Origin of the sequence: Sphingobacterium cavernae (assembly GCF_008520265.1) — a bacterium.
GTDB lineage: Bacteria > Bacteroidota > Bacteroidia > Sphingobacteriales > Sphingobacteriaceae > Sphingobacterium > Sphingobacterium cavernae.
On sequence record NZ_VIQM01000039.1, the window covers coordinates 1 to 42,882 of the forward strand.

The 42,882-nt window shown below is 34.1% G+C and carries 41 protein-coding genes; 16 read left to right on the forward strand and 25 right to left on the reverse strand.

Annotated elements, in window-relative coordinates; all coding sequences use genetic code 11:
• On the forward strand, positions 1–212 hold a 212-nt coding region (locus FLS47_RS18470), incomplete at its 5' end, for a hypothetical protein (RefSeq protein ID WP_223225173.1).
• A 199-nt stretch (positions 213–411) separates the two neighbouring features.
• Here the strand turns inward: FLS47_RS18470 and FLS47_RS07440 are convergent.
• Positions 412–1,479 carry an NADH:flavin oxidoreductase/NADH oxidase gene (locus FLS47_RS07440; RefSeq protein ID WP_149913743.1) on the reverse strand — a complete coding sequence of 356 codons (1,068 nt, stop codon included), beginning with the start codon at positions 1,477–1,479 and terminating at the stop codon, positions 412–414.
• Positions 1,480–1,695: 216 nt separating this feature from the next.
• On the opposite strand from FLS47_RS07440, the gene pepF reads away from it, so the two are divergent.
• Positions 1,696–3,570 carry an oligoendopeptidase F gene (gene pepF / locus FLS47_RS07445; protein ID WP_149913744.1) on the forward strand — a complete coding sequence of 625 codons (1,875 nt, stop codon included), beginning with the start codon at positions 1,696–1,698 and terminating at the stop codon, positions 3,568–3,570.
• Between the two features lie 680 nt (positions 3,571–4,250).
• On the opposite strand, the gene FLS47_RS07450 is transcribed toward pepF, so the two are convergent.
• A complete protein-coding gene (locus FLS47_RS07450) occupies positions 4,251–5,261 on the reverse strand; it encodes a YCF48-related protein (RefSeq protein WP_223225174.1) in 1,011 nt (336 codons plus the stop codon).
• Between the two features lie 7 nt (positions 5,262–5,268).
• Positions 5,269–5,931 (reverse strand): YceH family protein, encoded by a 663-nt coding sequence (locus tag FLS47_RS07455; protein WP_149913745.1) that lies wholly within the window; start codon positions 5,929–5,931, stop codon positions 5,269–5,271.
• Between the two features lie 79 nt (positions 5,932–6,010).
• On the opposite strand from FLS47_RS07455, the gene FLS47_RS07460 reads away from it, so the two are divergent.
• The 3 genes from FLS47_RS07460 to FLS47_RS07470 are packed head-to-tail and all read left to right on the forward strand — an operon-like array spanning position 6,011 to position 9,087.
• Positions 6,011–6,916 (forward strand): histone deacetylase family protein, encoded by a 906-nt coding sequence (locus tag FLS47_RS07460; RefSeq protein WP_188347382.1) that lies wholly within the window; start codon positions 6,011–6,013, stop codon positions 6,914–6,916.
• 40 nt (positions 6,917–6,956) lie between these two features.
• On the forward strand, positions 6,957–8,018 hold the full coding sequence (locus FLS47_RS07465) for a nucleoid-associated protein (RefSeq protein WP_149913746.1): 1,062 nt from the start codon (positions 6,957–6,959) through the stop codon (positions 8,016–8,018).
• Positions 8,002–9,087 (forward strand): DUF3810 domain-containing protein, encoded by a 1,086-nt coding sequence (locus tag FLS47_RS07470; RefSeq protein WP_188347383.1) that lies wholly within the window; start codon positions 8,002–8,004, stop codon positions 9,085–9,087. The genes FLS47_RS07465 and FLS47_RS07470 overlap by 17 nt, the downstream gene beginning before the upstream one ends.
• A 4-nt stretch (positions 9,088–9,091) precedes the next feature.
• Here the strand turns inward: FLS47_RS07470 and FLS47_RS07475 are convergent, their stop codons facing one another.
• Positions 9,092–9,640 (reverse strand): NADPH-dependent FMN reductase, encoded by a 549-nt coding sequence (locus FLS47_RS07475; RefSeq protein WP_149913748.1) that lies wholly within the window; start codon positions 9,638–9,640, stop codon positions 9,092–9,094.
• A 106-nt stretch (positions 9,641–9,746) separates the two neighbouring features.
• Positions 9,747–10,349, reverse strand: a complete 603-nt coding sequence (locus FLS47_RS07480; protein ID WP_149913749.1) for an NUDIX hydrolase — start codon at positions 10,347–10,349, stop codon at positions 9,747–9,749.
• Between FLS47_RS07480 and pyrE the strand changes: the two genes are divergently transcribed.
• On the forward strand, positions 10,348–10,995 hold the full coding sequence (gene pyrE, locus FLS47_RS07485; RefSeq protein ID WP_149913750.1) for an orotate phosphoribosyltransferase: 648 nt from the start codon (positions 10,348–10,350) through the stop codon (positions 10,993–10,995). The two genes, FLS47_RS07480 and pyrE, sit on opposite strands and share 2 nt — an antisense overlap.
• A 14-nt stretch (positions 10,996–11,009) precedes the next feature.
• On the forward strand, positions 11,010–11,408 hold the full coding sequence (locus FLS47_RS07490) for an SRPBCC family protein (protein ID WP_149913751.1): 399 nt from the start codon (positions 11,010–11,012) through the stop codon (positions 11,406–11,408).
• 60 nt (positions 11,409–11,468) lie between these two features.
• Here the strand turns inward: FLS47_RS07490 and FLS47_RS07495 are convergent, their stop codons facing one another.
• From FLS47_RS07495 to FLS47_RS07510, 4 genes are all read right to left on the reverse strand, one after another.
• A complete protein-coding gene (locus FLS47_RS07495) occupies positions 11,469–12,377 on the reverse strand; it encodes a transporter family protein (RefSeq protein ID WP_149913752.1) in 909 nt (302 codons plus the stop codon).
• Positions 12,374–13,405 (reverse strand): cytochrome-c peroxidase, encoded by a 1,032-nt coding sequence (locus tag FLS47_RS07500; RefSeq protein WP_149913753.1) that lies wholly within the window; start codon positions 13,403–13,405, stop codon positions 12,374–12,376. The genes FLS47_RS07495 and FLS47_RS07500 overlap by 4 nt, the downstream gene beginning before the upstream one ends.
• Entirely contained in the window at positions 13,395–14,210 is an 816-nt protein-coding gene (locus FLS47_RS07505; protein WP_149913754.1) for an MbnP family protein, read from the reverse strand. The genes FLS47_RS07500 and FLS47_RS07505 overlap by 11 nt, the downstream gene beginning before the upstream one ends.
• Positions 14,211–14,305: 95 nt before the next feature.
• Positions 14,306–14,512: a hypothetical protein gene (locus FLS47_RS07510; RefSeq protein ID WP_149913755.1), complete on the reverse strand. Its 207-nt coding sequence runs from the start codon at positions 14,510–14,512 to the stop codon at positions 14,306–14,308.
• A 296-nt stretch (positions 14,513–14,808) separates the two neighbouring features.
• Between FLS47_RS07510 and FLS47_RS07515 the strand changes: the two genes are divergently transcribed.
• The 5 genes from FLS47_RS07515 to FLS47_RS07535 all read left to right on the forward strand — a co-directional run bounded on the left by FLS47_RS07515 (position 14,809) and on the right by FLS47_RS07535 (position 22,109).
• Positions 14,809–15,171 (forward strand): DUF6686 family protein, encoded by a 363-nt coding sequence (locus FLS47_RS07515; protein WP_149913756.1) that lies wholly within the window; start codon positions 14,809–14,811, stop codon positions 15,169–15,171.
• Between the two features lie 184 nt (positions 15,172–15,355).
• Positions 15,356–15,883 carry a ferritin gene (locus FLS47_RS07520; protein WP_149913757.1) on the forward strand — a complete coding sequence of 176 codons (528 nt, stop codon included), beginning with the start codon at positions 15,356–15,358 and terminating at the stop codon, positions 15,881–15,883.
• A 165-nt stretch (positions 15,884–16,048) separates the two neighbouring features.
• Entirely contained in the window at positions 16,049–18,763 is a 2,715-nt protein-coding gene (locus FLS47_RS07525; protein WP_188347384.1) for an outer membrane beta-barrel protein, read from the forward strand.
• A 3-nt stretch (positions 18,764–18,766) separates the two neighbouring features.
• Positions 18,767–19,738, forward strand: coding sequence for an NAD(P)H-quinone oxidoreductase (locus FLS47_RS07530; RefSeq protein WP_223225175.1), 972 nt, complete (start codon positions 18,767–18,769; stop codon positions 19,736–19,738).
• A 73-nt stretch (positions 19,739–19,811) separates the two neighbouring features.
• Entirely contained in the window at positions 19,812–22,109 is a 2,298-nt protein-coding gene (locus tag FLS47_RS07535; protein WP_149913759.1) for a GH92 family glycosyl hydrolase, read from the forward strand.
• Positions 22,110–22,172: 63 nt separating this feature from the next.
• Here the strand turns inward: FLS47_RS07535 and FLS47_RS07540 are convergent, their stop codons facing one another.
• The 6 genes from FLS47_RS07540 to FLS47_RS07565 all read right to left on the reverse strand — a co-directional run bounded on the left by FLS47_RS07540 (position 22,173) and on the right by FLS47_RS07565 (position 28,068).
• A complete protein-coding gene (locus FLS47_RS07540; RefSeq protein WP_223225176.1) occupies positions 22,173–23,189 on the reverse strand; it encodes an ABC transporter permease in 1,017 nt (338 codons plus the stop codon).
• Positions 23,179–24,141 carry an ABC transporter ATP-binding protein gene (locus FLS47_RS07545; RefSeq protein WP_149913760.1) on the reverse strand — a complete coding sequence of 321 codons (963 nt, stop codon included), beginning with the start codon at positions 24,139–24,141 and terminating at the stop codon, positions 23,179–23,181. Before FLS47_RS07545 ends, FLS47_RS07540 begins: the two co-directional genes overlap by 11 nt.
• 37 nt (positions 24,142–24,178) lie before the next feature.
• Positions 24,179–25,012 carry a COG1470 family protein gene (locus tag FLS47_RS07550; protein WP_149913761.1) on the reverse strand — a complete coding sequence of 278 codons (834 nt, stop codon included), beginning with the start codon at positions 25,010–25,012 and terminating at the stop codon, positions 24,179–24,181.
• Between the two features lie 302 nt (positions 25,013–25,314).
• Positions 25,315–25,473 (reverse strand): sensor histidine kinase, encoded by a 159-nt coding sequence (locus FLS47_RS18985; RefSeq protein ID WP_149913782.1) that lies wholly within the window; start codon positions 25,471–25,473, stop codon positions 25,315–25,317.
• A gap of 191 nt (positions 25,474–25,664) precedes the next feature.
• Positions 25,665–27,311, reverse strand: coding sequence for a hypothetical protein (locus FLS47_RS07560; protein WP_188347385.1), 1,647 nt, complete (start codon positions 27,309–27,311; stop codon positions 25,665–25,667).
• 43 nt (positions 27,312–27,354) lie between these two features.
• A complete protein-coding gene (locus FLS47_RS07565) occupies positions 27,355–28,068 on the reverse strand; it encodes a hypothetical protein (protein ID WP_149913763.1) in 714 nt (237 codons plus the stop codon).
• A gap of 322 nt (positions 28,069–28,390) precedes the next feature.
• On the opposite strand from FLS47_RS07565, the gene FLS47_RS07570 reads away from it, so the two are divergent.
• Positions 28,391–29,344: a family 43 glycosylhydrolase gene (locus FLS47_RS07570; RefSeq protein ID WP_394349519.1), complete on the forward strand. Its 954-nt coding sequence runs from the start codon at positions 28,391–28,393 to the stop codon at positions 29,342–29,344.
• 79 nt (positions 29,345–29,423) lie between these two features.
• On the opposite strand, the gene FLS47_RS07575 is transcribed toward FLS47_RS07570, so the two are convergent.
• The 4 genes from FLS47_RS07575 to FLS47_RS07590 all read right to left on the reverse strand — a co-directional run bounded on the left by FLS47_RS07575 (position 29,424) and on the right by FLS47_RS07590 (position 34,845).
• A complete protein-coding gene (locus FLS47_RS07575) occupies positions 29,424–32,459 on the reverse strand; it encodes an AAA family ATPase (RefSeq protein ID WP_149913765.1) in 3,036 nt (1,011 codons plus the stop codon).
• A 1-nt stretch (position 32,460) separates the two neighbouring features.
• Positions 32,461–33,690, reverse strand: coding sequence for a metallophosphoesterase family protein (locus FLS47_RS07580; RefSeq protein WP_149913766.1), 1,230 nt, complete (start codon positions 33,688–33,690; stop codon positions 32,461–32,463).
• Positions 33,691–33,766: 76 nt separating this feature from the next.
• A complete protein-coding gene (locus FLS47_RS07585) occupies positions 33,767–34,423 on the reverse strand; it encodes a hypothetical protein (protein ID WP_149913767.1) in 657 nt (218 codons plus the stop codon).
• A gap of 11 nt (positions 34,424–34,434) precedes the next feature.
• The gene (locus FLS47_RS07590) at positions 34,435–34,845 is read right to left on the reverse strand and encodes a c-type cytochrome (RefSeq protein ID WP_149913768.1); all 411 of its coding nucleotides are present in this window, start codon (positions 34,843–34,845) and stop codon (positions 34,435–34,437) included.
• Between the two features lie 127 nt (positions 34,846–34,972).
• On the opposite strand from FLS47_RS07590, the gene FLS47_RS07595 reads away from it, so the two are divergent.
• The gene (locus FLS47_RS07595; protein ID WP_149913769.1) at positions 34,973–35,662 is read left to right on the forward strand and encodes a carboxylesterase family protein; all 690 of its coding nucleotides are present in this window, start codon (positions 34,973–34,975) and stop codon (positions 35,660–35,662) included.
• Positions 35,663–35,718: 56 nt separating this feature from the next.
• Here FLS47_RS07595 and FLS47_RS07600 read toward each other — a convergent pair whose 3' ends face one another.
• The 3 genes from FLS47_RS07600 to FLS47_RS07610 form a co-directional block, all read right to left on the reverse strand.
• Positions 35,719–36,567 (reverse strand): TraB/GumN family protein, encoded by an 849-nt coding sequence (locus FLS47_RS07600; RefSeq protein ID WP_149913770.1) that lies wholly within the window; start codon positions 36,565–36,567, stop codon positions 35,719–35,721.
• A 98-nt stretch (positions 36,568–36,665) separates the two neighbouring features.
• Positions 36,666–37,070, reverse strand: coding sequence for a DUF5606 family protein (locus FLS47_RS07605; protein ID WP_149913771.1), 405 nt, complete (start codon positions 37,068–37,070; stop codon positions 36,666–36,668).
• Positions 37,071–37,087: 17 nt separating this feature from the next.
• Entirely contained in the window at positions 37,088–37,546 is a 459-nt protein-coding gene (locus FLS47_RS07610; protein WP_149913772.1) for a peptidylprolyl isomerase, read from the reverse strand.
• Between the two features lie 153 nt (positions 37,547–37,699).
• Between FLS47_RS07610 and radC the strand changes: the two genes are divergently transcribed.
• Positions 37,700–38,386, forward strand: a complete 687-nt coding sequence (gene radC, locus FLS47_RS07615; RefSeq protein ID WP_149913773.1) for a RadC family protein — start codon at positions 37,700–37,702, stop codon at positions 38,384–38,386.
• Here radC and FLS47_RS07620 read toward each other — a convergent pair.
• From FLS47_RS07620 to FLS47_RS07630, 3 genes are read right to left on the reverse strand one after another with little or no spacing between them, the layout of a single operon-like run.
• Complete coding sequence (locus tag FLS47_RS07620) at positions 38,356–39,567, reverse strand: oxygenase MpaB family protein (RefSeq protein ID WP_149913774.1); 1,212 nt, start codon at positions 39,565–39,567, stop codon at positions 38,356–38,358. The two genes, radC and FLS47_RS07620, sit on opposite strands and share 31 nt — an antisense overlap.
• A gap of 3 nt (positions 39,568–39,570) precedes the next feature.
• The gene (locus FLS47_RS07625) at positions 39,571–39,930 is read right to left on the reverse strand and encodes a hypothetical protein (RefSeq protein WP_149913775.1); all 360 of its coding nucleotides are present in this window, start codon (positions 39,928–39,930) and stop codon (positions 39,571–39,573) included.
• Complete coding sequence (locus FLS47_RS07630) at positions 39,920–40,555, reverse strand: YgjP-like metallopeptidase domain-containing protein (RefSeq protein ID WP_149913776.1); 636 nt, start codon at positions 40,553–40,555, stop codon at positions 39,920–39,922. Before FLS47_RS07630 ends, FLS47_RS07625 begins: the two co-directional genes overlap by 11 nt.
• An 82-nt stretch (positions 40,556–40,637) precedes the next feature.
• Here FLS47_RS07630 and FLS47_RS07635 point away from each other — a divergent pair, with 82 nt between their 5' ends.
• Complete coding sequence (locus tag FLS47_RS07635; protein WP_149913777.1) at positions 40,638–42,641, forward strand: M13 family metallopeptidase; 2,004 nt, start codon at positions 40,638–40,640, stop codon at positions 42,639–42,641.
• Positions 42,642–42,882: the final 241 nt, after the last annotated feature.

The following is a 42,882-nucleotide window of genomic DNA, read 5'->3' on the forward strand; positions in this document are numbered from 1 at the left end:
ACAGCACAGAAATTAGCAATTTGGTTTCCGGGAAGAATGGTGTTAGATTTGCAATAAGAAAAATGGTTGAATTACCGCCCCGCGGGGCGGTAATTCAACCATTGACACAGTTTATTTTACACTCCCTCTTAGGAATTTTGGCTAAATATATAACTACATTCATTTGTAAAAAATTAAATGTCAAAGAATATCATCCCAAGAAGTCTGATTAATATCTCGTTTGTATTGTGAAGGGAGTTTTCAATCAAAGTCGTTTTGTGCGGCATTGTTGATTAAAATGAGCTTCATTGTTTTTTAAATTTTATGATCTACCACTCAAACAGGTCATTATCATAAAATTGGAATGTATATTAGGTAGAAAGTTTCTATTTAATATACATTCATTTTACCCCATTTTCTATGCAAAGTATATCAATATTCTTTTGCTCTATCGTATTGTAAAGGCCATTTGATATCCACAGCCAAATCTTTTGCAAATTGTTTTGCTAAATGAGGGTTTTGTAAAAATCCTCTAGCAATAAATATTAAGTCAGCTCTTTTATCGTTCAAAATAAGCTCTGCTTGTGAGGACTTTTTTATTAATCCTACAGCACCCGTTATTATACCTGTTTCATTCTTAATTCTTTCTGCGAAAGGAACTTGGTAATTTTCCATCACCGGTATTTGTTGATGACGGACGCACCCACCACTTGATACATCCATAACTTCTATACCAAATTTCTTGGCTAAATGTCCAAGCCTAACTGTTTCTTCGATATCCCAACCTCCTTCAGCCCAATCCGTTGCAGATATGCGAAGCCACAGTGATTGAGTGGTCAAGACAGAATTGACAGCTTCAATAATCTCAATTAAGAACCGAACTCTATTTTCGAAAGAGCCACCATAAGAATCTGTTCGCTGATTAGACAATGGCGATAGAAACTGATGAATAAGGTAGCCGTGTGCAGCATGGATCTCAATAATATCATATCCAGCTTCAACGCTTCTTTGCGCAGCGTCTTTGAATGCTACGACTAATTGCTGGATGTCTTTTACGGATAGTTCGACAGGAGGAACATCAGTATCATTAAAAGGAATAGGAGATGGTGCCACTGTTTGCCATCCATTAGGATGGTTCGGAGCAAATTGGGCTCTCGAACACCATGGTTTATCCGTAGATGCTTTACGTCCAGCGTGAGCCAGTTGAATTCCGATCAGTGATCCCTGTTGATGCACAAAATCTACAATTTCTTTCAGCGCAGGAACATGTTCATCTTTCCAAATGCCAAGATCAGCATAGGAAATCCTTCCTTGAGGAACAACAGCAGTGGCTTCTTGAATAATTGCTCCTGCTTGACCAATAGCAAATTGGCCAAGATGCACTAAATGCCAATTATTTGCAAAACCTTCCTCCGCACTATATTGACACATTGGAGAGACTACTAATCTATTCTTTAATGTATGTTTTGCTAATTGTAAAGGACTAAATACAATACTCATAGTTTTCTTTTTTACTAATGTAATTGAATATTTGATACACAAATAAAAATCCTGTATCCTTTACTTCAAGATGACTTAATCTGTGCATTGATTTTACATTTTTATATTTTGTTGCAAGAGCTAAAAAAGTAAATTTATTTAAATTAGTTTCCTCGTTAACTTTTCAGAGCCAATAACTTTTTCTTAATTTAGTCATGAAAAAAATATAGATGATATATGATTAGTAAAACTAAATTAATGACCGCTATGCTATTGTTTTCTTCTAGTATGGCTATGAGCCAAATGAAGGTACGAGATGATTTGCCGGAGAAGTACAAGTGGAATTTGACGGATTTGTATGCTTCTGATGAAGCTTGGAAGCAAGAGAAAGACCGCCTTCAGACAGAAATGCAAAAGATAGCGCAGTATAAAGGTAAGTTAACACAATCTCCGGCAACGTTAATGGAAGCTTTGGAATTCAACGCAAAGCTCGGAAAAGAAATGACGAGATTGTATTCGTATGCTTCTATGAAATCGGATCAGGATACACGCGTGACTAAATACGCGGGAATGAAACAGGAGCTAGGACAATTATTCTCTCAATATGGCGCGTTAGTTTCTTACATGGAACCTGAATTGCTGACTTTGAAAGACGAGCAATTAAACAGTTTCTTAAACCAAGAGAAAGGTTTGGCTACGTATAAATTTTATCTTACGGATCTTTTGCGCAAAAGAGCGCACAGAGGTTCGGAAGAAGTAGAAAAAGTGTTGGCGTACTCTTCATTGATGTCGGGAAATGCGGCTAATATTTACAGCACATTCTCTAATGCGGAGTTTCCGTATGGCGATATCGAAGTTGATGGTAAAACTGTAAAATTAAATGCGGCAAATTTTTCATTGTATCGTGCAAGTGAAGACCGATCTGTTCGTAAAAAAGCTTTTGAGGTTTATTTTGGAAAATTAAATGAATTTCAACGCACATTAGGTTCTACCTTGTATGGTAATTTGAATTCCGCTTTGTTCTATGCTAAAGCACGTTATTACAACAGCACCTTAGAAGCGGCCTTGGATGCTGGAAATATTCCGACAGATGTATACCACAATTTGGTAAAGAATGTGAATAGCAATTTGGAAACTTTCCACCGCTATTTGAGTCTGCGTAAACGCATGATGGGATTAGACCAATTGCATTATTACGATTTGTATGCGCCTCTCGTGGATAAAGTAGATTTGTCCTATACTGTAGAAGAATCCGTTGACAATATCCTAAAATCTTTGAAACCTTTGGGTAAAGAGTATATCGACGTTTCAACAAAAGCATTTAATGAGCGCTGGATTGATATGTATCCAAATGAAGGAAAGCGTTCTGGTGCGTATTCGAATGGTTCAGCGTACGATGTACATCCGTATATTTTGATGAATTACAACGGTAAGTACAACGATATGTCGACGTTGACGCATGAGTTGGGACATACGATGCACTCTTATTTGACTAATAAAAAACAACATGTGGCGAATGCAGATTATTCTATATTCGTGGCTGAAGTAGCATCAACCTTGAATGAAGAATTGTTGAATGATTACATGTTGAAACAAATCAAAGACGATAAAACCCGTTTGGCGATTTTAGGAAATTATTTGGAAGGTGCTAAAGGTACATTGTACCGTCAGACCCAGTTTGCTGAATTTGAATTAATGATTCATGACAAAGTAGCAAAAGGAGAGGCGTTGACAGGTGAGGATTTTGATAAGATGTATTTGGAGTTGACGCGTAAATATTATGGACACGATAAAGGCATCTGTTTTGTAGATGAAAATGTAAAATCCGAATGGTCGTACATTCCGCATTTCTACTACAATTTCTACGTGTACCAATACGCCACTTCTTACACAGCCTCGGCTGCATTATCGGAAAAAGTGTTAAATGGTACAGCTGCTGATCGTAAAAAATATTTAGACTTCTTAGCTTCAGGAAGCACAAAATATCCTGTAGAATTACTAGTTGATGCTGGGGTAGATATGAATTCGAAAGAACCATTTGATTTGACAATCTCTAAAATTAATAAGGTGATTACCGAAATGGAGGCTATCCTTACGAGATTAGGAAAGTAATTCTTTTAAAGAAAAATGAAGAAAAGCCGTAGCATTTAAGTAGTTACGGCTTTTTTTGATTATTAACAAACTTGTCATTCTGACGATAGGAAAAATCTAAATTTTAGATATCATACTTCGATAAAACAATAATTTTTGCTTATAAATTCTTATACGTTGTCAAATAAATTTTTATTCTGTATAAAAAGCAGATTTGCAAGAATTAGCAATATTTTGGGTAGATTTAGTAATCGTATTCATCACGAGAATTATACCATTCATCATCATCCGTTTCATTATAAAATGGAGTATCATTAATCGAGACTGGTTGACGTGTCATAAAATCCCCCAACAGAATAGAAAGTTAATCCCTAATTCACCCTCAAAAATTGTATTTAACACTTCTTTAACAAAAAGCTTCATTATTTCCCATACACTCCTTAGGATGAAGATTTGGAAGGTTAATCAAGTTGCGTCCAAGATTTGTGCATTTAATTTGTGCATTTAATATAACCTATTGTGCATATTTATTAAATAAAAATACCAAATTCTAGACTTACAACTATTATTCCTTAATCGATTTATAAATAATTACATATGTGGCTTATGTAAAGACTTGTTTAAGTATCTAATTTCTCTTGATTGAAGCCTAGCTAGCAATAAAATCTCAGCTAATCTATAACGAGTCGTACATTTTAAATTTACAGCTCCAATCGATACACATTACCTTTTGACCCAGTCAAATAAATCACTTTATTATCCGTACTTTTTGATAGTGTATTGAAACTAAGTGTAGATATATTTTTCCAGTTTTCTCCGCCATCGTACGAAATATCTGTTCCTGAAGTTCCTGTTGTTAAAACAATGGCTTCTGTGATATAGAGTACATCTGAACGATAGCCCGACACAGGTGTATTCGGATTTGTCCAACTTAGACCTGCATCTTTCGTTAGTAAAATATTATTCAGGTTGTTTTTATCTTCTAAATAATTTCCACCTACAACAATTCCTTTATTCAAATTCCAAAAGTCAATAGCAAAAATCCCTGTAGACGATTCGCCTGACACAATCGGCACATCGTATTTATCAATTTTCAAACCCTTCGGATTGTAATTGAAGAAGCTGGAATATTTTCCACCTGTTCCTATATACAAGCGATCTTTAAATAGTTTCATTGAAGAACCTGATGCTGCAAATGCAGCTTCACCTTCATCCGCAATAAGGAAATAATCGTTGCTGACATCCGTCCAAGTTTTCCCTTTGTTGCTAGTCTTTAACAGTTGGAATTTTCCTTCTATTGGATCACCAAGTATAAAACCGTTTTTGCCCACAAAATCCAAATCATCTAGAAATATGTCGGGATGGTTATTTTCATACACTTTCTCCCAAGTTTTACCTGCATTCGTCGTACGAAGTACAACAGCTGGTGAACCAGCGTTGATAATTACAGCTTCTTTATCTGAAAAAGCATAGATATCCCGAAAATCGTATTTTTCATAACCTGTAGGATTTACCCAATTCCAATTTTTCCCCTCATCTTTAGAAAAACCTACAGTTCCATTACTACCGCTAACCCAAACTACTTTTTTACCAACTGTGGACATTCCACGAAAACTAGCGGATATATTCTCTACGAGTGGAGTAAAAGTTTGTGCACAGCACATGGTTCCAATAAAAAAAGAAAGGGCGATAGATACGATTTTTGATAGCATATATGTATTATGTTAATTGAGCAAGCAAGTTATCAAACTCTTCACGAAGTTTTGAAAGTTCCGCCTCCAACGTAGCGACACGTTCTTCCAATTGCTGAACTTGACCACTGTTACTACTAGATGATGCAGAAACGATAGTATTTTCATAATCTTCTTCATCAAAATCTGCAAATAAATGGACATAACGCGCTTCTTTTTGTCCAGGCTTCTTAGGCAATAATTTGATATAAGGCGTTTCCTCCTCAGCCAGTTTATTTAAATACGTCTGCACTTCCTCTATATCATCAAACTCATACAATCTGCCAGAATTGGAATTGATTTCGCCAGCCGTCAAAGGTCCACGCAAGAACAAAAGACATAAAATCGCCAATTCCGCAGGAACTAAAGGATAATGAATTGCTATATTATGTTTGTATTTGGTCACTCTAGAGCCACCACCAACGACAGTCGATATCAATCCAATTTTTTTCAATCCATCCAACGTACTCACAATCGTACTCTCGTCGTAATTCACCACAGGCCTACGTGATGTCTTTTGATTACAAGCGGTTTGCAATCCATTTATTGTCATTGGATAATATTCAGGTGTTGTTTTCGACTTTTCTAGTAAAGAGCCTAATACACGAATTTGTTCTGCATTTAATGTAGGAATTGGTTTTTGTGTTTCCATTTTTAAATTAAGGTTTATACTTTTCGAAGATAAGAATTATTTAGTTCTTCGTATTTTCGTGTGCTAAAAAAGACATACTTTGCTAAAAATAGCCCATCATACCGCTTATATTCATCCTTTACGCGAAGGTCACCGCTTCCCGATGGTCAAATACGAGCTTATTCCCGCGCAACTGCTTTACGAAGGAGTTGTAGATAAGGACAATTTTTTCGAACCAAAATTAGCGGATTTTGAAATCTGCTGTTTGGCTCACGATAAAGAATATGTTCAAAAATTGTTTGATTTGACATTGGATGCAAAGATGGTGCGCAGAATAGGATTTCCGCTTTCACAATCGCTTGTAGAACGTGAAAGGTATATTTTGGATGGGACTATTCAATCTGCATTGTATGCGTTGGAATACGGCATTTCATTCAATACAGCAGGAGGGACGCATCATGCAGGTTATGATTATGGTGAAGGATTTTGCTTAATGAATGACCAAGCTGTGGCTGCAAATTATCTTTTAAAGAATGGTCACGCAAAGAAAATATTAATCATTGACCTCGATGTGCATCAAGGAAATGGGACTGCACATATTTTTCCTAATAATCCCGATGTGTTTACATTTTCTATGCATGGCGCGAAGAATTTTCCTTTTATCAAAGAGAAATCTGATCTTGACGTAGAGCTTCAAGATGGAATTACGGACACAGAATACTTGAATCTGTTAGTTAGTCATTTAGACGAAATATTCGCGAATGTAGAACCTGATTTTGTGTTTTATCAAGCGGGAGTAGATGTCCTTTCGTCGGACAAATTAGGTAAACTAAAAGTTTCGAAAGAAGGATGTAAACAGCGTGATTACTTGGTGATTAATAGATGTCATCAACTGAGAATTCCTATACAAATCTCCATGGGTGGAGGTTATTCTACTCATATTAAGGATATTGTGGATGCTCATGTGGCCACCTACAAAACAGCTGTTGATATTTTTGATTTTTAGCCAAAATACTTTTATATTTTTGTTTCTTTAACTTTAATCTATGTTTTTTCATCAAGACGCAACGTTTGAAAATCTTTCTATTCATCATGTAGGCAATAAAGCCAATGATGAGTTTTATATATTGTCCGAAAATCCAATTGATTTGGCTGGAGACGAAATATTGCCCGATTTATTGATGCAATATTTTATGAAACCCTTTGCAAAGTTGACTGAAGTTTATCGTTTTTTTCATCCTAATGAGGAATTAGAATTAAATGAAGTTTATCACTTTTCGAAGAAATTTTTTGAGGGAAATATCAGCTTTCACGAGTTTTCACAACAAGTGACCAAACACCTATACGAGGTTTCAGATCATCCGAAAATCAAGTCAGGTGAGGTGTATGTCGTGGCATTGAAAAATGTACAAATGGAAGGAGAGGATCATGCGGCAGTGGGAATTTTTAAGTCTGAAAACAAGGAGGCATACCTTAAAGTGTATCCTGAGCAGGGCGGTTTTCAATTGAACTATGAGCAGGAGGCGATTAATATCAATAAACTGGATAAAGGTGTTGTCATTGTCAATACTGAAAGTGAGGAAGGCTTTAAAGTATTGGTTGTCGATCAAACAAACCAGTCCGAAGCAGTTTATTGGAAGGATAATTTCTTACAATTGAAATCGCGTAATGATGCTTTCCAGCAAACAGGAAATCTCATGAAAGTGTACAAAAACTTTGTTAACGAAAAATTGGATGAAGTTTTTGAGTTGGAAACTGCAGATAAAATTGATTTGTTGAATCGTTCAATGAACTATTTCAAAAGCAAAGAAACTTTCGACAGTGCTGAATTTGAAGAGGAGGTAATTGCTAATCCACAAGCCGCTTCTTTGTTTAATGAATATAAACAGTCTTTTGAAGATGAGTTTGATATGCCTTTTCAAGCGAACTTTGAAATAGCTACGCCTGCAGTTAAGAAAATGGCAAGTTCTTATAAATCTGTAATAAAATTGGATAAGAATTTTCATATTTATGTCCACGGAAAGCGGGAATACCTCGAGCAGGGCTATGATGAGGATAAAGGAAAAAACTATTACAAGTTGTATTACGAAAATGAAACACAGAGCTAGTCAACACCTACTCCGAAAGTACTATTTGACTATCTGCTTTTGCTGGGTTATCATCGTGCTTTTAGAATTGCTAAAGACTAAAGAAAGTTGGGTAGAACAGTATTATGCACAATTGTTTTATCCAGCTATTTCGTATCTGTACATTATTTTATTTTCATGGGTACCATTTAGCGTGGGTGATGTTTTTTATGCTGCGATTGCTATTGTATTTACTTACAATATAGTGCTAGTTATTCGAGAACTATTGAGTAAACAATGGTATAACGCTAAACTTAATTTGGTACGCATAATATTTATAGTATCAACTGTTTATGTAATATTTACAGTCAATTGGGGATTGAATTATTTCAGACAACCTGTTAATGATAAATTTGGTTTTTCTGATACAAATATAACACGTGAAGATCACCTAAAAGTATTGGATAAATACATTACGATAGCAAATGAACTTCGTGAAAAAGTGGATGTAAATAGCAACTCCAAAAATGGTGTTAAAGGTGATTTGACAGAAATTGTACTGCAAGACACTTTATTAAATGATTATCTATGTAAAACGCAGGTTCGCGCTAAAGAACCAATTTCAAGCGAACTGGCATCATATTTTACGGTATCGGGTTACTTCAATCCGTTTACACTAGAAGTGCAGGTCAATCATTTAATACCTAATGCTTCATTTCCCTTTGTCACCGTCCATGAGTTGACACATCAAATGGGTGTAGGATTCGAAGATGAATGCAATTTTATCGCTTTCTTGACATTAAAAGATAATAGAGATGTCTGGTATAAGTATTCGGCATATTATTCTGCTGTAGAGTATTTGTTGCATCCCTTATATGGTAATAAAGAATTATTCGAACAGTACAGAGCTAAATTATCACCAAAGGTGTTGTCGGATTTCAAAGCTGAACGGGAATTTTGGATGTCCTATAGAGGTTGGATTGATAAAGTTTCAGGTATTTTCTACAATCAATACTTGAAACACAACAATCAACCAGAAGGCTTGGAACGCTACAGTATGATGACAACTCTTCTTGTCGCTTGGGAAAAACAACAAGAAAAGTTGCCTTAACTATCTAAAACTTTTCCATCCATCCTTCAAAAGCTTTGATGAATTTTTTGCTTAAGTCAGTGGTAGTGTCAGATTTTATTGTACCATCCTCATCAAGAAGTTCGCTGACATTCCCGATGTACATTTCGGGTTGCTGCAAAGTCGGCATATTCAGAAAGGTAAGACATTGCCGTAGATGATGATTCGCGCCGAAAGCACTAATTGCGCCTGGAGAAACAGATACAATTGCTGCAGGCTTCCCATCCCATTTACTTTTCCCATAAGGTCGTGAACCTACATCTAATGCATTTTTCAACACCGCAGGAATTGATCTATTGTATTCGGGTGTGAAAAATAAAAATGCATCTAAGGACGATAGTTTGTCTCGGAATGAGCTGTATTCCTTTGGCGGTTTATCTTGATCTATATCTTCATTGTAGAGTGGTAAATCACCAATAGCTAGAAATTCATAGCTGTACTTTTTATCCAATAGATTGACCAAATTATTCGCAATTTTTCTGTTGAAAGAATCTTTGCGTAAGCTTCCTACTAGTATTCCAATGCTTTTACTCATAATGCTATTTGCTTTGATTACACTAGGTATAACAGCTGAAATAGACAATAAGTTTAAAATGATTTAAAAGCGAGAGGAGAGGCCTCTCACTTTCATTGTGATGTTATTATATTTTTTCGAGAATATCCAAGATCAAAGGATAGGTATTCTCACGTACTTTTTTCAAATCTTTTTTATTCAACCACACAGCTTCTGTGATATCTTCTTCGGTTTGAGGAATGAGCTCAGGCACCTTATTTACGCCCATATCGTACCATTTCGTTTGTTTTAGCACAAATTTGCCGCGCATGATGTAGGTATGGTAGGTAGTTTGAATCTTTTCGCCAAGATAATCCACCTTAATTCCGCATTCTTCTTCTACTTCACGTACTGCAGCCTCACGCATTTTTTCCCCTTCATCAACCTTACCTTTTGGTAAATCCCATTTTCCTAGTCGATGAATAAACAAATAATCACCTTCACCATTACGTACAACGCCTCCAGCAGCATAAATAATTTTCAAGTCTGAAATGATTTTTTTGAAGATAGAATTAATCTCTGGGTGTACAAACAAATAGGTAATTTGCTGGTTTTTAGTAGACGTGTTGAAAAGTTTTTCAAGTTCAATTTCTTGTAATCCAATACTTTGAACATTCTTTTCGATTTTAGGAGCAAAATCTGCTAAAATAAGCAGGCTTTGGTTCATATAAATTTTATAAATTTGTGCCATGAATAATTTAAATGAGGTTGAACAAAAAGTTGCTGAATCCTTATTGCAAATTAAAGCAATAAAATTACAACCTAAAAGTCCTTTTACATGGGCTTCTGGTTGGAAGTCTCCAATTTATTGTGATAATCGTATCACACTGTCACATCCCGCTATCCGTACGTACATTCGTCAAAGGTTGGCACAGCTGATTCAAGAAGAGTTTGGATCTGTGGAAATGGTTTCTGGTGTAGCTACAGCAGGCATTCCTCAAGGTGTACTAGTAGCACAAGATTTAGGCTTACCATTTACTTATGTACGCAGTAGTGCAAAAGATCATGGGCGTCAAAATTTAATTGAGGGTGAAGTAGTAGAAGGACAACGCGTTGTTGTTGTAGAAGATTTAGTCTCTACAGGCAAAAGCTCATTACAAGCGGTACAAGCTTTGCGTGAAGCAGGTTGTAATGTCGTAGGACTGGTTTCTATTTTTACATACGGATTGGATGAAGCGACTAAGAATTTTGCTGATGCAAAATGTCCAATATTCAGTTTATGTAATTATGATGCACTTATCCAAGTTGCAGTACAAAAAAGTTATGTATTGGATTCTGACGTAGAGTTTTTACAATCTTGGAGAAAAGATCCAGCAAACTGGTCTCCAGCACAATAAAACACATACTAACTATGACTGTTATTCAAAACAATGTTGCGATTAATAAGCCTATTAATGAGGTTTATAATTTTTTAAATGATTTAAATAATCATGAGCAATTGATGCCTGAAAATATCTACAATTGGTCTTCGACAGCTGATGAGGCTCGTTTTACGATTAAAAACATGGCAAAATTGGCTTTGAAAATTAGCCAACGTGTGGAGAATAAAGAAATAATTTGTGTTCCCTCAGAAGAAGCTCCATTTGAATTGAAATTAGTGTGGAAGGTGGAAGAGATTTCTGCTACAGAAACGAGTGCAACTTTCATTATTGAAGCACAATTAAACATGATGATGAAAATGATGGCTTCAGGTCCTTTACAAAAATTAGTGGATCATCAAGTAGGCAAATTGAAAGAAATATTAGGATAATTATCATATAATCAATCCCAAAGATAAGAGGTTCAAAATATATTTTGAACCTCTTTCTATTTAAAATGTAAATGTAACGTGCGTCAAGAATTTATTCACGAGTTCTGTTCTACCAGAACTTACGAATTGGCTTAGCGGAGTCTGATAAGAAAAACCTATTGCAATGTTATTAATTGTACTCTCTAAACCTACATTGAGGTTGGTATTATAACCACCAGTTTGTTCGATTTTAAAACCCATAGTTTGATCTTTAGCTTGGGTATCGTGCTGGACCCCGACATTTGGACGTAATTTAATTTTTTCATTTACCGATGCATTATAGTAAACACTTCCATTTAAGGTCAACTTATTCCCGTATTGATATTCATCGCTATTTCTGGTATTAACCTTATAACTTACATTGGTGTTAAGACCAATATTTTTTATGCTAATATCGTAATTCAGCGATCCTGTAAAATCAAAACTTCCAGTTCCTAATTGATAGATATTAGCAGAATTGGTGCTTATAAACTCATCTTTATTGTATTCACCAGTTGGTAATTTGACTCCTGCACCAAGCCAAAGTGATTGGGTAAATATTTCAGATTTATTCAATACGTTATAATACCCACTTAGATTGATATCGCCAAGACCCGATTTGCTGAATTGCTGATCTGTTCCATAACTGTATTTTTGGATTTTACTATAAGGTAGGATAGCCATCACGCGCCAACGAGTACCTAGATTCCAAGCGGACCATAGCTCTGCAGTGTGGTATTTTTCCTTATTTGTCAATGCTGTTTCATTTCCTGAAACGTCTAATTGTGTGTATACCTGATTGAAGTGATAGCGCACACCAACGAATCGCTTATTGAAATTGGGCAATAAGCCGGTGTAATTACTTCCCAAACCACCGCCACAAATATCGCACGCTACAGCAGATAATGTGCTCAATATACCCAATAATGCAAAAATTATATTTTTTCTCATGGTTGATTAAAAGCTTTGTTGTTTACAAATGATTCGTCATTTAATGTATTCAGAAAGGCCAATAGGTCTTGCATTTCATTTGCACGCAATGGAATTCCTTTGTTTTGTTTTAGAAGAGGATCTAAATTGTCCGTATGCACGACCTCTTTTGCATAATGATTTAATACTCCTTCAAGCGTGATGATGCTCCCATCGTGCATATAAGGAGCTGTATATTGCAAATTACGTAGGGTCGGAACTTTGAATTTAAGTTTATCTTCTTCACGTGAAGTGATATCATAGCGCCCTAAATCTTTTGCTGGATTAATCCCAAGGCCATTGTCACGAAAACTATGATCCGTAAATAAAGGTTCTTGATGGCAAGTGTTACATTTGGATTGAAATATCTGATAGCCGCTTGCTTCTTCAGTTGTAAAGGTAGCTTCGTTTCTTTTTACTTTATCATACTTTGAATTGTCTGAAACAAGCATCACCATAAAATGTGAAAGGGCTTTGAACACCTGTGTTGAGGTTATATTTTCGCTACCGAAAGCCTGCTTAAATAACATAGGATATTGTGCATGCGCCTGCAATTTTTTCACAACGTTTTCCATATTTTCATCCATCTCAATAGGATTATGAATAGGCACCATGGGTGTCAGATCTAATTGCTGTACACCACCATCCCAAAAAAAAGATGTTGACCAAGCCAAATTTATGAGCGCACTAGAATTTCGAATTCCGAGCTGATCATCAATACCGTGACTCACATCATGACCATGATGAGTAAAAGCATTTTGGCTGATATGACAGCTCGCACACGAAATTGTATTATCTCTTGAAAGTATTCCATCGTGAAATAATTTTCTACCTAAATCAAAGGTCTCTTGAGATAACGGTGTAATAGCAAAACTGTATGTAGGTTCTGGAAAATGCCCCGGCTTAGTAAAGCCTGCGAATTCGATCAGATTAAAATCCTCTGCTTTTTTGCAGGCCCAAACAGCCATTAACAGTACGAGCAATACCAAAAGCTGTTGCTTACTTTTCATGGTTTGCTATTTTCGTAAAGTTGTGGGTATGGTCATGGGTAAACATGGTCGCGTAATTGTCTGCGATTTTAGCATGCGGTCCAGAGGTCATCACGATCGGATTGGTCTTGATTGAGATCGTGTTTGGTCCGTCAAAGATTTTACCGATATCCACCATCAAATGTATATCGGATGAAAGATTTTCTTGGACTTGGCTCTTACCAGCTTTTGTAAGATCAAGTTTTATTATTCTGTTATTATTTACCGTAGGTGTGCTGTAACCACCAAAAAGTCCAATATGATATTTAAAACTATTGTTAGGATTAGCCGCCTGAGCGGAATTACCTTCTAATTGGAAGTGGATATACCCAGAATTCCAAGACCAATACATACCATATTTTCCAACATCCAACACGCCAGTACGTTCTTCTGCTGGTAACGTATTCGTAAGACTATCTACACCAAGATTAAACTCTAAAGTTTTGTATTCCCCCTGAGGAATTGTTAAAATTGGTTTTTGAGAATTTGCGTCACTTGCATCTATAAGAAAGAATGATTCTTTTTTGGGAATTGTGATGACCTCACCATTCACTTTTGTGAATTTAATATTACTCACATAATATTTAAGCGAGGTAATATTAAACGTTTCGTTGCTAGCATTCGAATACATATAATTATTCAAAACCAACTTCTTGCTGCCTACGATATGATCAAATTTTATTTTAACTAACCCTGACTTTGTTTCGTCAATTTTAATTTCTTCGTTTTTGGTACAGCCACTCAACAGACCCGCGATGCACACGAATCCCAATAATATTTTTTTCATGAAAATGATAAATTAAGATTAATAACATACAATCCATATAAATCCACCTCTGTGAATTCATATTAATTGAAAATAGAATACGACAATTGATGCTATTAACCGATGAGTGGGGGACGATCCAATGTGTAAATAAAATCTCTAGGATTTAAATTTGAAGTGAATAGACCATATACCTTTTTAAGTATTGGAGTTGACAAGTATATGTCAGATGAAAACAAGTTAAGATTTACAGCTAGACTTTCTTGAAAATTGACCTTAAAGTTTTGTTGTTCGTTTTCTTGTTGGTTTTTCAATTTCTTCATCAGAAAACATTTACCTTGACACGTATTATTTTCCATATTACGCTGAACACACAAGTACTTTTCAATATAATTCTGATTATAATAAAAAGATGTGCATATCACTAATGTCATGTTGCATTGCAACAACATGATGGGTATTAGGATATATACCAGCCAGGTTTTCATTGCTCGCAAATCTACAATATCCTATCAAGAAATAAAATTTATTTAATAAAATTAATGAAGTTATTTATTTGGATTAAATCTTAATAAGGATTATATTTGTAGCATCAAAAAAAAAGGAAAATTAGTAAACGATGATTTGTCCATTAGCTAACGTAGAAGAAGTTTTTAAGACAGGATTTGGAGCAGTTTATCAATGTAGCAGAAAAAACTGTTATTGGTTGGAGTTTCAAGATACCACGACTTCATTTAGCGTAAGTGATTTCTTTTTATTTAAAAAACGCATTGACAGCATCGATATTGAAAAAATGTTATGTGATTCCTCCAGAACATCAGATTTTGAAATTGTTATGCCATTCCGTACCGAACGTTGTTTTATACTATCTGTTGAAGACATTTTAAATCTGCGCGAAATTTTGGATGGTTCTAAATTTATGATTGAACTTAACTGCCAAATAAAGACAATATTACGTCGCGGAGCAGTTTTTGCATTCTAGATTTTAATTATACTGATTCCAAACAACTTACATCTTAAGAGTCTAATTTAGACTGAATTCGTATAACACTTTTTTTATACAATTCACATCTCTTCATCCTATCTTTGTATTAGTAAATGAGTGGTACAACTATTGCTACTTATAATTGTTAATACAGAAATTGTAACTATTAAACTTTACATATATGAAAGATTTATTGAAATTAAAATCATCTTTGTCTGAGGAGATCGAAAATATATTAAACGCCCAAATCAAAGTCGAAGCACATTCATCTGCTATTTATTTAGCAATGTCAGCATGGTGTGGGGATCAAGGTTTGGACAATGCTGCTAAATTTTTTGCAAAACAATCTGATGAGGAACGTGAGCATATGTTAAAATTATTCAATTACGTAAGCAGCCGTGGTGGTAAAGCTATTTCTCCAGAAGTAACAAATATTCCTAATGATTTTGAATCTTTCCGTGGTGTATTTGAACAAGCATTAGAACAAGAAATGTTTGTTACGGAGCAATTTAATAACATTGCGGACAAATGTGCTAAGTCTAAAGACTATGTGACTTTCAACTTTTTAGGTTGGTTCTTATCAGAGCAAGTAGAAGAAGAATTCGTATGTCGTAGAATTTTAGAATTGTTTGATGTAATTGGAGAAGAGGGTACAGGCCGTTGGGAAATCGACAGACATTTGGTAAAAGTTTGTTTTGATGGTGAATAATTAATTACCCCAAAGTTAAAATACGAAAGGAAGATATTGATAAACAATATCTTCCTTTTTTTTATACTATAAATTTAACTTTCTCGTTTTATATAAAATTGCCCTTAGCATTTTTTCAATGTATTTTATTTAGTATATTGATAAACGGTATTGATGCATTAAACTGTGTATTTTTTTCTGCGAAACATAATCTTCTTTTTTGCCTTTGTTATTTTTTTAACAAGCAATTCTCTATACGCGCAAATTCAATTTAGTGGTGCTGTAAAGGATTCTTTGGGTAACCCTATTAAAGATGTTATAGTAAAATTGCATATTGAAAATGATACTTTATTCCGCGTTACTAATTCTCTCGGCAAATATTTATTTAATGATTTAAACGATAAGCAGATACAGGTCAGTTATAATATGCTAGGCTATCTCAGTAAATCGAAAAGTTTTATACTTAACCTTTCTAATCAGAATTTTGTAGCACCAGATGTGATACTACAAAAAATAAACTACATTATACCCGATGTATCAGTCACCAGAGTTATCCCAATGGTGATTAATGGTGATACGATTCAGTATAATTTGGGTGCATTCTCATTTCGAAAGCAAACGCTTTTAGAAGATGGATTGAAAAAGATTCCAGGATTTCAGATAACAAGAGATGGTTCTGTATATTTTAATGGCTACCACATTAAAAAAGTCAAAGTAAATAACAATGAGTTTTTTGGAGGTGATATTATTACCGCTACTAAAAATCTTCCTGTTGATTATATCAATAATATACAATTGATCGAACTTAATAATAAAAATGAGGGCGCAGAAACAGGCATAGCCGATTACCAAGAGAAAGAAAAGTTATTAAATATAAATTTAAAAGAAGACCGAAAAATACTTCACTTCGGACAGATGACAATTGGTTCTGGAACTAATGGTCGTTATTTAGGAAGTTTTGGATTAAATAGATTTAATGATGGCAATGAATTATCCTTATTGGGATCTTTTAATAATACAAATACAAATTTGTTTTCATACGGAGATATTTCAGGAGGGAAAAGAACCAATACTACATTAGATATTGATGAATTCATAGACCCAATTGATGGTATCAATACGACTTCTTCTATTGGAATAAATATGGCTAAAAAGATTGGAAAACAGTCAAGACTAAATACATCATATAGTTATATTAAGAAAAACACATCAATAAGTGGGTATTCAGGTCTTAAATCTTCATATATAGGAAACACAATCACAAAAAATGAAAACTACGACGAAGAACAAGAAGACGATAATCACAAATTGAGGTTGTTTTTAGACGGAAAATTATTAAACAAAGATATTGTCAAAGTAGAAGGAATTCTAACTTACAATAAGAAGTCAGTATTTAATAATAAAGAATCTGTTTTAAGTAACTTCCAACAGATAAATAAGGGTACCAATAGAGATTCATCCACGCATAAAATTCCAATTGCTGATATTGATGTCATTTATTCTAAATATTTTGAAAAGAAGGACCGAAAATTGGTAGGTAAATTAAATGCTAAATCATATACATTAAAAAACAGACAATTTGTTAATGAGGAGTATTCTGTATATAGTAAAGATGTCATTGATTATACAGATGAGTTAAATAATCAATTTATTGATCAAAGAAATAAGAATGGATCTACCAATTTATCTCTTTCATTTGTAGAACCATTTATGAGTCACAGTGTTTTTGAATTTAGGTATGAGTATGATCATAATAAATTTGATGCACAGCGGTATGTGTATAATTGGCTGGATGCTCGGCAATCGAATATTTTAGATTCTTTAACAGTGGATTATGGCTATAAATTTAACAGCAATAAAGTAGGTTTAATTTACCAATTTACACCCAATAAAAGAGTCAAATTCAACCTTGGATTTGCTGTGCAGCCAATTCGAATGAATGGTAAAGTATTAAATGACACATTAGAATATAACTACGAGAATATCAACTTAGTACCTACTACAAACTTTAGCTATAAATTATCATCAAATGTTGATTTTCAAGTAAGCTATAGGGGTAGAAATAATCAGCCTAGTTTTTTTCAGATTGTTCCGGTTTTAAATAATACAAATTCACGAAATATTATCCTAGGTAATCCAGAGTTAAAATCAGAATTTTCACATGGATTTGTTACTTCATTGCGGGCGTTTATTCCCACTCGTATGCAATATGTAGAATCAAATTTCTCATATAACTATGTGAAGGATAAAATTGTAACGGATAAAAAGCCACTTGAAAATACCACTATCCAACAAACGACCTTTCGAAATGCAAATGGGTATTACGATTGGAAATGGAATTATGTATTTAATACACCTTTTAATGACGATAATTGGATGTTTGATATGTCCGGTGGTTTTGATTATTATAACAATATTTCATTTATTGAGGATCGGGAAAGGACTACTAAACAATTTATTTTCAATCAATCTGTGCAGTTGAAATACTCTTTAAATGATTTTTTAGAAAGTATGTTTAATGCTAATTATTCACGTAACAAAGCGAGTTATGACATTCCTTTTCGTACAAAAATTAATGTAGAAACTCTTTTCATGGGACTTGGAGCAAAGGGATATGTGAAGGATAATTTTTCCTTAGGATTTGAGATGTCACAACGATATAATGATGGTTATATCAATAAATTTATGAATGTGAATCAGACTATGATGAATGCATTTATGGAGTTGACATTTTTGCACAATAGAACTGCTTTATTGCGCTTGCAAGCTTACGACTTGTTTGATCAGAATACACAGATGGGTATTTATTCTGAATATATTGGTAATGATGTTTTTGAAGAGCGTAAGAACAGATTGGGAAGATATTTTATGTTATCCCTAAATATAAGAATGCAAAAATAAATTATGATGAAGGCTGTTGTGATTAGTGAATTTGGGAATGCTGATGTTTTGCAAGTTCAAGAAAGAGAAGTTCCAAAAATAAGTGAGTTTGAGGTCTTAGTTAAAGTGAAAGCTGCAGGAATAAACCGTCCAGATGTATTTCAGCGTCAAGGAAAATATCCTGCACCCAATGGAGTGCCACAGGATATTCCAGGTTTGGAAGTGGCGGGTATTGTAGAAGATATCGGGGAGAAGTTGAGTGGATTTAATTGTGGACAGCGGGTAATGGCACTAGTTCCAGGTGCGGGCTATGCTGAATATGCTAAAGTACATTACGGTTCCGTCATTCCTTTACCTGATCAGGTAAGTTTTGAAACTGGTGCTACATTGCCAGAAACAGTATTTACAGTTTGGCATAATCTATTTCAACGAGGTAACCTTCAAAAAGGAGAAGCTGTACTTATTCATGGTGGTGCAGGCGGAATTGGATCGACGGCGATTCAATTGGCAAAGTTATTTGGTGCAAAGGTTGTCACTACCGTAAGTATACTTGAAAAGTCAGATTTTGTTAAATCATTAGGAGCAGATGTCGTTATCAATTATAATGAACAAGATTTTGAAGAAATTTTAAATTCGAATAAAGTAGATATTGTATTAGATTACATAGGTGGAGAATATTTCAACAAGAATATAAATGTATTAAACGAAGAAGGTAGATTGATTTACATCAATGCAATGGAGGGAGCGAAGGTAGATTTAAATTTATTTAAATTGATGCAAAAAAGATTGACTATCTCTGGCAGCACATTAAGAAATCGATCTGTAGAATTTAAACAAAGTCTGACAGAAGATATTGTAAAGAAAGTTTTACCATTACTTAATGAAGGTAAATTGAAGTCCCAAATATTTAGAAAATTTAGTATTCACGAGGCTTCACAGGCACATTCTTTAATGGAAAGTGGTGATTTCTTAGGTAAGCTAGTTATAGTCTTTTAGATTGCTAAAATAATTTAGCTTTGTCTTTATTGCTATTTTTTTTCATCTTTAACCCAATTAAATTATAACCAAGATGAAACCAAAGTTTATTTTAGTATTAATAACCCTTGTTTCCTTATTTTCTAATTCATTTGCGCAACGGATCACAAATGTTGGAAAACCGTTAGATTATGTCAGTACATTGGTGGGTACACAATCAACCTATTTTCTGTCAAGTGGTAATACATATCCAGCAATTGCAGTTCCTTGGGGAATGAATTTTTGGAGTCCTCAAACAGGAAAAATGGGAGACGGATGGATGTACACCTATACTTCTGAAAAAATCAGGGGAATAAAACAGACACATCAACCTTCGCCATGGATGAATGATTATGGTCAATTCAGTATTATGGCAATGGTGGATAATAAAACATTTGACCAAGACAAGCGGTCAAGTTATTTTTCGCACAAAGCGGAAGTTGCAAAGCCGCATTATTATGCTGTTTATCTAGCAGATTACGATACCAATGTCGAGGTGACGCCGACTGAACGTGCTGCATATTTTCGTTTTTCTTTCCCTAAAACAGACAAAGCTTACGTATTAATTGATGCTTTTGACAAAGGATCTTATGTAGAAGTCATTCCAAAAGAGAACAAAATTATTGGGTATTCAACCAAAAATAGTGGTGGCGTGCCTGATAATTTCAAAAATTATTTTGTTTTAGAATTTAACAAACCATTCCAAGAAGTTTCGACTTTTGCAGATTCAGTTATGCAAGATGGCCGTTATATGGTTAAGTCTGATCATGTCGGCGCAATCTTAGGATTTAAAACTTCAGGCAAACAGGACCCTGTTTTGGTTAAAGTGGCATCATCATTTATTTCTCATGATCAAGCACAATTAAACTTGAGAGAGCTTCATAATCAAACTTTCGATCAAATAAAGAAAAAAGGAGAGGATGTCTGGAACAAGGAATTGGGTAAAATCGAAGTTCAAGGCGGCACAATAGATCAATTGCGTACATTTTATTCATGTTTATACCGTTCTCTATTGTTCCCGCGTATGTTTTACGAATATGACGCGAATAATCAGATCGTACATTATTCCCCGTACAACGGAAAAGTTCTTCCTGGCTATATGTTCACAGACACTGGTTTTTGGGATACTTTTAGAGCCTTGTTCCCATTTTTGAATTTGATGTACCCTGAAGTGAATTTGAAGATACAAGAAGGATTGGCTAATACATATCGTGAAGGAGGATGGTTACCTGAATGGGCTAGTCCTGGCTACCGCAATATCATGGTGGGTAATAATTCAGCTTCCGTAGTGGCAGATGCTTGGATTAAAGGTGTGCGTTCAAAAGGTATTGAAACATTATATGAAGGTCTAGTAAAAGGTTCTAAAAATGCAGGTCCGATGACTGCCGTTGGGCGAGCGGGTGCAGAATATTATAATGAATTGGGCTATGTACCCTATGATGTCAAAATTCATGAGAATGTAGCACGAAGTTTAGAATATTCTTATGACGATTTCTCTATCCGCCAATTAGCTAAGAGTTTGGGTAAACCAAAAGAAGATTTAGATTTATACGAAAATCGTTCCTACAATTACCAAAAGCTTTTTGATAGATCTACAGGTTTAATGCGTGGTAAAAATCAAGATGGAACATTCCAATCTCCTTTTAATCCTTTCAAGTGGGGTGATGCTTTCACCGAGGGAAATAGCTGGCACTACAGTTGGTCTGTTTTCCAAGATTTCGCTGGATTAGCAAAATTGATGGGCGGAAATAAAGCTATGGAAACAAAACTTGATTCTGTATTTATTTTACCTCCAATATTTGATGATAGTTATTATGGATTTCCAATCCATGAGATTCGTGAAATGCAAATTGTAAATATGGGACAATATGCTCACGGTAATCAACCCATACAGCATATGACGTATTTATACAATTATGTAGGTGCGCCATGGAAATCACAATATTGGGTTCGAGAGACTATGGATAAAATGTACTCTCCAAATCCAGATGGCTACTGTGGTGATGAGGATAATGGACAGACTTCAGCATGGTATGTATTTTCTGCTTTGGGATTTTATCCTGTAACACCCGCTGTAGATGAGTATGTTATCGGATCTCCTTTATTTGATAAGGTAGTCTTGCATTTGGATAATGGCAAAAAGATAGAGATTCATTCGGCTAATAATTCTGATGAGAACCGATACATTAAATCTTTGCAAGTAAACGGAAAGACTTACAGCAAAAATTACCTTAAACACAGTGAACTGGTTAAAGGTTCGGTATTAAATTTTACAATGGATAAAGTTCCAAATACCTTACGTGGTACCACTGTAGCTGATTTCCCTTATTCAATCAGTACAGAAAAGAAATAATATTTAAACAAACAAGGCTATCAAATTTGATAGCCTTGTTTGTTACATATCATTAATATTAAATCAACACCTAATTTCTCTTCGCATAAACACAAAATAGGATAGAGCGAAGCAGATCATCATTCCTGCTGTAATTCCTGTAAGCTGTGGCCAAACAATCATTATACTATCTATAAACGATAACGGTGATGGTATAGCAGCGATCATCTGTTCCATGGAAACAGGTCCTAAACTACGGACTGATGGCATGAGAATACTTGTGGTCGCGTCCGTATAAAGTTGACTAGGTGATAGACGCATAAGATTCAATATCAGTTCGTGCCAAGCCAGATATTCTTGTTCCGAAATATAGTTTGGATTTGGAATGAAAGGTCGTAAAACAAAATTGATAACAATAGGAAAGAATATGGTGAAAAATAACCAAACTCCTATCGCGGTCATAGCCGATGTGGCCCCTTGGCGGAAAACTATAGACAAAAATATAGCTAGACTTAACCAAAATCCCACATATAAAATGGTCACAGCAATAAAGCCAATTATGCGAACGATTTCTTGTAATTCAATACTGATTCCAGTGGATATAATTCCTGCTCCAATCATGAGCATTACCAAAGCTGTAAGCATTGTACTGACAATAATTAAAGGTGCAAAGAATTTTGCGAGCAATAAATTATCTCTGTATAAAGGTTGTGCGACTAGGCGGGTTAATGTCCCGCTATTGTGCTCCGAGTTGATCGCGTCAAATCCTAAAGCTATTCCAAGTAGAGGTGCCAAAAAGTTTAAAAACACATGAAATGGGGGGATGGAATTGTCACTTAAAGTAAGCAATTTTAAATAGACGAATGCACTATCTGGATCTTGTGCATTATTGATTGTGTCTTTTAATCCCGAAAATGATACAAATAGTGACGCTCCAAAAGTCAATATTATCAAAGCCATTAGAATAATAAATCGCCAACTTCGGATATGTGAAGCAATTTCTTTCTTAATTAAGACTTTCATCGCCAAAGGGATGATTCCCGACTTTTCCATGCCGCTGTGAGAAACATGACTTTTGAAGATGTTAGTTTTACTTTTCATCTCTTAAATTTTTATTATCAAAATACTTTGCATAGATATCATCCAACGAGTATCCGTTTCGTTGTACAAAAACGATACTCGCCTCTTGGTAAACCAAAGTTTTTACTGCTTCTGCTGTGATATCTCGATCTGAATAAATACTTAACACATCCTTATCGAAAGAGATAGACCTGAATCCAGAAATGGACTTTAGCAATTGTTCAAGTTGGATTGCATCAATATTTTTGTCTGCAAGTTGAATAATAGTTTTAAACCCTTCATTAATTTGCAATTTCTCTGCGAGGGTTTCAATAGGTCCATCGACAATCATTTTACCGTCAACAAATATCCCTACACGATCGCATACACGTTGGACTTGATGGAGATGATGAGAAGACATCAGAACAGTTAGGTTTTGATCTTTACTCAATCGTTGAATTAGCTCTAGAAATTCATTCACTCCACTAGGATCGATTCCTAAAGTGGGTTCATCTAAAATTACAACTTTTGGCTTTTTGATTAAAACTTCAGCTAGCCCTAGCCGCTGCTTCATGCCTCGAGAAAATGTTCTCGTTTTGTTATTTGCTGCATGATTTAAACCTACGATATCTAGTAAATCGTGAGCAGATTTAATTGCCTCTTGGTCATCTATTCCGTTAATGTTTGCTATGAAACATAAATTTTCTAAAGCTGTTATATCAGGATAAAAACCAACATTATCTGGAAGATATCCTACTAATTTTTTTACATCTAAAGGATTTCTTGTTGCATCATACCCACAAACAGTTGCTGTACCACTTGTTGGTTCGGTTAGACCTAACATCATGAGAATACTTGTAGTTTTACCTGCACCATTTGGCCCAAGCAATCCAAATATTTCACCTGGGTGAATATCAAGATTTAACTTATCAACAGCTTTCTTTGTGCCATAGCACTTACTCAAATCCTTCAGTTGAATGATTGGATTATTCATGTGAAATCTTGTGATTTAATTCTAAATGGTACTTTTACTATCTTCTTCCATATTTTCGGATCAAATAATAAATCAAACCAGCAGCTGCTGCAATGATTAGTATTCCGACCCAACCAGTTAGAATAGAAGTTTTGACCATTATACGAAATGTTACCTCCGAAGATCCATTAGTTGATTTGGCTGATAATTTGGATACATAGTCTCCAGCAATAGTTTTTTCAGGAACTTTCAACGTAACTTTTACATCAGTTTGCTGACCTGGTTGTATTTGTTCAATAGAGGAAGGAGCGAAGCTGGCTTCCCACTTACTTGGTAACTGCGAAGATAGGTCTACATTGTTTAATGGCAATGTACCCGTATTCTTTACAACCAAAAGTAGTTCTTTACTATTTCCAGCGACTATTTCATCAGATAATCTACCCGATGTTGTAGTAAGCTCTATAGCATAGGAGCCGCGTACAGCTGCTTCTAATGCTAAACTTAATGTGTCTGCATTTGAAATTGCTTGAACAGGAATTTTGTATGTTTCAGGTTTTGTCGTGATCGGACAAGTGATTTCGATACCGATATCTTTTGTCATATTTGGCTCCACTTGAATGGAAGTCACAGTTACACCATCTACACGATACGTTATTTGCCAACCCGCAGGAAGTTTTGTGGATAAGTTATAGTTAGTAGTTACAGAGTTTCCATTTGTAAGAAGACCATTATAACGAAAAGTTTCGTTTGTAGCAGCTTCTACATTAAGTAATCGCGCTGTAAAAGTACTTTTGCTATTTGCAGTGTTTTGAGCAATAGCTAATGATAAATAAAGAAATAAGCCATTAAATAGAAGTAGGCACTTTTTAAAGTTTAATAATTGTTTTAACATAATCTAAATACTAAAATTTATAATTAAATGAATGATAGCTTTCAAAGAATGTTTATCAGCTGCATTGGCTAATATTTATAAAAAATTTGCGCCAAAATAATAATCAAAAATGTATTTGTCAATATCAAATTGACAAAAAATGGAAGTTTAAAATATAAAGAATGAAATGACTTTATATTTATGTTTTAGGGAAGTCTTAACAGTCGTAATTTGTTTAAACTTAAGGAGCTGTGAGCAGTTAAGAAATGCATAAAAATGGACTGTGATTTTTGTCCAAAACAAATACTTACTATAAGCTATTTTTAAGATTTTGGTAATTCTATAATGAAAATAGTACCTTGACCAGCATTGTTTTCAATCCAAATTTTGCCTTTATGTTGATCGATAATTTGTTTACAAATATACAAGCCCAATCCACACGATTCTTCTCCAAAAGTGCCTTCGCGCCTTATGTTGGGTATAAATACTTATTTCTTACCAAGGTAGCGTGTTTTTAAGTTTATAATTCTATATATAAATATATCAAACAATTGGCATAAATGACAGTAACAATAAAAATATCCTAATAATATATTCAATTTGCATAATTGAACGTAAATAACAAAGCCCTTATGTTTTTTCATAAGGGCTTTGTGTAATTTATAATTTTGAACTAGTTACAATTTGGTAAATTAAATTTCGCATTCAAAATCGCTTTTCTAGTTGCATCATCATAAGTAATAGTTCCTGTTAAACCATTATCTGTAGGTAATGTCATATTTGATTTATTAAATGTAAATATTGATGATTTTACTCTTCCATCATAACTAACTTCTATCTTATAGGTTGCATTTTCTGTAAGAGATAAGGATCCTTTTCCGTTTTTTATGTATGTTGTATTTGGTGTCAAATAACGATATCCAATAATTGAAGGGTATGATTCATCTCTTTTAGAAATTGAGATTAATCCATTAGGCATAACTGTAGTCTTTTTAGCTACACATCTACCCTCAACATTAATATCAAAATTTATATCAGTAAACTTGGATGCATCTAGGTTGATTGTGCTCCTATTATTACAAGGATTAAAATACTCAGTTGTCAAAACTTCTAACCCACCTAGAGTACTAAATTTAAGTTTTACTTCTTCCCTTATACCATATGAATATATTTCGTTTATTCCATATAGATAATAAGTACTATTGAATGATTTTAAAATTTGATTATTTTTATTGATTATGTCAATTTTAGCTTGGATATAAGTATTATTGAAAATTGATGCATTGCCTGTATTAATTAAGTTTACTCTAGTTCCTAATGCAGAAAAGCAAAATAAATATGAATGGCCTATATAGTATGTACTCAAGTGTGGAACTTCGAAGGATCCTATCAATTTGCCGTTAATACTAGCTAATTTGATTTTTGATTCTTCAGTATGTGTACCATTTTTCTTATCTCCACTCCACACAGACACTTCATCACCCGCTTTGTATGCTACGCTAGTGTTAGGGTTAATCAATTGAGAGTTTATCTCCATATCTACTTTTAATGGTTTAGAGAATTTCTTCACATTTTGATCCCCAACCTTCATATCAATAGTCACCACGCCTATTGGAGATATTGTCACACCTTCTAATTTATTACCATTTTTATCAACTACATTACTGGCTAAAAGGCCACCTGGTATGGCTTGTAAAGCAGAATTGTTTACAGCACTATATTGTACAATGTTGGTAGTTAAAGTTCCTCCAGTCAATACAGCTCCTGATTCAGAGATAAACTGGGTACCCGATTGCATTTGTACAGTAGCAGATTCTTGTTTAGTTTCATTAGTAGGTATTGTGAATGTTTTAGTTTGTGCTGTTGCATTTCCTGAAAGCGTAGTATTGTTACCCACAACCCCTGAGGTGCCTTCAGGTAGATTCTTAAGTTGTACTAACTTAATCATATGTATGGACACGGAATCATGAGTAAGAGTGATGTTTTGTGATAATGGTATATATCCGCTTACTTCAGCACTAATAGTAAAGTTTATAGGATTTGTATCTGAAGGCTTTACGCCCTCTTGAAGCGCTAAGCTCAACAAACCACCCACTACTTTGAATTCTTTTTTGCCGACTTCATTAATAACTTTATCCGCATTTTCACCTGAGATAGTAACATCAAAATTACCAATTGGTGTTGGATTGGTTAAATTTGCATCCACAAATACAATACCTGTTGGTGCATTTCCATACACGTCTCCATTTGCTAGTATTTCTAAACCATCAAACGGATTTTTACACGTATAAAAGGTTGCTGATAAAATTGTTATCAGCATGATTAATATATATTTAGTTGAAATTTTCATGTTATTTTAAGAATTAGTTGGATAATTTGAAGTTCAAGTTTACTTGTAAGGTCGGCATCCAACGAAAAGTGGAAAGATTATTTTCTAATAGTGATTCTTGATTTTTGTTTGGTGCTAAAAGTTTAGTTGCATCTATTTGTACTTTAGCTGCAGATAAATAGTAAGTACCTAAATCGACATTCACACCAAAACGTTTACTAGGAGTACTTTTGCCAAGTCCTAAGCCAATATATGGCGCAAAACCATTGAAACTTACATTTGCTTTCAAATCACCAATTTGTTCAGGTGATATAGTTAAATTTCCAAAATCCATTCCTTTTGAAGGCTTTAAAAACCCATCAACCTCTGTATTGTTAATAATTGCCCCACCAGCAACTAATCTCAACATCGATAGAACACTATATTCTCCAAGTACTCCAACTTGACTCACACTTCCTTTGACATAGCGTACATCATCTTTGAATTCGCCTAAAGCGGCAATATTTATATCGCGTCCTTTCAAAGGATTATTTACAGTACGGGCAAAATAAGTTCCATTCAATCGAACTGCTAGTTTTTCAAGGAATTGATAACGTATACCTGCACCAAATCCATTCGTTCCTCCTTGCAATTGCACACTTAGTTTATTAGTTTGAAATCCTGATGGCATGGAGAGAGAATCCGTTTGCGCCATCAAACAACCCGTTGCCATGACTTGGCAACAGATTAAAAGAAATTTGTTTTTCATTTTCTATAGGTTAATGTAGTAATTAAGCAAATATATCAATATTGAATTGTAAAATACAATAAAATATTTTATTAAATTATTTTGAGACTATTACTTAATTTAACGTTTGTTGCAGTTGCATTTTAGTTTATAAAAATAATTATTAAGAATAATGTAATGTTAATAGTGCCTTCTATGTGGAAAAATGCTTTGTTGCATTAGGAAATGTTTTAATATTATGTTTAATTAGTGCATAATTTTAACCAGATACCTATATCACAAAAACATGTATACCTTGATAAATGTTAATCGCCTAAAATTTTTCTTTTTATTATTATTTACAATTGGACTTTATAATAAAACATTTTGTCAGTCCATAGGAGAGATAAGTGTACATGACCCTGTTATGATTAATTATAAGGACAAATATTATGTGTTTCATACAGGAAATGGAATTTCCGTATCATCGTCGAAAGATTTGGTAAATTGGAAAAGAGAGAAGTCTGTATTTTCAGCTCCTCCATCATGGGCCGTTGAAAAAGTACCATCTTTCAAAGGACATATTTGGGCTCCAGATATAACATTTTATAAAGGAAAATATTATTTGTATTATAGCATTTCTGCATTTGGCAAAAATACATCTTGCATTGGTGTGGCAACGAATTTTACATTGGATTCTTCTGATCCTAGTTATAATTGGACGGATCACGGACTAGTTATTGAATCTATTCCTGGAAAATCAAATTGGAATGCAATAGATCCAAATTTTATTCTTGATGAAAAAGGCAATCCTTTTTTGAGTTTTGGCTCTTTTTGGGATGGTATAAAGCTGGTTAAATTAACTAAAGACGGTTTACTTACCGACCAAGATTTAACAAAAATTCCAACAATTGCTAGGCGTCATGATCGATTCGACGATAAAATTTCTGTAAGTGCTGGAGATAATCCAATCGAAGCCCCTTTTATTTATAAGTATAATGATTATTATTATTTGTTTGTCTCTTTAGATTACTGTTGTAGAGGTGTGAATAGCACTTACAAAATTTCTGTAGGACGATCTAAAAATCTTGAAGGTCCATATATTGACAATCTTGGAGTAGATATGGCTAAAGGAGGAGGAAAGCTTGTCTTGGAAGGAAACCATGATTGGCATGGAGTCGGACACAACGCTATTATCAAAATAGATACGCATGAACATATCGTATTTCATGGTTATGATGCGAATGATCACGGAAGATCAAAACTTTTAATCAAAAAAATTCACTGGAATAAGGACGGATGGCCAACTGTTAATTGATATGAAATGCCATTTAATACATTATAGCACACAATCTTAGATACTAAATTAAATTGTGTGCTATTCAAAGTATTCTTGCTTAATTTATTACAACTTGACTTCCTTTTTCTATATCTTTCACTACAGTGATTGAACGTGGCATACGCTCTTTTAGCTCTTCGACATGTGATATTATACCAACTACACGGTTTTCTTGATGTAAATATTGCAATGTATCAAATACAGTATTGATACTTTCTGAGTCTTGCGTTCCAAAACCTTCATCTATGAAGAAGAAATTTTTATCCGCCTTATTGAGCGACTGAATGTTTTCTGCCAATGCAAGAGCAAGACAAAGCGAAGCCTGAAAAGCTTGACCTCCTGATAGTGTTTTTGCAGATCGTCTACGACCATCATTCAAATAATCGATTATTTCAAACTCATTATTTTCATTGATTACTAAACTTAATTGATTTTTTGTTAAACGATGGAAACGTTGATTTGCAATCTCACACAATCGGTGTAGATGTATGCTCGATACATAATTAACAAAACCATTTCCTTTAAACATATTATCTAATGTTTTTAGATTATCTTTTCTAGTTTCAAGTTTTTTATAAGCTAATAATAGTTCTTGTTTCTTTGAAAATTCTATTGTTAAACGCTCTAAATCTTCTTTCAAAGCACCGTGTAATCCTATTTGAACTTCTAATGCTTCTTTCTTAATAGCAATAATATCCGTTAGTTCAATAAATATTTCATCAGAATAATTATCTTCTTCTGTTCTGTTTTTTAAATCTACAATTCGATTTTCTAATGTAGAGTAGGCTAAATAAAAATCATTAATAATTTTTCTAGATTCAGCGACATTTAATTTTTTATCCAATACTGTTTTTACAGTAGAAATATCTGGATAATTAAATTCGATTAACAATTTATGAAGGAAATTTTGTGTTTCCTTTAGCTGAGAAGTATATAAGATATACTGTTCTTGTGCTTCCGTGTAGGCACCTTTTATGTGAGCATATTGGGTTCTCTGTTCTAATAGTTGTGTGTTATAATTTTGATATTGTTCGTTTATTTTAAGAATATGCTCTGTATTCTTATTAACGAGATCTATCAAACCATGCTCGTCTAAATGCGCCAAATTATTAACATCAATCACTTGAATTTGTTGTAGATTTTGAATTATATTCGCTTCTAATGCATAGATCTCGCTTTGGTATTTATTTAGTTTATTTTCTGCATTTTGAATAGTATTCTTTGTCGTCGTTAAAAGGTCCCGCTTGCTTTTGAGTTCACTATCAAGTTGCGTCAACTGCTCTTCAATTTTAAATACTTCATTTTTTTTCTCTTCGAAAACAGATTTATTGTCCTTATCATATTCAGACCATTTAAAATTATTTTGGTGATCATTTAATTGCTTACCAATATTCAAAATATCTATTTGATATTTTTGTAATTCCACTTCTTTGTCTGCGATCATTCTATTCACTACCTGCAATTCTGATTTTTTCTTATTCAAATTCTCTTTTTTAGTTTGGAGAGCTTCTTTTTCGAAAGCCAAATTCGAAAATTCATCGTCCAAGACTTGAATCTGCATAGGGAATGGATGATCTTTGGAGCCGCAAAGTGGACAAGGCTCACCTTCATGCAAACTATGAATATACTGGGATAGTTCTTGTTTAAGGCGGATATCACTTTCACGAATGTTTAACTGATTATCTTTGTTCGATAATTCGCTAAGCTTACTTTCAATATCCTCCTGCCAAGTTGACTCGTTGAAACCTAAATCATTAAATTTACTTTTCAATTCTTTAATTTGATCATGCAAATTATGAATACGTTGGTTTTCATCATTTAAATCTTTTGAGATTTGTTCCTGCTTTTGATACCAGGCATCGATTGTCAGAAGATCTATAGAATTAATTCGTGAAGATTTTATACGATCAATTTCTTGTTCTTTTAATAGTATTGACGCGGTTATTTCTTCTTCGATCTGTTTTTGCTCAGCTAAATATTTATACCCCTTGGCTATATTTTCTTCTTTTTCAGATTTAACCTTTTTAGATGCGAGATTCTGGATTAGTTTGTTTAGATCTTGAATCTCTGCTTTTATATTATCAAGATTTTCAAATTGAGGTTTAAGTTGTTCTAACGTGTGTTCAATTACGTTTAATGTGGTTTTAATTGAATCTTTTGATTCTTTTAATTTCTCAATTTTCGTCAATAAATTTTTCTTATTAGACGTAATATTTTCGAAAGTATTTATATGTTCTCTAAAATTAGTTGAAACTAATTCAAATTCACCGATTTCCTTTTCAACCTTTTGAATCGCAGTTTTCTTCGTCTCTAAGAGATTTAATTCTTCCAATTTCTCAGCTAAATCTTGACGAATTTGTTTAGCTGTTTGAAGCGATTTATACTGTATATCTAATTGTTCAAAATCTTTTTTAAGCTCGATAAGATTTTTTTCTAATTCTAAAAACTGTGATTTTTTTTCTTCTATTACATCGTTATTAACTTCTTCAAAACCACTCAAAACACCTTTTAGATGTTCAACCTTTTTGTTTGTGTGAGACAACATAATTGAAGTTTTAGGGCCTAAATCGTATTGATTTAGAAAGAAAATCTCCTTCATCATTTCTGAACGATCTTTACCTTTCAGTTCTAGGAATTCCTTAAATTGTCCTTGGGGTATAATTATGGTTCGCCTAAAGTTTGAGTAGGATAGATTCGTGATTAAAGCTCCATCATTGGATGGTAAAGGAATCCAATTACCATCAATCCATTCATAAGCATCTCTAGTGTTATCAGTAATATCTTGAAAGTTTTTACGACGTCTCCATCTTGCAATAAAACGAAATTTCCGTCCCTGAAAATTTAAAAACTGAAAATCAATAATGACATTTGTTGATTTCAGATTCATCATATTATAGGCACGTTTCTCTTTGCTATTTAGACGTTCCGTCTCACCATATAATGCATAACCAATAGCTTCTAGTATAGAAGATTTGCCAGAACCAACTGCACCGAATATTCCAAAAAGACCAGCCTCTGTTAATGTCGTAAAATCTATTTCCTGTTTATCCTGATACGAATAGAGCCCCTCAAGACTTAAATACAACGGTAGCATATTATCCCTCCAAATCTTTAGTATATGTTAGCACCTCTTTAAATAAATCCTTAATTTCATCATTAGGTTGTTGGCCATATTTGTAATTGAAATAATCATGGAACAAACTATGAATATCCTTATCAAGTCGTATCACATCGCCTTCAACTTCAGTATCATTTTTCAAGTGAGTCATTACAGGAATAATATGAACTATTCCATCATGAGCTTCATGTATACGTTTAAGATCGGCAGAAGTCATAAAAGTTTCACTAATTAGGGTCAATTCCACCAAAGTATAAGGATTTGATCTAAGCCAATCTACTGCCAAATCTATATCATCAAAACTCATTCTTTTCAGAGGTTTACCGCTGTGAAGAGGAATTGCTTGTACAACTGCTTTTTGTTTTGGTACAACGTCAATAATAACTACCTTCTTTTCTTGGCCAGCTTCTGAAAAAGAATAGGCAAGGGGCGAGCTAGAATATACCACAGGGTTCGTATGTCCCTTTATAAATTGATACCTGTGTAAGTGCCCCAGTGCAGCATATTGAATTTGTCGAGGAATAGCATCCGAATATACAATATCTGCATTACCGATTTTTATTGGCTTTTCGCCCTCTGGTTCTTCTAATATTTCACCATCTCGCTCCAACATATAGAGGTGAGCTGTGAGGATATTGACCCCGTAATCATCACAGTATTTATTTGCTAATAAGTTCCAATTTTCTTTGAGAACTTCATTCAACTGCTCTCCTTTATTTTCCACTCCCAAGAATTGCTTTAATCTAACTTCATTCGCATACGCAGTAGTTATTATTCGAATTGGATATGAAAAGTGCTGAAGTTTTATTTCGACAAATCCTTTATCCGAATTTGTAATTTCAAAATTGCTTTCCATAGCGAATGGCTTCACTTCAGCGTGAGGATAGCCAACAAATATAATTCCACAGGCTCTTGCTAATGGATCAGGAGAATCAATTCGGTCTGGTGAGTCGTGATTACCAGCTATAGCAAGTACTGGTCGTTTTCCATTTGCCGTTAACCGTTTCAAAGTTTGGTACAGAAGCTCAGTTGCCTCTACAGGTGGGTTGAATGTATCAAACAAATCGCCAGCTACTATGACAACGTCTACTTGCTGTTGATCTGCAATATCGCAAATTTCTTGAAGTACTTCCTTTTGTTCTTCAAGACGACTTATGTTATCAAGCTTCTTTCCTAAGTGCCAATCCGCTGTATGTAGTATTTTCATGTGCGCAAATGATGGTTGAGCGATTATAAAAATACTTATTTTTGATGAGTAGTAGGTGTTTAGTTTCTTAAGTAAACTATTTCTTTTCTGCAAGTCTTTCTTTACAAAGCTTATACATCGAATCCATATTTTTATCTTGCGGATAAAATGATCTTCCAATTCCAAAGATTTCCTTAGAAGTCGTAAATTTTTTATCATAAAATAATTGCATTCCCACATTGTAAAAAATAGCATCTACATTTGGAATTCGCTTCAGGCTATAGGAAGATTTGCTTTCTTTTATAGTTTTTGCAATCATTCTAGCGAGCTCTATTGCACGTGTTAAATTCGTTTCATCAAAGGCTTGCATAGTCAGCACAACAGCATCTTGTATTTTAACCTTTTGGATTTTTTCATTATCATTTAAAAAGGAATACTGTGATTCCCAAACGACAATATCTTTTAGGTTTTTACTTGGATTTTTTTGCTGATTTATCTTAAGAAGCAATGTCTCTTGTAATAACGCGATAACCATCGTATCTAGATTATTAACAGCATAACAACTATCCAGTATGGACTTCGCTTTGCTTAATTGTCTAGTATGAACAGCAACGATTGCTCTATTACGCATTGGTTCGTAAGTGGTTATATCAAAAAAAGAATCCTGAATTTCTTCTTTTTCATGCTGCGCATAACAAAATCTTATCGAACAAAGAATAAATGTTACAGTAATTAAATGATGAAATAGATTCAATTGTAATAGTTTTATTTTGATAATTGTATAGTTTTTGGTTGCGCTTGACCATTATGACAAGTTTCGCAAGAAATATTCTTTACGAGACCCTGATGTTCATGTTTAAAATATTTTTTATTGATTTTCTTTGTCATTTTCATCATCTCTCTAGCCATATTCTTTTTAGGATTAGAATCGCTAGCAAAGTCCATTCCTTTTTCACCATTTGATTTGGGAGCATGGCAATACCCACATTTCACACCTAATGCTGCATTAAATCCACGCATAACTTTAGTGAGCTCTTCATCAGAAATATTTTTTGACAATACTTTAAGATTTTTTGGTTTATTATTCTCTTGGACAGATTTACTTGTAAATGCAGAGATTGTAAATACAAGTGCTATTATAACTCCGAAAAATGTGATTTTTTTGTTGCTTTTCATGTAAATTTAATTTGTTTTAATATTACGAATTAAACTTGATTTGTCATAATAAAGTCATTCCAAATTCTCATTTACTAATATTTTTGTAGTTTTGTCCTTTTAAATGTTGAGGTTGAACTTACAAATTATGAGAACGACACTATTTACTTTGCTATTAGTATTAAATATTTTAGTTTCAAAGGCTGAAACTTTACCTATTCTTAATAAAACAACTTACAATTTCTTATTACACTTGCCTGATTCATACGATAATAAGTCAGACAAATTACCAGTAATTGTTTTTCTTCATGGTCGTAGTTTATCAGGAACAAATCTGGATCGAGTAAAACGCTACGGCGTGCTTTATGCAAAAAATAGGGGACATGAGCTACCAAACGCAATAATTGTTGCACCACAAACTAAAAAAGGTTGGGATCCTGATAATGTAATGGAAGTAGTAGATTATGTGTTAGAAAATTACAATGCTGATCGATCAAGGGTGTATGTTTGTGGAATGAGTATGGGCGGATATGGAACTATGCATGTGGCTGGGAAATATCCTGATCGTATCGCAGCGGCTGTTGCTATATGTGGTGGTGGAAATATAGGCGATGCTTGTAATTTGACACAAGTACCAATTTGGATTCAACATGGAAGTGCTGATAGGGCAGTACCAGCATCAGAATCCAAGAAGATTTATAATGCGATTAAAAAATGCGATAGTAATGCAGATGCTACTTTAACAATTATAAAAGGAGGAACGCACGGTAGCGTAGAAAAATTATTTCATAAAGATGCTATCTATGATTGGATGATGAAATATAAAAAAGATTTATAACAAAGATAAAGGCTTACTAATTTATTTTGTAAGCCTTTATCTTTGTTAAAAGCATCTTAATTTAAAACTGGAGTAACTGTATATCCTTTTTCACGAATTTGTTGTATTAGACCATCTTTTCCAATCAAATGTGCTGCTCCAACTGCAATCAGAGTTTTATTTTCAGAAATTCTAGAAGGAATTACATCTAACCAATTGTTATTTCTTTGAGTTAACATTAAATCATAAACTTCAGGAGTCATCCAATTAGGATCTGTGATTACTTCTTCAAGAATGGATAAGTCTTGCTTATTGTAAGCTGCAACCATTTGTTGTGTCAATTTACCAGCCTCATCATAAAGTTTTAAATAATTATAGAAATACTCAGGAGTAGCAATCTTACTCAACATTTCCATCTGAAATTCTATTGTTTCCAAATCCGCAATATTTTTACCCTCTGCTAATTTATGAACTTCATTTTCTACAGACTTAAACTCCATTGGATTAGGGCAGTTAAATGATTTTAATGTCAAAAGACTCATTATCATTGCTGGGTGCAACATATCGAACATTTTAATAGATAATTGATTCGCTGTCAGCACACTGTCGATTAATTGAATCTGATCAGACTTTAAATTACTCAGAAAATCTTGAGTAGGACGCATCATTCTTTGTTGCATTAAATCTGTATTTTCTGGATTAAACAAATCCACTTCAAATATCACTTGATCAACTTCGCCAATTACCCGTTTAACTTTATCATGCATGACGAAATCTTCCGGACATAAAATATGAATTGTACCTAATAAATAGGAGTCAGCTTTTAAATTATTTCCAGATATTTTCCATAAAACAGAATTTTCTTGCGCAAAAATAGTTGCCATCGACAAGATGGCACAAAGTTGAATTAAAAATAACTTTTTCATATAACGTTAGTTATTTTTCTTTTAATATAAGAGTTTTTAAAAACAAAAAGGGGATTTATTCAAAATAAATCCCTTAAAACTGTAAATATCAAAAACAATTATTGAATTGGAGCAGGAGCTTCCTCTTCAAATAATGGAAATTCTTTGATAATATTATACCAAGAAATAATTTTTTTAATATCAGAAGTATAAACTCTAGCCTCATCATGACCTGGAGCTACTTCGTGGAAAAAGTTACGTAATTCCTCGCCGCTTGCTTTCGTGTCTGGTGTAGTTCCTCCATTAGATTTGATAGTTTCCAAAACATCTAATAGACGAATTTCTTCTTCCTCACCGTATATTGTGATATCTTCCAAAGTAGCCATCTTAGTCGTGTTAAGATTTACTACAGATTTGATTTTAGCTTTATCTAATGTTTCTAAGATAAAACCACCTTTATTTTGACCGATTAATTTGAATAAACCTGGTTTACCAGTTACTGATACTAATGCTCTTAAATTCATTATTTAATATGTTTATACTAACCTTCAATAACTTCAATTGATAAAATACGATCACCTTGACGAATGTCATCAACTACATCTACATTTTCGATTACTTTACCAAAACAAGTATGGTTACGATCCAAATGTGCTGTATTGTTACGGCTGTGGCAAATAAAGAATTGAGATCCACCTGTATTTCTACCTGCATGTGCCATAGATAATACACCACGGTCATGATATTGGTTTTCACCAGTCAATTCACAATCGATTTTATAACCTGGACCACCAGTACCTGGCATACCAGAAGCACCTTCACGTGAATTAGGACAACCGCCTTGAATTACGAAGTCAGGAAGAACACGGTGAAATGTCAAACCATCATAAAAACCCTCTTTCGCCAATTTAATGAAATTTGCTACTGTATTAGGAGCGTCTGCTGTATAAAATTGTACAGTCATGTCGCCTTTTTCTGTCTTAATAATTGCTTTACTCATTGCTAAATAAATTTTTTACAAGGTACAAATATACTAATTTTTATCCTAAGAATAACCAAACTTGGCACTTCCGACTGTGTTAATATTTGTTAACCTAAATGCTTTTTAGTAAATTCATAATAACCAATTAAATACGCACACACGAACTATAAAATGGAAAAATTAGTTATCCGCGAATGGGCAGAATCCGATCGTCCGAGAGAGAAATTAATGGAGAAAGGCAGGAGGGCACTAACCGATGCAGAGTTGTTAGCAATTCTTATAGGTTCGGGCTCAACAACCCAAACTGCAGTTGAGCTTTGTCGCCGCATCCTAAAGGATGTAAATAACAACTTAAATGCCTTATCCAAAAAAGAAGTTAATGATTTATGCGTCTACAGGGGAATCGGTGAAGCAAAAGCAATAAGAATCATTGCAGCACTAGAATTGGGGCGGCGTAGGAGAGATGAGCAAGTCGTCGATGTGCCCGTACTGAATAGTAGCAAACGTGTATACGAATGTTTTAGAGCCAATTTGCAAGATATTCCGCACGAGGAATTTTGGGTACTTTATCTCAATAAGGGTTGTAAGGTATTGGATACGCAATTAATCGGACGCGGCGGAAATGATTTTACGCCTGTTGATGTACGTATTATTCTACGTCACGCATTACAATCAAAAGCGAATTCGATGATACTAATTCACAATCACCCTTTGGGCACACTTCGACCTAGCCAAGCAGATAAACTATTGACTAATAAAATCAATGATTCAGCAAAAATAATGGACATCAAGGTGAATGACCATATTATTTTTACTGATACAGCTTATTACAGTTTTAGAGATGAAGGATTACTCTGACTATTGTTAAATTCTTGGTAAATCATACGGACTCTTTCTTGTTCTTCGCCGCCAGAGTGTATAGATTGCAAACGAGTTTCCTCGTCAACAATAGTTCGTTCATTTTGTCTTGTTTTCCATATATTAACCAATCCAAATCGTCCGATTTTTGTATTTGATAATCCTAAAAGTTTACAAGAATATTCACCTAACAAGAAATTATTATAAAACAAATGCACTTCACGCATCATCAAGCGCATTAATTTATTTTTGGGATAATGTGCCAGTACGGGCTCTTCCTTAAGTGCATCAGCTAAGGATCTACTATCTTCGTCGCCTTCTCTTTGCGTCATTGTCCAAAGATAAAGTGCTTCAATGGCTTCATTTTCATTTTCGGGCAACAATGCTAAAGGAATTCCTAACAAGGAACCGACATATTTCCAAAAGTGAAATAACCCATCAACTTCTTTTGGAGAAGGCTGAATTCCGATTTTACGTAACCCAACTAAGAACACCAATGAGAACCCCAGATTTGTAGCCAGCATATCCCACGTATTCAACGGTATACCCCATTTATTAGAATCCCAATCTGTACGCTTTAATATACTAATACGCGAATATGAATGGATACAACGAGTCAAAAATATCTGGCGAAATCCTTCAGAGTTTTGTTCTAAGCCTCCTTCTTTGGTAATATTTACCCAAAAATTGACAGTGTCATTTAACCTTTTAACAGCACCTTTTTTTAAAGCTCCTGTATAGATTAATGGCTTATTGATAGCTGCTGATTCATAGCCGCCCATAAGGCAATAATCCCGCAAAACTATCAAAGCCGAAAGACCCGCGCGTCGTGAAAGTTCAGAACCAAATTTTAATTTTTCTTGATCTAACCAATTGGGTTCAATGTCAATCTTTGCAAAGAATTCATCCCAAATTAGCTTTTCCTCGGTTGGCAGTTGTTCATGATTCAAATAAGAAGAAAGTGAATTATTACCCTGTACAAATCCTTTCTTATCATGAAGATCAAGTACCAATTGGTCGCCATGTCTGTCCCATTCGTAGAGAAAGGGAATAAGTTTTTCTGCAATTGCGATATCAGGAACATATCCTAATTTTTGAAGCAGTTCTACGCCTACACCTTCATTCCAATAGTGTGCAAACGATGATTCATTAATTTTATATCGGTAGGGCTGACTCCACATAGGCTAATTTGTTAAGCTCCAATCAAAATATGCTGCACGTGCTACTAGTTTGTCATCATTCGTACTGAAATCGAAATCTAAATAATCATTGGCGCAGGCTTGCAAATCCGAACAACAATATTGGCGGTCAATCTGAAATTTCAATCTAAATGATCCTTTCTGTGTATCAGAATTATACTTTTGATTAGTCACACTAAGGTGCGTAATCGATGGGCCACCGTCCAGACTGGCCAAATTATCTAAAATATATTCCCGAATCTTCTGTAAACTATCCTCAGTTAATTGACTAATAATCGACTGAGAATTTTGCGCTAATTCCTCTGCGTTAATTGGGCTTATTTCTATTTTTAGGTCACTGCTCATATTTAAATACTCTTTCGCAATGTTTCGGGTTTGAAACATATTTGTTTATTAAATCATCAATTTGTTCTTTCGAACATCTTAAAAAAAATCCCACAGCTCGTATTACGACGTAGGTGATAAAATCTTTCGATTTGTCAATTAATGTTTTCGAATAGGTAATGTATCCGTTTGTATGACAAATTGAATAATATTTTGTTTTTAGTTTTTTAAGATTAGTTTCAGGAAGAATTAAATTCAAATCTTCTTCTAGATAAGACAATTTTGAGTTAATAAAGTTTAGTAATAGGGTGAATTTTAATTTTTCAAGATTTGTTGCCGTGCTGAAATGCTTCTTATTACCATATAAAATTTCATTTTTTATATAGGCTGACAATATTGGTTCTATTTTGATTGGGTATATCTTATCAAACAGAGATATCTGGGTAAGTGAAGTATTTAAAGATTTTTTGTGTGCTGAAATTAACTTCGGTAATTCTTGTTTAATGTATACAATTAGATTCTCTTGAGGAATTCTTGCAGGAACATCCAGATGCACAATTTCGTGCTCGATCTTTTTAAGAATGATTGAATCGATGTCGGTTTTGATATGAATAAAATACGTTTTTTCGCCAATTTCCAAATACATACACAAAATAGTTACTTTTTATTCAAGCTGTAAATAATTATGTTTGCATAACATTTACATCATTTAAAATAAGCTTATAAAGATGAAGAAAATTTTTGTTTTGACAGCAGCCTTGCTGTCATCAAATTTTATTTTTGCCCAAGAGTACAAAGCCATAAATAAAGCATTTATGGATCAGTCTGTACGCCCTCAAGACGATTTTTACAATTATGTCAACGGAAATTGGATGAAAACAGTTCAAATTCCTTCAGACAAAGCACGTTGGGGATCATTCGACGAATTGCGTGAAAATACAGATTTGGCTGTATTGGAAATTTTGAAATCAGCATTAAATGAAACACAGGCAAGAGGTTCGGATGGCCAAAAAATTGCCGATTTGTACAAATCATACGTTGACTTCGAAACGCGTAATAAAGTTGCTTTAAAGCCAATTCAACAAAGATTGTCCGATATTAATGCCATTAAAAATTTAAAGGATCTAACGGCATATTTCTCAAAATATGGACGTGAAGGCGGAAATCCTTTCTATGGTGGTTATGTAGGTACGCATCTGAAAAATTCAAAAATTAATACAGTTTATCTAGGTGGTGGTTCTTTAGGACTTGGTCGTACTTATTACCAAAAAGACGATGAGGCAAATAGAAAAACATTAGCTGATTATTCTGAATTCATCAATATACTTTACGGAAAAGTAGACCCAAAAACGAAGGACTTAAAAGGAGCAAAAGTTATAGCTTTTGAGAAAGCGATTGCTGCAAATTTGAAAACAGTAGAAGAATCTCGTGATGCACAAAAGCGTTATAATCCGGTAGCTGTATCTGATTTAAATAAATTAGTCAAAAACGTAGATGTAGCTGGATTCTTGAAAGAAGTAGGCTTTAAAGCGGATACAGTAATCATAGGAGAATTAAAATATTTCCAAAATCTTGATCAAATCTTAACAGAGAAAAATGTTCCTGTCATCAAAGATTATTTGAAATTCCATGTAGTAAATGGTGCAACTTCCTATTTAACAGAAGAACTTGATAAATTATCTTTTGACTTCTATGGCCGCAAATTAAGAGGTCAAGCAGAACAAAGAAGTTTAGACAAACGTGGCTTAGAGTTTGTAAATGGTAATGTCGGCGAATTGCTAGGTAAATTGTATGTAGAGAAACATTTCCCTGAAGAAGCCAAAGCAACATGCGAAGAATTAGTTAAATACCTAATCAAATCGTTCGAGATTCACATCAAGAACTTAGAATGGATGTCTCCAGTTACGAAAGAACGCGCTTTGGACAAATTATCTAAGTTTACTGTGAAAATCGGTTATCCAGACAAATGGAAAGATTATTCGCAATTGGCAGTTGGTACTTCATTGTACGAAAATATTAGTGCAATCAACAAATGGAGATTTGAGCAGAATCTCGCAAAACAAGGACAGCCTGTAGACAAAGAGGAGTGGGGAATGTCTCCTCAGACAGTAAATGCGTATTATAGCCCACTAAACAATGAGATCGTATTTCCAGCAGCTATCCTTCAAGCTCCTTTCTATGATTACCGCGCAGACGCAGCAGTCAATTTTGGTGGTATCGGTGCTGTAATTGGTCACGAATTATCGCATGGTTTTGATGACTCAGGTTCTCAATACGATGGTGATGGAAACTTGAATAACTGGTGGACTGAAGAAGACCGTACTAAATTTGAGGCAGCTGCTGATGCTTTAGTGGCGCAATTCGAAAAATATGAACCAGTACCAGGTGTATTCGTAAATGGCCGTTTCACTTTGGGTGAAAACATCGGTGATTTGGGTGGTTCTTCAGTAGCTTTTGACGCTTTGAAAATGTACTTGCAAGATAAAGGTAATCCAGGTATGATAGATGGTTTTACACCAGAACAACGTTTCTTCCTGTCTTGGGCAACGATTTGGCGTACGAAAACAACAGATGCGTTTGTAATCAACCAAGTAAAAACCGATCCACATTCGCCTGCGCAATACAGAGCTTTCGCGCCAATTATTAATTTGGATGCATTCCATGAAGCTTTCGGCACAAAAGAAGGTGATAAATTATACGTTCCAAAGGAACAAAGAATTCTTATTTGGTAAACTTTCAATTCTACCTATGAGAAAAAGGCTGTCTCAAAATAGGCAGCCTCTTTTTTGTATTTTATCACTCATATTATTTGCTTTAATCACCTGATTTTCATACCTTTAAGCTGAAATCAGATTGTTTTATGAGCAAAAGAGTACCTGTTTTTAAACCTTATTATCAAGACCAGATCATGGCAATTCCTCCAAGCCTGGATGAATTGGTTTCCAAATCACATCCAGTTCGGATTGTTAATGA

Bases quoted from the DNA above. Each gene is read 5' to 3' on its own strand.
- FLS47_RS07440 (WP_149913743.1), bottom strand. From the start codon at position 1,479: ATGAGTATTGTATTTAGTCCTTTACAATTAGCAAAACATACATTAAAG.
- pepF (WP_149913744.1), top strand. From the start codon at position 1,696: ATGATTAGTAAAACTAAATTAATGACCGCTATGCTATTGTTTTCTTCT.
- FLS47_RS07450 (WP_223225174.1), bottom strand. From the start codon at position 5,261: ATGCTATCAAAAATCGTATCTATCGCCCTTTCTTTTTTTATTGGAACC.
- FLS47_RS07455 (WP_149913745.1), bottom strand. From the start codon at position 5,931: ATGGAAACACAAAAACCAATTCCTACATTAAATGCAGAACAAATTCGT.
- FLS47_RS07465 (WP_149913746.1), top strand. From the start codon at position 6,957: ATGTTTTTTCATCAAGACGCAACGTTTGAAAATCTTTCTATTCATCAT.
- FLS47_RS07470 (WP_188347383.1), top strand. From the start codon at position 8,002: ATGAAACACAGAGCTAGTCAACACCTACTCCGAAAGTACTATTTGACT.
- FLS47_RS07475 (WP_149913748.1), bottom strand. From the start codon at position 9,640: ATGAGTAAAAGCATTGGAATACTAGTAGGAAGCTTACGCAAAGATTCT.
- pyrE (WP_149913750.1), top strand. From the start codon at position 10,348: ATGAATAATTTAAATGAGGTTGAACAAAAAGTTGCTGAATCCTTATTG.
- FLS47_RS07480 (WP_149913749.1), bottom strand. From the start codon at position 10,349: ATGGCACAAATTTATAAAATTTATATGAACCAAAGCCTGCTTATTTTA.
- FLS47_RS07490 (WP_149913751.1), top strand. From the start codon at position 11,010: ATGACTGTTATTCAAAACAATGTTGCGATTAATAAGCCTATTAATGAG.
- FLS47_RS07495 (WP_149913752.1), bottom strand. From the start codon at position 12,377: ATGAGAAAAAATATAATTTTTGCATTATTGGGTATATTGAGCACATTA.
- FLS47_RS07500 (WP_149913753.1), bottom strand. From the start codon at position 13,405: ATGAAAAGTAAGCAACAGCTTTTGGTATTGCTCGTACTGTTAATGGCT.
- FLS47_RS07505 (WP_149913754.1), bottom strand. From the start codon at position 14,210: ATGAAAAAAATATTATTGGGATTCGTGTGCATCGCGGGTCTGTTGAGT.
- FLS47_RS07510 (WP_149913755.1), bottom strand. From the start codon at position 14,512: ATGAAGAAATTGAAAAACCAACAAGAAAACGAACAACAAAACTTTAAG.
- FLS47_RS07515 (WP_149913756.1), top strand. From the start codon at position 14,809: ATGATTTGTCCATTAGCTAACGTAGAAGAAGTTTTTAAGACAGGATTT.
- FLS47_RS07520 (WP_149913757.1), top strand. From the start codon at position 15,356: ATGAAAGATTTATTGAAATTAAAATCATCTTTGTCTGAGGAGATCGAA.
- FLS47_RS07530 (WP_223225175.1), top strand. From the start codon at position 18,767: ATGATGAAGGCTGTTGTGATTAGTGAATTTGGGAATGCTGATGTTTTG.
- FLS47_RS07535 (WP_149913759.1), top strand. From the start codon at position 19,812: ATGAAACCAAAGTTTATTTTAGTATTAATAACCCTTGTTTCCTTATTT.
- FLS47_RS07540 (WP_223225176.1), bottom strand. From the start codon at position 23,189: ATGAAAAGTAAAACTAACATCTTCAAAAGTCATGTTTCTCACAGCGGC.
- FLS47_RS07545 (WP_149913760.1), bottom strand. From the start codon at position 24,141: ATGAATAATCCAATCATTCAACTGAAGGATTTGAGTAAGTGCTATGGC.
- FLS47_RS07550 (WP_149913761.1), bottom strand. From the start codon at position 25,012: ATGTTAAAACAATTATTAAACTTTAAAAAGTGCCTACTTCTATTTAAT.
- FLS47_RS07560 (WP_188347385.1), bottom strand. From the start codon at position 27,311: ATGCTGATAACAATTTTATCAGCAACCTTTTATACGTGTAAAAATCCG.
- FLS47_RS07565 (WP_149913763.1), bottom strand. From the start codon at position 28,068: ATGAAAAACAAATTTCTTTTAATCTGTTGCCAAGTCATGGCAACGGGT.
- FLS47_RS07575 (WP_149913765.1), bottom strand. From the start codon at position 32,459: ATGCTACCGTTGTATTTAAGTCTTGAGGGGCTCTATTCGTATCAGGAT.
- FLS47_RS07580 (WP_149913766.1), bottom strand. From the start codon at position 33,690: ATGAAAATACTACATACAGCGGATTGGCACTTAGGAAAGAAGCTTGAT.
- FLS47_RS07590 (WP_149913768.1), bottom strand. From the start codon at position 34,845: ATGAAAAGCAACAAAAAAATCACATTTTTCGGAGTTATAATAGCACTT.
- FLS47_RS07595 (WP_149913769.1), top strand. From the start codon at position 34,973: ATGAGAACGACACTATTTACTTTGCTATTAGTATTAAATATTTTAGTT.
- FLS47_RS07600 (WP_149913770.1), bottom strand. From the start codon at position 36,567: ATGAAAAAGTTATTTTTAATTCAACTTTGTGCCATCTTGTCGATGGCA.
- FLS47_RS07605 (WP_149913771.1), bottom strand. From the start codon at position 37,070: ATGAATTTAAGAGCATTAGTATCAGTAACTGGTAAACCAGGTTTATTC.
- FLS47_RS07610 (WP_149913772.1), bottom strand. From the start codon at position 37,546: ATGAGTAAAGCAATTATTAAGACAGAAAAAGGCGACATGACTGTACAA.
- radC (WP_149913773.1), top strand. From the start codon at position 37,700: ATGGAAAAATTAGTTATCCGCGAATGGGCAGAATCCGATCGTCCGAGA.
- FLS47_RS07620 (WP_149913774.1), bottom strand. From the start codon at position 39,567: ATGTGGAGTCAGCCCTACCGATATAAAATTAATGAATCATCGTTTGCA.
- FLS47_RS07625 (WP_149913775.1), bottom strand. From the start codon at position 39,930: ATGAGCAGTGACCTAAAAATAGAAATAAGCCCAATTAACGCAGAGGAA.
- FLS47_RS07630 (WP_149913776.1), bottom strand. From the start codon at position 40,555: ATGTATTTGGAAATTGGCGAAAAAACGTATTTTATTCATATCAAAACC.
- FLS47_RS07635 (WP_149913777.1), top strand. From the start codon at position 40,638: ATGAAGAAAATTTTTGTTTTGACAGCAGCCTTGCTGTCATCAAATTTT.